Origin of the sequence: Leptolyngbya sp. PCC 6406, from assembly GCF_000332095.2 — a bacterium.
Lineage (GTDB): Bacteria > Cyanobacteriota > Cyanobacteriia > Phormidesmidales > Phormidesmidaceae > PCC-6406.
In genome coordinates this window covers 3,284,512-3,342,182 of record NZ_KI913949.1, presented here as the reverse complement: position 1 = coordinate 3,342,182, position 57,671 = coordinate 3,284,512, and the positions used below count along the sequence as shown (strand labels likewise).

Here is a 57,671-nt window from a genome sequence, read left to right as displayed (position 1 = left end):
ACTGTCTCGCCCAGCTCCAGCCCCGCCCGGACTGCATCATCATCGAGGGGGGCCGTCCCCTGAAGCCGATTCTGCAAGTGGCTTGGGAGCATCTGCCCTCTGGGGGCCGCATTGTGGTGACGACGGGAACACTGGAAAATCTGTACACCCTGTCGGAGACTTTTGCCGCTCTCCAGGTGCGTAATGTGGAAATTGTGCAGCCCGCGATTAATCGCCTGGAAACACGGGGTAGTCAGCAGGTCTTTCGCGCTATTGACCCCATTTTCATCCTCAGTGGAGAAAAGCTCTAGGGCACTTACTGCTCAAGTTTTAGGAAAGTACTGAGTTAGGAATGCGGCAACGGTGAGGATGGAAATGCCTGCAACGCTCTTGAGAACGAGAAGATCATCATCGCCTGAAATGATGGCCACAGCTTGAGCCGCGATCGCAGCTTGAAGCACAATCCTATCGTCAGCGTCTCGTAACCCTGATACATCAAGGGGGACAGCACTTTTGCACAAGGATACTAGTACTGTGCGGGGTAAATACTCTGACCGTTCTATCGTGGTACACCTCGACCCCTCACCCTAGCCCTCTCCCAAGGAGAGAGGGGACCGGAAAATGTTTGGGTGGTGCGACAGAATAGTAAGCCTATTTCAGCCTAGGTGTACTAGCCTTGAGGCATTAGACCTGTTGTGAAATAGGGGATAATAGCCTCTAGAGCTAGTTAACCTGGTTGTGCCGTGCTGAACCTCCAACGTGCCCTCAAGAGTGACCGCCTCTTGCGGGCTTTGACCGGTTTGAACCGGAAAGCCTTTGAGGAACTGGAATCCACCTTCGCTCAGGTGTTGGCCCATGCAGAGGTTCCCCGTCGGAGCCCCTTACCCCGTCAACGGGCCACCGGAGCAGGACGAAAACCCAATTTAGCAACGGTCGAGACCAAACTGTTCTTCATCTTGTTCTACTTCAAGGTGTATCCGACCTTTGATTTGGCCGGTGTCCTGTTTGACCTGGATCGCGCTCAGGCGAATCGTTGGATGCATCGCCTCCAACCACTGCTGGAGGAAGCCCTGGGTGAAAAAATGGTGTTAACGCTATGGGATTGCCGCCCAGGTCTATCGCAATCGCAAAGCGAACTTTGATGACCGCTCCATCTTCACAGCGGCAGGACTCTGGAACTTTTATCTAATGGCCGCTTAACCGAGGGAGGAAGGAAGTCGCCCTTGAAGGTTTTGACTGAGCATTATTTCACAACAAGTCTAATAAAGACAGCAGGAAGGAAGGAAGGCAAACTTTGTTTGTGTCGCAGCGGGTTTAACCGCCGTGAGTCCATGTCTTGTCGGTCAATCTGCCCTACTCCTGTTCACAAGCTCCAATGCTGACCCAACTGCTGGAGCCGTCATCCCAGTGTTCCTTTTTCCAGATGGGGGCGTTGTGCTTGAGGGTGTCGATGGCGTATTGGCATGCGGCGAAGGCTTCGGAGCGGTGGGGGCAGCCGATGGCGATGAGGACGCTGATTTCCCCCACCGTCAGACGTCCTGTGCGGTGATGAATGACGATGGTGGTCACATCTGCCCAGGTGCGACGAATCTCGGCGGCAATCTGCTGAAAAATGACTAGGGCCATGGGCTCATAGGCTTGATATTCCAAGGATTCTACGGCTCGTCCCTCGGTGTTGTTTCGCACCATGCCACTCATGACGACGATCGCGCCATTGCTCCCCTGTTCCGCGAGGCTGTATACCGCTGCCAAGGACAGGGGGGCAAAGGTGATGGCTAGGTGATCCTGGGGATGGGGGGGACTGGGGGGGGCGGATGGAGGGACAGATGAACTCAGCACCACGGTAAGGTTGACTCTTCTATTAGGGTGTTGGGGTATTGGGGTATTGGGGTGGTTTCGATCTCGGCCTGAGGGTAATTTCTACCTCAGTGGAGGTAGGGTGCATCCGCGAAGCGATGCACCTCAATCCAGTACCCTCACGGCTGTGCGCAATTCAACTGAATGTCGCTACAGCCGGATTTCACAGCAGATCTAGGGCATCGGAGCGGCGGGTACCCATTAGATATAGTAGGGCCATGCGGGTGGCGATGCCGTTGGTGACTTGACGACCAATCAGGCTGTACTGGGGATCGTCCATGAGGTCGGAGCTGAGTTCCACACCACGATTGGTGGGGCCGGGGTGTAGCACTTTGACCCCAGGGGCGCAGGGGCGAATGCGATCGCGGGTAATGCCAAACTGCTGGTGATATTCCCGCAGACTAGGGAGGAGATGCTGGGCCATGCGTTCCCGTTGCAGGCGTAGGGTCATGACAAAATCCGCATCGGCCAGGGCAGGGGCTAGGGTGGAATGCTGGACGATCGCCCGTTCCACCCCCGCTGCATCTAGGGGGAAGCTTTGGAAGGCGGCTCCGAAGCCGGGGGGGAGTAGGGTCGGGGGGCCAGCTAGGTGTACCTCCGCGCCGCAGGCGGTGAGACTCCATAGATTCGACCGGGCTACCCGAGAATGGAGAATATCTCCAACTAGGGCCACCTTTTTACCCCGCAGGGCGGTGACGGTGGGATTGTCCGGATTCAGGGCTTGGGCAAGGGTGAACAGATCTAGAAGGGCTTGGGAGGGATGTTCATGGGGGCCATCCCCCGCATTTAGCACTCCCACGCCTGATTGCAGCCGATCCAATTCTGCCGCGATCGCATGGGGTACCCCCGCCGACTGGTGCCGCACCACCATCAGGTCTGCCCCCATGGCCAGGTAGGTTTTGGCCGTGTCTAAAATCGTTTCCCCCTTGGTGAGGGAGGAGGAGCCGGGGGCGAAGTTGAGCACATCCGCTGAGAGGCGTTTCGCCGCTAATTCAAAACTGCTGCGGGTGCGGGTAGAGGGCTCAAAGAAGAGATTTGTCACCACCCGCCCCTGGAGTGTCGGCACCTTTTTGGTACGGCGGGAGAGGACATCCCGAAAACTCAGGGCAGTACGGATGACGGTGTCGTAGTCGGTGGGGGTGAAGGCCGACAGGGATAGGATGTGACGATGGTGCCAAGTCTCAGCCACGGATGCAGTCTCGTTCCATAGGGGTCAGGGCTGAAGGATGCTCACTTCTGTTCAATTTCGTTGACGACCCCGTTATCAAACCGGAAGGGACAGTGCCATCAGCCGCAATCAGTATTGCAGTCAGTAAGGATACAGGGCCATGACCAAGGTCAGCATACATCGCTTTTTTCCCGGACCTCGATCCGTTGCTGGGGCTATTGTCCTGGGACTGGGTTTATTGACCATCGGCGCGATATCACCGCCGCCCACCCCCAACTCTGCTATGGCGGAAACGCTGCCCCGCTCCCAAGGGGAGCGCCTCACCCTGGCCCTGGGCCAAGTGAACGAACTGTGGACTACCGTCCTCCGTCAGCCCCCCGGCAATCTGGTGGCTATTAGTCGCTACCTGCCCGATGCTGACTGTGATGGCTTTGAAACGGAACCCGCGATCGCAGATCCCCAGCAGTTGGAATCCGTGGTCCAGGGTATCCTGCGGGATTCCAGTCTGGACCTGGTAGCCCTGGAGTTAACGGGGTATCGAGTCCAGCGGGAGGGAGGCGGCACCGTCACCATCGATCTGCGCGTTGCCCCCAACTCCCAGCGCCAGTTGGTTTCCCTCTCTTCCTGTGAGCAGATGCTCCTCTTTGGTAGCCTTCGCCGCACCCTTCTGGACAACCCGGCCCTAGCAGTAGAGACTCTGCGCTTTACAGAGCGGGGCCAACCCGTAGAACTATAGCGTTTCTCCCTCGGGTTAAGTACAGACAAGGGGCTTAAGCCCCTTGTTCGCCGGAGTGTCATTAAGTTGAGGTGTACCTCATACATTAGGGAAACGCTATATAGGCATGACTATGACATCTCAGTGGGACCGGCTACTGGAAAACGCAGGGACGTGGGTCGGCTCCTTCACCCAACTGTCATCTTTGGGGGCGGTCATTGCCGATACCCCCAGCGTGGTCGCCCTGATTCCCCAAGACGACGGCAAGGCCATGCGGCAGGAGATCCACAAGCAGCCGCCAGGGCAACCCCCGACGGAGCGAGTGCTGGAATATGCGTCCTTGAACCGGAGCATCCTGTTCTTTGAGGGGGGAGCCTTTTCCCAGGGATCGATCCAGTGGGGACCGTTTTCGGAATTTGGGGCTGAACTGGGTCTGATTGCCGAGCCCCATCGCCTGCGGTTGGTCCAGCTTTTTAATCGGGATCGTCAGCTTCAGATCACCCTGATTCGAGAGCATCGCCAGGGCACGGACCCATCTCAACGCCCACCCCTGACGGTGGCGCAACTGGTGGGAACTTGGCGGGGGGAGGCGGTGACCCTCTATGCCGATCTCTCCCCCTGCGATCGCACTGCGACGGAACTCACGCTTGTGCAGGAGGGCCAGCACCTGCATCAAACCCTGCACTTTGGGGATGGGCCGCCCTTCACCTCTACAGGCACGATTGAGGGCGATCGCATTGTCTTTACTGGCGGTCCCCAGACCCTTCAGGTGTTACTCCTCCCCGATGGGGCCTCCGCCACCTGCCCCATTGCCATCGAGCCGCGCCAGCCCCTATTTCTAGAGGTGGGATGGTTGATTACCCCCCATCTCCGGCAGCGGATGATCCGCCGTTACAACGCCCAAGGAGCCTGGGTCAGTCTCACCCTGGTGACGGAGCAAAAAGTGGCTGTCGATGGTGGCTAGACACTGGCGTACCGCCGCCTCTTCGGTGGGCTGAATCGTGCCCAGGTAGGCACAGCGATCGCGGATGGATTGCTGGAGTTCTAGGATTTCCTGCTCTAAGGCCCGAATGCGGCTGTCACGATCGGGTTGATGCGGTTGGGCTCGGAGGGCCTGGATCTCAACTGCGATCGCGGCCCGCTCTGTTTCCTCTAGACGCTGGGCCACCTGTCGCTGCACCGCCACCCCCCCCGCCTTGACCACACAGTAGATTTCCAACAGCCGCTGATAGTCCGGCGGCAGCGTCCCAGCGGTAACGGTAGCCAGCAGCACCGGGATGCGATCGGGGGTGATTAGAGCTGGACCAGAGGGAAGTTGCATGGGGAAATAGCGTCTATAGACCTGTCTATCATCTAAGAATATTCCATAGAAATAGGTGGTCGATGATCGCTAGGTTGAGCAATGGTGAGGTGTTACTGACGACGAGCATAGTGGAGGTCTTCTGTGAGTTCGGTTTCGGAGTAATGCCGGAGAATGGTGCGATCGTCTAAAAGCTGACTGAATTGCCCGTGATCCAAATTGGTTGACTCGCGGGCTTGACCAAAGGACAGGCGTTCTTGGGCATAGAGGGCAAGGGCCAGTTCTTTGAGTAGCTTGGCTTCGATTCGGCTCTCAGGCAGTCGAATGGACTGCACGTTGCCCAACCTCTAATCCGCCAATCTGGGTACTTCGGCGGGTGGCGAGAGACCTGCGATCGCGAACCAATCCGGGGTCTGCCAGTGATGGTGCCAATCATGGCGGCTACCGTCGCGCCACACCTGGGGCAAGCCGTTCTGGAGATGCTGGTGTAGGGCGATTTCATGGCCCTGGGAGTCGCGATAGGTGAGCCGTGTCCCGATCAGGCTGAGGGCGGCGCGATCTACCACGGCGGTTTGAAAGGCGGCAAAACTGCCGTGGCTTTGCGGTTCCCCCACCTCCAGGGCAAACCCATCGGCCAAGGGATGAATTGCCAGCCAGGTGTTACCGACCGCGAGGAATGTGATCCCCTGCCGCTCAACCCGTTCCCCTGGGGGCAGATTTAGGGTGGGGGCGGCTTGCCCCTGCCAGAGCACAAGGTTGCGAAATTGTGCGATCGCGTGGGGGCCATCGGTAGTCACCGTCACCGTCGCCACACCTGCATCGGTGGCCATGGCCAGATGGAAGCCTTCCCAATCGCCCCCTGTGCCCCGTGCTAAGGTGCCCAACTGAAAGGTGTGGCCGAAGTACAGGGTTTCCCAAAAGGCGGGGCCATACTGGTCGGGGAGCCAGTTTTCGTAGTGGGGATGGGTGCGGCGAATTTCGGCGGGGCGGGGAAATCGGCGCTGGGCCAGGGCTACGATCGCCGCTGGCGGGCGGTAGTCACTAGTGAGGGCATGGATCCAGTCTTTTTCTACCTGGGCAGGGGGAGGACCGTCGCCAAAGTAGAGCCAAAAGAAGGCGGCGGCCCCTTCGCCCCCGGCCCGCTTGCTGGGACCTGTCCAGGTGCCGCGCCAATATTTCAGGGCGGCGTTGCGAAATAGCCAGTCCAGAGCGGTGTTGGCCAGGGCCTTGACCTCGGGATCTTGGGCAAAGTCGTACAGGTTGAGGTAGGCGGCGGTGGTGTGGCCGTGGTAGATGGGGCTGTCCCACTCCCCCATGCCGATGTCCAGCAGGGTGGTGACGTAGCGCTCTAGGTGGGCTTTGTAGATTAAACGGGTGGCTTCATTACCCGTTGTTTCGGCCATCAGATAGACGGAGGTTTCCCGCATGGCCCGCAGGTTGTCGGTGTTGCGACAATCGATGCGGGTGGTGCAGTCGTCGCGGGAGTTTTCCCAGAATTTGCGGGGTTCTTCAGCTTCGGTCGCTAGGGGATCGGTGCGGGTGAGTAGATCCATGGCAGCGTACATGCGATCGCGATAGGCCGGATCCAACGCCTCCCCAAAGGCAAAATATTTCCGCATTTGCCCCTTGAGGACAAAGCTGGAATACAGATCGATTTCCAGGGTGTCGGTGGCCTCGGGGTCGGGCTGCTGGAGAAAGGCGATCGCCTGTTCAGCGTCGGGGGTGTCGGCCCACACATCCGCCAGGGCCAGGGGGTAGGAATTTTTTTCGTACTCGTAGGCGATGCTGCCATAGTTGACGGGCTGGGTCAGCAGGTACAGCGCCCACAGCGATCGCAACGCCGAGGCGATGCCCACAAATGATTCCACCATCACCTTGTCACCTGCCCCAGTCGTTTTCCCCATCCTAGGAAAATCCTTAAGGGGTGACAAGGGAGGTCAAAGGCACACGGCTCAGGGCTTTGAGACAATAGAAGGGACAGAAAGTAGGGAACCTTTTTGCGCGATCTCATTCCTCAGCTTTGCAGGGGGGTGGGGACGATCGCCCCTGCTGGGTGCGGCGATACAATTAGGAGACAGTGCCATTGAAGGCAATATGAATCTTTCCGCCTCTCAGGAAGTTTGGTAGGTTGGGTGGAACGCAGTGGAACCCAACACCCACAGCCCCCTACTCAAAACCAATTTTGTCATCCAGCGCGATCGCTTCTGTTGCCCCCCAATCTACCGAATAAGCCCCATCTGCAACATAGCGGTGAAAACTCGAATAAGGCCAATCCCTTGGCTTGTCTACAAGACCATGCTTCACCGGATTGTAGTGAATGTAATCCACATGCTGGCTAAAGTCGGCCTCATTACGAATTTGGTGCTCCCAAAATCGGCGCTGCCAGATGGCTTGTTCGCCTTTACGTGAGCGCGAGCTGGATGGTTGTGGTTTGTAGATATCGGGGCACCGCAGGCTAAATCGGGCTTTGATGCGTTGCCACCGAGTCGAGAAATCGGCATCGTCTTGAGGCAGCGTCCAAATGCTATGGATGTGATCGCAACACTCCGGACAGTTTTTCGGGGTAGGTTGGAGAAAAGCTATCCACCGCATAGAGTGCAGGTGTACGAAAAACACGGTGCACCGATGGATAGCCTCAACCGCATCTTAGCCGGTCTGCTGACGACAGCAGGCCATTTAGCAAACCGCAGCGCCAGTTTCTGATGACGCTGATGACCACGATTTTTGTGGTTTGTGGCAAAGTCAACTACACCAACCTGAGTCGATACAGCGACCGCTGTGAACGAACCTACCGGCGACATTTTGAGGCTGGACTGGGCCTAGAAAGCTTGAACCAAGCCTTAATTGAGCAGGTGATTGCAGACACCAGCACTCAGATTGCAGTGGTGGACTGCACCTTTACTGAGAAAAGTGGTCGTCACACCTACGGACTGGACTGGTTCTACAACGGCAAAACGCAGCGGGCCGAACGGGGGTTGGAATGGTCAGTGGTGGCGGTGGTTGATCTGGGGCAGAAGACCGGCTATGCCCTATCGGCGCAACAAACCGCAGCGGGGCTAGGGGCACAAGAACCTGCCACGGCTGACGAGACAACACCCCCCAAGAGCCGAGTTGATTGTTACTTAGGACATCTGGCCTATTGCACCGCCTTCTTTCCAGCGGGGATTCGCTACGTGGTAGCGGATGGCTTCTACAGCAAGTACAAATGGGTCACGGGAGTGGTGCAGTTGGGTTTCCAGTCCATTGGGCGGCTACGCAGCGATGCCAACCTCAAATTTCTCTATGATGGCCCCCAGAAGCGGCGGGGTAACCGCCGTCGCTATGGCGACAAGGTGAATCTGGCCGACCCCAGTCGCTTCACGTTCGTCGAGACCCTAGAAAATGGGGTCTCTCTCTACACGGCTGTCGTCTGGTCGGTCTCTCTCAAGCGCCGCATCCGCTTAGCCTATCTGCTGAAAGAGCAGGACGGACGGCAGAGTTATGTCGTCCTCTTCTCCACCGACATTGACATTGACCCCATCCATCTCTATCGCTGCTACGCTGCTCGGTTTCAAATTGAATTCATCTTCCGCGATGCCCGTCAATTCACAGGACTAGCGGACTGCCAGGCCCGGTCTCCCGAGGCGCTCGACTCCCATGTCAATGCCAGCTTGATGGCCCTCAATTTGGCCAAAGCAGCACTGCAATCTACTCAATCGGGAGCTGAATCCGCTGAACCTGTCAGCTTCTCCATGGCCTCTTTCAAACGGCAAGCCCTCAATCAACATCTTCTCGACCTATTTACGGCCATGTTCGACCTGGAGCCAACTTTGATTAAATCCCACCCCAACTACCAGAGCCTCCTAAATTACGGGGCTATAGCCGCCTAAGCTGGAGCTATAGCCGCCTAAATCTGTCCGAAGTGTTGGATCGGGAAGGACAACGATGGCATCAATGGTGAAGGGGAATTCTGTCTTGATGGTGTGAAAGGCGTGGCGAAGTAGGGCCACGGTTTCATGGTTTTGGAATAGGGGTTGCCGCTGGTAGGTGACGACGGTGAAAAAGTAGGTGGCCCCTGGGGTTTTGGCGCGGCGATAGTGCATGGGGTGAGGGGGAGTTTGTGCACTTAGGATGGGTTGGTGGGTGGGTAAACTATCGGCGATGTTGGGTTCCGCTAGCGCTCTACCCAACCTACAGCATCAAGACTAAAAATTTAGGTTCTCGTAGGTTGGATGAAACGGAGTGAAACCCAACAGCAGCAAGCTTTTTTGGGTTTTACCATCACATCACTTAAACTACAAATTTAGGCTTGTCGGACTACTACGCCGATGCAATATTTTGAATTCAGCACAGTTTATCTATGTCGCATGATCAAGAGACCATCGCGCTTCTCAGATTTGCAGGGGTTTGGGGTGCTACAACCCGGTGAAGTATGTGTTGGTGAGGTGCCCTCATGGATGGGAGTTTTCGGCGGTTTGTGGGGGCGGGAATGTATGGGGAAGATTGGGCCTGTAGGGAGGCAGATTTTGTAGGGAAGGGGTTGGATGTGGTGGGCAGTGCTCACTCTACTTGCTGAACACATTCCAAAAAAAATCGACTATTTATTTTGGGTAATCCAACTTATATTTCCATGTATCAAGAGCTATTTCCAGGAAGAATTCCATATATTCTAACCTGCCTTTTGTCGGGTTTGAATATTGTTTTAGGCTGCAATACTTATCAATATATGGCTCTAGATTCCTGAAATTAACTTCTTCTTTCAACTCCTTTTTTAGGAAATGCCAAAGATATTCTTGCCCACTCCAGGAGTTTGAGACTTTGCGTGTTCTCCCTACCCCTTGTTGATGTAAACGATACGATAAATAGTCATGATTATCATAATTCTGATTCAGACAAATCCCTGGAAGCATTACTCTGGTTACTCTACTCCTAACATCAAATGAATACAGCGCGATCGGCAGCCACAATCCGAAATCGAGCATGTCTCTTGAGGTTTCAACTATCTTTTTCTTTCTGAATCTGATCTGGGCACAAGGTTTTGTTTTGCCTTTTCCATACAAGAAATCTCCAGAAGACAATTGAATTTCTTTTATTCTATTATCAAATTTTATGATTTTCTCTCTCGCTGCTAACAACAAATAAGAATCAATGTATTCGCAACGAGATAGTCCGGTATTAAAAGAGCGAGGTATGCTTGGTACTTCAATAATATTTTCTTTGCCTTGAGAGATGAGAAAAGGTACTTCTGCTCTACAAGAAACTCCTGAATCTACATCTTGAGCATCAAAGTAAAGCTCTAGTTCTCCACTCAGTTTGAACTCAATAAAACTTAAGTTGAGCTTGCTGTATTGTTTGTCTGTGAAATTGTCTTTGTGAAAGTTTGGAGAGATGACAATCAAATCAATCGGCTGTTGATAGTCAATCTTGTCGCTATAGGGTTTTTGGACTAGTAATTCGTTATAGTATCGAGTAATTTGTTGGACAACGTATCTGTCCTCAGAGTTTTTTAACTCTATAATTGCAATCGAACCCGTTTCTGAAACAGCAAGAATGTCACAATAGTTGCCGCTCACATGATGCTGTCTTCTAATAGGTGTAAGTCGAAATAGTCTTTTAATGTTATTCCAGATGAAATCTTCCAATGCAGATTCATCTGCAAACTCAAACTTATCTGATTTTATTCTATTAACCCGATAGTAAATTTCCTGCATTCTGTATCTCAATCAGCTTCTTAGCTGATAGGCCAATGATGTAGGTTGGGTAAAATGAAATTGCCGTGCAGACAATTTTGGAGGGCCAGATCAAAGCCCAGGCGAAAACCTTGGCAGATCTGGGGCAAGACCAGTTTCTGGAGCAGGCGTGGCAGTGGAAGTCGGTTTGAAACAGGTGTTGCGACCTTACGTAATCATACTTTCTACCCAGGCTGTTTCGTTAGGGAAAAGGTGAGTTTTGAGAGATTGGTGGTAATCAATCACCAGGTCAAATCGGGCGCGGGTATAAACCTCATTCAAGCGAGGCTGCCCCGCCTCATCGAATAACCTGAACCTCAACACCGAGATCGGCCTTAGCCCATACTTTATCTGTGGTTACCACCAAGCACTTGTAGTTCTGCTTACCACGCCTAGTAGTACCGTTCTTAGAGATGTCGTGAGACCCACATGTTGGGCAGGTCATCTCGATTTTCATGTGTCCTACTCCCTGAGAATCTAGGAATATGACGGCGATGCCTTATTTTTCTTTATCCTTTACTAAAATGAACTACCCCCCTTTTATCGCAGTCTAGCCCCCACAATTGCCACAGGGGGAGTCCTACCTGTTTACCCAACCAGTCGTGGAGGGCAACATCCACCGCCGCCCGTGCAGCGGAGTTGAGGGGGCGCAAGTGGGGCTCCAGCCGCTGGCGATCGAGGGGATGCAGGGATGCCAACTGCGGAATGAGGCGGGTGAGGTCGGCTGCGATCGCGGCAGTGGTTTGGGTCTGGGTGCCAATAGAAAAGGGCGTCGCCTCCCCCCAGCCCTCAATGCCATCCTGACGAATCCGCACCCAAAGATTTGTAGACTGCGAAGCTGTACCCCGGCTAATGGTTAGGGGCACGCGCTTATGGACCGTAATTGGGGTAACCGTAACCTCCATGGGCAATCTCATCCAGACAAAACGCTAGTTGACAAGGGCTAATTAGTGGATGTGGATTTTATGGATGTGGGCCGCGATCGCACCGGGTTGAGTCAACCACACCCGCTCGGGCTGTGCTGCCGCAATACTAGCAATGTGCGTCAGCGCCCGCCTCAGATGTCGCAACCGAAAAGGCTGCCCCACAATGTAAGGGTGTAGTGCAATTCCGTACACCAGAGGCTGCTGACGAGACTGCTCCAGCATTTCGTCGAAGGTATCCACAATCATCTCGGCGAACTCTGCGGCACTGGCCTTGCGGGCCAAAATCGCGGGGATGTCGTTAATCTCTTGGGGGTAAGGCACCGAGAGAATGCGCCCTTGGCGAGTCTTAAACCAGATGGGTTGATCGTCGTGACACCAGTCGAGCAGATAGGTATAGCCCGCCTCCTGTAGCAGGTCAGGGGTGACAGTGCTCTGGGCAATCCAGGGGCCAAGCCAGCCCTGGGGCGGTTGTCCCTCGTGGTGGGCCAGGATTTGAGTGGTTTCAGCAATCAGGGCGGCTTCCTCCGCTTCGGTCAGTATGCTCTGGCGCTCAGAGTTGGTGCGGCCATGGGCAACAATTTCATGGGTGCGATGGCCCGAGGCCCGTCGAGGACCATCGCGAAAAGCCGCCACTACCTCCGGGCAGTAATCGTAAATGGTCGAGTTCACCAGCAGCGCCACCGGCAGCTCTAACTGGTTGAACAACTCCAGCAGTCGCCAGACCCCGACTCGGTTGCCGTAGTCGCGCCAAGCGTAGTTGAGCACATCGGGCGGTGGACCCCCTGGAGCTAGCTCTGCCCCTAGCCCTGAGCCAAAGGTAAAATGTTCCAGATTGAGGGCGATATAGACGGCTAACCGTTGACCCTCGGGCCAACTGTAGTCGGGCCGCTGGGTAATGGCCGAATAGCTGTAGCGTCCGTGGTGGTTGAGCTGCAAGGCTTAGGTTCCCAAATCTACCTAGGGGCACGACTGGCAAGGGTAGCAGACTAAGGGGCGTTACTGAATCCAGATTTTGCTGTCTTTGATGTCAATGTGCAGCACTGATTCCAGCCTAAAACAACCCTTAAGTAGGTCGGCCAAGTAGGTCGGCGTATAAAGTTCAATGACAAATGTGACTTTCAAAACATCCTCTTACGGAGTTACGACAAGATTGCTGCATCAAGGTTACAGAATGTAACGATAGCTGGCCCGAAATATCGTACCGGAGGCTTGTATTCATTGCCCAATGGTCAAACCGTAGTTAAACAGAGCCAGAAGTGCTTGATATTACAAAATGGATAGGCCAGGATAGAAACGAAAATTGTGAAATTTACTCTATGTCTGTGTATCGTGATAGCTCATCTCCTGCGGGAGATTACGGAGGTATCAGCATCTATAGCGAGTATTTAGTCCGTTAGCTGGCTTGAGTGGATTGTTTCACCTGTAAACCCCTGACTTTTGGAGGAAAACCCATGCATCTGCGTCGAAATTCGATGATGTTAGCGATCGCCCTTACCCTCGGTCTATCCGCAGGGGGCGCAGATGCGGCGCTTTCCCCCGGCATCTCTCGGTTCCAGTTGGGCGGGACGGGGGCTACCCTAGAATTGGCTCTGCGTCTGAATTTAGGTTCACGACCCTCTCGCTACCGGGTTGGTGGGTTTCGCCGTAGCGGGTCTTGCCTTGCTGAAGGGCAGGAACTCGTGCCCTTGGTGCCTCCCCTGGCCAGGGAGCAGGCGGATGACATTGACCCCGTTGATTTGACTGTTTCCTCCAGTCCCACCCTATGGGTTCACGTACCCGATCTCAACGGTGCGAAGACCGCCCAATTCACCCTGCAAGACGAATTGGGGACTCATGAACTGGTGAGTGCGGAGTTTGAGCTGTCGGGACAGTCAGGTGTTGTGGGGATTAAGACTTCTAGCTTAGGCAGTGAAGAGCTACAAGTCGGGGAGATCTACTACTGGCAGATGGCGGTGGAGTGTAATGTGAATACCGCTGACGGTAATCCCGTCGTAAGTGGCTGGATTTCTCGTACCACTCTGGCTGGGGTGCCTGTGACAGGAACGCCCTCTCAGCAAGCTACCTTCTATGCGGAAAACGGAATCTGGCAGGATGCAGTCTCGACTCTGGCTACTGCCCGCTACCAGGATCCGGCGAATGGGACGGTGAGTGCCGATTGGCGATCGCTGATGGAGTCTGCTGGATTAGTGGAATTTTCGGGAGCCCCCGTGGTGCAAGTCGTCGAGTAGCTCGGCGCGGCTCTCTAGGCTGGATATTGCTGAATTCCACCAGGGCTCCTATGGGAGCCCTGTGCCGTTTTTAGCTCAACCGGATAAATTCAAGCGGGATGAATTCTGCGGATTGTGCCGCGATCGCAGTGAAACGATAGTTAACACTTTCCCAAAATTTTGGAACGTCTATCTCTCCAGATTCGTCCGAATTTCCAGTAAGTGCGTCCCCATTGCCCCCACTAAAACGCCCCCCAAGAGGAAAATATCATGGCTTTACTATCCCCAACCTCCCCCTGGAACTCTGGCCCATGGGTTACCGGGGCCAGCCTACTATTGGGTCTGGGTTTGCTTTCCCCCACCGGAGTCTGGGCAGCGAATGGTTTTACCCCAGCCCTAGAGAACACCCCCGCTACCCTTGAACTAGCCCAGGTTCGCCTGCGTGTTGGGGCACGACCTGTGCGCTATCGGTTGGGAGCCTTTCGCCGAGGAGCTGCTTGCCTGGGAGAGGGAGCCGAACTACTGCCCTTGACCCCAGCAGTGACCGATGGAGAAGCCGCAGAGGAAGGACTGTCCCTGGAAGCAAGCTTGCCAGTGGATGATACGACGCGCAGTCACCCCGCCTTCTTTATCTACGTGCCACCCCTAGAGGAGCCCACCACTGCCCAGTTCACCCTGCAAACAGACCCACTGGATCCGTCAGCGGTAGAGGAATTGGTCAGCGTCCGCTTCCCCATTACCCACGAGGGGGGAATCGTTGGCATTTACCTGCCGGACACCATTGCCGGACTAGAGGTAGACCACCACTACTACTGGCAAATGATGGTGGAATGCAATACGGAGCAGTTGACGGAAAATCCGGTGGTGAGTGGCTGGGTGCATCGCGTTGCCCCGACAGCAACGCCCACCGCTACTGCATCCATAGCCGCCCGAGTCACCTTCTATGCTGAGAATGGTCTCTGGGCCGATGCCCTCACCCTCTTGGCCACCGAGCGCTACGAGAACCCCAGCGATCGCGACCTGACTCGCCTCTGGCAAGATCTAATGATGGCGGCGGGCTTGGAAGCGATCGCCCCTGAGCCCTTGGCCCAGCGGGTCAACCTAACCCGCGCTGCGATCACCCAATCCACACCCTAGAAAAGTCTCGACTGAGCCCCTATCTAGAAATCTTTCCACTTCCTCACCAGACCCTATCCCAATTTCTGTTTTGGATAGGGTCTTACTGCTGTCGTTAGTGCTAACGAGGCGTGAAGATAATGGAAAAATGGATGCCTGAATCCTGCAAAGAATTACCATCCCGCTCCACCGGAGAGAGGGACATTCCCCAATCCAGGCAGGCGCGCAGATAGTCTCCCTGGGACCAGATAAAGCCCAAGCCCACACTGCCTAGGGTGTCTATTTCTAAGGGATCCGCATCCCCTAAAAGCTAGCCTCCCCCCACATCCGACGGTAATCCCGTCGTAAGCGACTGGATTTCCCGTGCAGATCTGTCTGGAGTGTCGCCCACAGGAAACCCCTCTCAGCAGGCCGCCTTCTACGCAGACAATGAGATTTGGCAGGATGCGGTCTCAACCCTAGCAATTGTCCGTTTCAGCTTTTAGGCCATACCTTTTTTCTGGCCTGTAGATATGCCACCCATAGAGGATCCGATTATGGCTTTCTCATCCCCTTCCTTTTCCTGGTCGTCTGGACGCTGGGTGGCTGGTGCCAGCAGCCTCGTCCTGGGGCTGGGGCTAGTCACCCCCCCTGAAGCCTGGGCCGCCCGTACCCTCACCCTGGCCCTGGAGACCGCCCCCGCCAAGCTACAGCTCACTCAGGTGCGCCTGCGGGTAGGCGTACGGCCTGTGCGTTACCGGGTGAGCCAGTTTCTTGTGGGGGGCACCTGTTTGAGAGAGGCGGAGTTGCTGCCGGTGACCCCAGAGGTAACTGATGATGAGGCGACGGAGGCTGGGCTGATCTTGGATGTGGATTATTTGGCGGGGGTGGATAGTACCGCCCAGAGCCATCCTGCCTTCTTTATCTATGTGCCGCCTCTCGCGGCACCCACCACCGCCCAGTTCTCCCTCCAAACCGATCCCTCCGATGTGTCGGCGGCGGCGGAGCTAGTCTGGGGCCGCTTCCCCATTACCCATCAAGGCGGGATCGTAGGAATTTACCTGCCGGAGACGATCGCGGGGTTAGAGGTGAACCACCACTACTACTGGCAGATGATGGTGGAGTGCGATAGGGGTCCTGGGGGGCCCAACCCTGTGGCTGGCGGCTGGGTCTATCGGGTGGAATCCACCCTGGCGGGGTCTAACTCTGAGACGGCTTCAGTCACGACTCGTGTGACTCGCTATGTGGAAGCTGGACTCTGGCAGGACGCTTTAACTCTCTTGGCCACCGAGCGCTACAAGAACCCCAGCGATCGCGACCTCACCCGTCTCTGGCAAGATCTAATGGTGGCGGCGGGATTGGAAGCGATCGCCCCTGAGCCCTTGGCCCAGCGCGTTAACCTAACCCACACTGCGATCACCCAACCCACACCCTAGAAAAGTCGCGACATAGCCCCTATCCGGAAATCTTCCCAATTCCTCACCAGGCCCTATCCAAATCCCCTGTTTTGGATAAAGCCTGGTGAGGAATTGGATAAAGCCTGACTGCTGTCGCCACTGCTAACGGGGCGTGAAGATAATGGAAAAATGGATGCCTGAATCCTGCAAAGAATTACCATCCCGCTCTACCGGAGAGAGGGACATTCCCCAGTCTAGGCGGGCGCGCAGATAATCCCCCTGGGACCAGATAAAGCCCAAGCCCACACTACCTAGGGTGTCTATTTCCAAGGGATCCTGATCTCCTAAAAGCCAGCCGCCCCCCACATCTACAAAGGGCACCACCTGAAACAGTCCCTCCAGCTCAGGCACCCGCAGCAGCGGAATCTGTAACTCCGCTGAAGCTGACCAACCGCTATCCGTCACCAAGGCATTTTGCCGAAAGCCCCGCACGGTAGACACGCCCCCTGTACTGACCCGTTCTGTGGGCGGCAGGGGACGATCCGCCAATTGCAGATTGCCCCGCACCAACAGTAACAAATCTGGCCCCAGCAACCTGGCCCATTGAGCTCGCCCCTGCCATTTCCAAAATCGACTGTCGGGGGGCTCCTCATTCACCGTTGCCCCTAGAGCATCTAACCCCAGGCTAAATTCCGATTGCAGCGCAATTACCTGGGCTTCCCCCCGTTGGAGCCACTCTTGGCCAAAGCGAAAGGCGGTAATGCGGGTAAATCCTTCTAGGTCAGCTCCCGATGTAGGGAAGGGAATACCGCCGAGAAACGTACTTTGGGTTGCGGTATGGGACAGGGTCAAACTCAGGGCAAATTCATCGGCAGGCGTTTGAAAGAGGGGTTGTCGCAACGTCACGTTGCTGTATTGGGATTCCGAAATCAAATCCAACAGGGAGAAAATTTCAGTGATGATGCGATTGCTGGTCTGCCCGACATTGACCCGGAGGGTCGTGTCGTAGGGACTCAGGGGCACTTCGTAAGCAATGTCCCAGTCTTCACTGCCCTGGGTGCGCCCATAGTTGAGTTGAAGGCGATCGCCCAGTCCCAGTAGATTACCCTGGGTAAACTGTGCCCCCTGACGGATCTCCCCCGAAGCCAGAGAGCGACTATTGTCATAGGAAAATTGGAATCGGTCGCTATCGGCCTGGGTGGCTGTGACCTGCAATCGGCTGGTGCCAGTGCGACTGCCAGTGCTGATGTCCGTGGCAATTTGATCAATTAGGGGATTGATCTGGAGCAACTGTACCCCCTCTACAAGCTGATTCAAGTTCAGGGGGACGCCTCCCGCCAGTTCCAGTCTTGAACCGATATAGCCTGGATCTAAGGGATTCAGACCCGTAATCTCTAACCAGCGGGTGCCGATGTTGGGGCCAAGCCACGTGCGCCACAGTTCCGTTTGGGGATCTAGTCTGCTACCGGATACTAGGGTTCTCTCAGGAATGGGGATGGATTGGGCATTACTGGGGGAGCCTTCTAGGTTCGCTAGGGCAGCGTAGGGAGTCGTATTCACATTCTGGGTCAGCCCCACGGTAAGACCCTGGGGGCTCCCGAGGCGTTCTGCCCGACTTTCTGCTGCCAAGATATCCAGATCTACTGCCGTTAGGTCCGTATCTGCGATCGCGTTAGCATCTGCGATCGCAGATGAATCCGGCTGTCCGATGGGCTGCCAAGGCAGGGGCTCAGGAGCGCGGAAACTATCAGGTAACCGCTGCACCGTCAGGCTTGGGGTCCGGGTCACCAGCGTTACCGTAGTGTCCTCTAAACGCCCTTCAATAATTTGAATCACCGGACGGCCTGACCTAGCCGTAGACTCCAGCACCACCGCCCCAGAGCTGATATAACCCGCATCTAAATAGAGCTGGGTGATGGCATCCCCCGCCTGAACCAACTCCGCTAGGGAGAGGGTCCGAGCCACGGGAACCCGGATGTCCGGATTAGCAGCATCCGTCCCTGGCGGTCCCAGGGCAATACTGCTGGGGTCGATACCCACAGCAGTCAGAGCGGCAGTCGCCAGTTCCCCCTGACTAAACACCGTATTGCCGATGATTTGGAACTGCTCCACAAAGACCCCCTCCGCCACCGGAGCAGCCGGAGGCGTTTCCTCAGGAACCGAGGGAGGTGGGACCGGAATCTCGGGCTGAGTAGGTAGAGGGCCAGGTTGAACCTCAAGAGGGGGAGAACTGGGGGGTAGGGTTGGTGGCGGCACCGTCGAAGGCGGCACCGGAGGGGGAGATACTGCCGGCCCTGGAGATACGGGGGAAGCCGGAGGAACTGAGCCATCCGGAGCATCCGGGGAACCTGGGACAGGTGGCGGTGTAGTCGGGGCGGGGGGCTGAGGGCGAGCTGGCTGGCGGGGTTGGGGGGCGGGGGCACCACTGGCTAAGGGCGGCAGCGGTCCCGTTACACTTCCTGGCAACGATGGTCCCGGCACTGATGCGATGGGGGGCTGGGCCAGTCCCCCATCGGGGAAGCGCGGCCCAGCGGGCAACCAAGTGCTGGGAGGCAGGGTGGCGAGGCGATCACCAATTCCCGGTGTCAAGGCATTAATGTCGGCCTCCGGCAGCGGGGAATAGCCCTGGGCAGGAGATTGAGGGGTAGTCAGAGTCCGTAAATCGGGCAGAGGAGACGCCGCTAGAGGTTGGGCTTGCTGTTGAGAGCGCGGCGTTGTTCCCAAGGATGGACTAGCCCCAGCCCCAGAGAAAGGGGTTGGGGCATCATGGGCTGGGGCTGCTGCCTCAGAGCCCGCTACTGTAGGATCGGATTCAGGGACGGGTCCGGTAGCAGATTCGATCCCAGACTCGGGACTGGATTCACCCTCCAGAAATGAGGTCTCTGGAAACCCTGAGACAGCACGAGGATGCCGGGATGCCTCTCGGTAGGGAATAATGGGGGCTCCCGTCCTGAGAGCACGATCCTCAGAGTCTGGGGGTAAATAGGCTGCATCCCAGCGAAAGACTGGATCCGCCGCCAGCATCCCATAGGCCAAGGCCGCCGCCGTTCCTGCCAGCCACGACCAACCTCGAGGAGCTAGAAGTTTGAGGGATCTTGCCGACATGGTTCTAATCCCGATCTTGGATGCTTGCTATCTAAATGCTTGACTTCTAATACCTTGAACCCCATCACCTAGTGCCCTTGGCCCAATCATACTCTAGGACTTAGCCCAAGGACTCAGAGAACCTCTGAGCATGCCCACCGTAAATTCATAAGCGGGTGGGGGGAATCGAACCCCCATCATTAGCTTGGAAGGCTAAGGTTTTACCACTAAACTACACCCGCGAAGCGTTCACTAATGTAGCACAGCTTAGCCCCCTTCGAGCCCCTCAGAACCCTGCAACCCTGCACCCACAATCCGACAAGGGACTCGCAGGCAAATACCGTACCCGCAGATCCCCAATCTTGGCCACGCGGCGCTGCTAACGCGAGATGTTATGGTGGATGGGATCATCTTCGATATTAGTGGGGTTGCGTTGGCCAGAGGCCGGTCAAAGACCATGGCCAGAAACCGGTCAAAGCCTATCGCACCTTTAGCCTCAGCCCCAGTTCCTATCCGTCCTCCATATTCTCCCTATCGTCAATGCCTTCCTTTCCCCTGGGCCATTGCCCTAGCAGGGCTCAGGGTATTGACCTGCCCTAGAGCCTATGGATGCACCCCTTGAAATTACGCTCCAGATTGTTCTAGCGGTTCTGGCAGGCATTACGGCCCAGGTCGTCGGTGAATTTCTTAAGGTGCCCAGCATCATATTTTTGCTGCTGTTTGGCATTGCCATCGGCCCTGACGGCCTAGCTTGGCTAGCTCCCCAATCCCTAGGCGTGGGGCTAGAGGTGCTAGTCTCCCTCAGCGTTGCCATTATTTTATTTGAGGGGGGTCTGAGCCTAGAACTCAAGGAACTAGGGCAAGTCTCCAATAGCCTTCGCAACCTGGTCACCACAGGCGTCTTTATCACCCTACTGGGGGGCGGCATGGCGGCCCACTGGCTAGGGGAATTTCCCTGGTCTCTGGCCTTTCTCTACGCCTCTCTGGTGGTGGTAACTGGGCCAACCGTTATCAACCCCCTGCTGCGACAGGTCAAGGTCGATCGCAAGGTGGCCACCATCTTAGAAGGAGAAGGGGTCTTAGTTGATCCGGTGGGGGCCATTCTGGCGGTGGTCGTGCTCGACATTACCCTCAGCGGCGACACTGACCCCCTATACATTCTCAGCGGACTAGCGGTGCGTCTGGGCATCGGAGCCCTGATTGGGGTTGTCGGTGGGGGACTGCTGGGGATCTTTCTCAAACGGACCCCTTTTCTGTCAGAAGACTTGCGAAACCTGGTCGTTTTGGCGGGTCTGTGGGGCTTGTGGGGACTGGCCCAAACCGTACGCAGTGAGTCGGGGTTGATGACCACCGTGATTGCAGGGCTGGTGGTGCGGGCCTTGTCCGTCCCCGATGAGCGACTATTGCGGCGGTTTAAGGGGCAGCTCACGATTTTGGCGGTGTCGGTACTGTTCATCTTACTGGCGGCGGATCTATCCATTGCCAGTGTGTTTGCCCTGGGGCCAGGGGCGGTGCTGACGGTGCTGGTACTGATGGTGGCGGTGCGCCCTCTGAATATCATGCTTTGCACCGCTGCTAGTGATCTCAATTGGCGACAAAAGCTCTTTCTAAGCTGGATCGCCCCTCGGGGGATTGTTTCAGCATCCGTGGCCTCCCTCTTTGCGATTTTGCTGACGGAACGGGGGATTAGCGGTGGCGAGGCTATTAAGGCTCTCGTTTTTTTGACCATCATCATGACAGTGATGCTTCAGGGATTAACGGCGGGGGGCGTGGCCAACTTGCTAAAGGTGACCAATCAGCGCGAGAGCAGTGGGGTCGTCATTGTGGGCTGCAATCCCCTAAGTCTGCTGATTGCCCGCATGTTTAACGAGGAAGGGGAGTCGGTAATGTTGATTGACACCAAACCCGAAGCTGCTCGATTGGCGGAGCCAGAAAATCTGCCGTTGCTGGTGGAAAGTGCTCTTGATAATGACGTGCTGGAGAAGGCGGGGCTGTCTTCAGCGGGGACGTTCCTGGCCATAACTAACAACGGGGAGGTGAATGCAGTCATGGCGCAACAGGCTCAGGAGGAGTTTCAACCCCCTCGCGTGGTGGCTGTCTTTCCTGAGGAAGATGTGGAGGAAGTGCCTGCGGGTAATAAAAAACCTAAATCTAATAACACCAAGAAGTCTACTCCGGTGCAAAAGGTCACCAGTCAGAAGGTGCCGGTGTCTACAGTGCCCCTGAAAACCTGGAATACTTATCTGAAAGAGGGAGCAGTCCGATTGGGGGAAACCCGATTACGGGAAAAGGGGGGGCTGCTTCAGCGCGCCCATCTGCGTGCTTTGATGCGCAGCGGCGAACTCATTCCCCTCGTGATCAAGCGGGAGGAGGGACTCCGGGTGGCTCTGGTGGAGGAGGATTGGCAGTCGGGCGATCGCGTGGTTTATCTGCTCCACGATCCGAAGCCGAAGCTGCTCCAGCGCCTCTCGGGGGGAAGTCGGCCTACTCGACTGATGGTGGAGACTCTGCCTACAGTGGAGGAGGTGCCTTTGCCGATGCGGGTGGTGGAACCGAAGCGGCCTGCTATGGAAGCCGATGGGAATTCTGCCGACGCCAGTGAGACGAGTTCTGCTGGGGCTGAGAACCCTGGGAATAATGTCAATAATGGCGCGATCGCACAGGATACCCAGGACCATCCGACTACCGCCATCGACGCTGTCCCTGGGGATAGCGTCGATGGAGAATAGGCGCGTAGACTTTTTGGCCAACGCCATGGTCGGGGAGTAAAGTCTAGCTGTTGAATCAGGCTCTACTCCCCCTGGGTAGATTACGCGACAAAAGCTACGGAGCGGTGGGTCATGATTTCCCGTCGTCCCGTGCCCCGAGAACCGCGATCGCGGTAGCTCCCCCGACTAATCAGGATTTCCGTTGGATCATCGATCTGGGACTCTGATACGGGATTGGTGACGGCCAGAGGGCGAGGGGTAAGACCGATCGCAGTGACGATCATCCCGGTCACGATTAAATAACTGAAGCTGGAAGGTGAGCGCATAGTGGTTTTCCCATTGCTGCTCCACCCTTCCAGGAAAAATTCGGCTATCCGGATTGACCTGCTGGATCAGCTCCAGTTACCGCTCTGAACCCAAGTTAGAATCAGGCACCAAAGATTAATCCGTTGATCGCACGCAAGATTCGGCGTTTGGCCACGAGATTCCACATATGAGGACTCTGAAAGACTCCCCGTGTAAATACCTGTAGCGTGATGAACCAATGCTGGCGCGTTGAAGCTTGTTGAAAGGCTCGATAAAATAGATAGCTGTAGAAATCCTCAAAACTAGATTGACGTAGGACTCCAACTCGGTCAGGTGTCTGTTTTAATGCTTTTTTCAACACTGATACTCCTGATCGCTCCATTCTCAACACACGATTAGATAGAGAATTTGCCACCATTCGATACAGCACATGGACCTTAGGCACACAGACAAAAGGATATTTTTCTGCTAGACGCAAATAAAAATCCCAGTCTTCGGCAGGTACAACAGTTGGATCAAATTCTCCCACTATCTCTACCGCATCTCTTCGCACCATAATATTAGAACCATTTTCTATAAAACAGCGTTGGAACAAGGCTTCATACACATCCCCTGTAAAATTGGGGTGCCAACCATGGTGTAGAAATTTCCCGGTTTCATCAATATAGTCATTCCAACTGTAGGCAACCGCCGCCTCTGGATGATTATTCAGGGTCGCCCATTGCTCTGTTAATTTCTCAGGAGTCCACAGATCATCGGAGTCCAGAAAAGTCAGAAATCTACCGCTAGATTTTTGAATACCACGATTTCTACTGACTGCCACACCTCCATTCGGAAAAGTGAACACTGCTAGCCGGGGATCTTGAATGTGGGAGAGCACTTCTAAGGTGCCATCCGTCGAGCCATCATTAATGACTAAAATTTCAAAGTCCGAAAACGTTTGAGAAAGAACAGAGTGAACCGTTTCTACGATCGTTTTTTCTGCATTAAATGTTGGAATAATGACTGATATTTCAGGCATAGCTATTTTTCTCAATAGGATGAATGAGCGGTTAATTTTCAATCGCCGGAGATGCCCTTACAACGACCAAAGATAGCATTCAGTCGATCGTAATCCTCAGCAGATAGGGAAGGCTTGAGGAGGGACTTTATATTACTTTCTAAATGTGAAAATTGACTTGTACCAAAGAGCACTGAGTGAATACCGGGCTCGTGACGGACATAGCGGTAGGCCGCATCCGTAAGACTGGTTGCCCCTCCATCGTGAAAGAGGAACTCTAGAGATACATCCTTGGGCAGAATACTCGGATCCCACTGCTCCGATCCATAAAAATTCTCCAGGGTTCGCTTCAGATTTTCAGAGTTGATTAAAGCACGGCGCACTGCAAACATAGCTAACACCCCGATGTTTTTCTCCTGGGCCGTTACCAATACTTGTGTCCGTGCAGACTGGTTTAAGAAGTTAAAGCCCAACATCATTACGTCCCAACAATCATCTTGAACAGCGCGAGTTAACATTTGATGATGGGTGTCTTTAGAAAAGGCTTCAGTAATGCCAATAAAACGAATCTTTCCCGCTTCTTGCGCAGATATCAGAACTGGAAGTAATACAGTCAGGACATAGTCATACTGGTGGCATTCCACACCATGAAAATGAAGGATATCAATATAGTCAGTCCCTAAGCGGTGCAAGCTCTTATCAATGCCATGAGCCAACTTTTCGGGACTCATGAGTCCTTCTTTTATTGTGACAGGATACTTCGTTGATAGAATTATTTTTTCTCGGAGATATCCTTTGATAGCTCTGCCAATAATTGCTTCTGTTCCATAAACTTTAGCGGTGTCCAGAAGATTAATGCCACAGTCTAGGGCATGGTGAATCAGACGGATGGCATGACGATCGCTCTGGCCTTTTTTCAATCCTAGTTGGCTAGATCCTCCGCTCCCCAACCCCATCACACTAACCTTTAAGCCTGTGCGCCCTAGGGTCACGTATTGCATGTCTACCATCGGAGGTTGACGATACAGGGTTGCATAAGCGATGTCATCTGCTAGGTTGCGACCCCGTTTAAGTGCTGATTTTGCATTTCGTTGAATTTTTTGAATGACCACAAAAAACTGACCTCTAAATTGAGTGCGAAGCTAAGAGACCATTGCCAGGGAATCGCTATTACCAGATTCACGATCGCCCTCAAGGATCGGATCCCTATCAGAGTCACTGTTTTCAGGAGGAACGCGGTTTTGATACTCGACCAAAACGGGACGTAGTTCGGTCAAAATTTGGCGCAGATGAGCCTTTTTTACGCGAAAGTTCCGCACGGCTTTCAGGGGATGGCGTTCTAAATACCAGTAGAGATTTTTCTCTAGCTCAAAGAAGGCCCGATCAATCTGTGCCCCTACAGTTTCTTCTGGCAGAAATAGGGCATGGTGTGTACAGGGGGCAGGCATCATCGTTTGAACGTGATAATGTCCCCTTCCTTTTCCATAGAAATCAAACTTGAGTACTTGTTCATGTTCAATAAAAAGCGCTAAGGCTGGCCCGCGCCCTAAGCCATATACTTTCCAGTACACCTCAAAGTAGGCGTTGTCTGCGACCTCAAAGTGTACTACGTCCTTGCGAGTTTTCCTGCCAGCAGAAGTACGCCGTTTCTTTTCAAAATAGTAGTGATATTGAAATGGAATGAGAGATTTTATGGCTGTTTTTAACTGATAAAACATGACCTTTATTTTTCCCTTACGAGAAGGTTTTGGCATCAGCTTTGTCAAGATAATCTACGACAATTTTGGCATTCATTTCCTTGAAAGTAGTAGCTAATTGATCCTTGTCTATTTCCGAAAACCACTTATCACTTAGAGCCCAGTCAGGAATTAATGATACAACCTTGACCATGCGAGCATTCAGAAGTCTAATCAAGTAAAGATTTCTACACTGTGCTACTGATATCCCAAGTCTCCCATGAAATAGCCAGTTCAGACATCTGAGAAGCTTAAGAAATTTAATTGGAGGACTAACGTTGAGTCGAGGGTTCCTTATTTTTAAATCAAGGTGGCTCATATCCATCCCAATTTTTTTAAAGAACCCATTAATCAGAGTTGTGTTAGATGTATCAGATTTATAAGTGTCAATCACTATGCTATTGTGACCGAAAACTTGGCTCCATGATTCTAACATTGAGAGGTAATCAACCCTACCACTTTGCTCCTCAAAGAACTTTATTGGAGACTTGAAATAGGCATTGCTTTTAATATTTTCTGAATATAGTGAGAGAAGAAAATCATCTGGTTTTCTTAAATAGATTATTGGCATCACTACAAACCCAGATAAATATTCCTTAAGAGTCAAAATATTTGCATGGTCAAAGAGAGAGAAATACTCCGAACTAATAATAATATTATGTGTAGAGGTAGGAATCGAACTCAGAAAGTCTTTCCATGTTGTCGTGAAATCTAAAGTCTCTCCAGTCTTCGCATATATCATTTGATCTCCATGCAGTATCGACCAAGCTAGAGGGTGATTTCCCAGCGTGTATTTAATCCTGCATTTTTGACAGTAGTAGTAACCCTTTTCAAGTATTATTTCTTGATTTTCTGATAGGACTTTTTGAATAGTTGTTGTACCTGTTTTGTGAGTTCCGATATGTAGATAGATCGTTTTCATGACTTAAATTCTTTATGCCCTAAAGATTCAGAACGCCCCAAAATAGTTCAAGAGCTTGGAAAGATCCTTTCCAAGCTCTTCCCCCCAAAAAACTAAGCCGAGTACTGGAATTGATGCGCCTGTTTATTCATATAGTGCCGCAGGATTTTCTTGACAGCATATTTGCCCTTGGCGGGCATAGATATTTTACTAGAGAGAAGAAGGGGCTTGAAAGAGATCTCATTACTGCCAAAAGCAAGGGCACGATGATCATGGACAAAGACACGGTAGTGCTTCAGCACTGGGGAATCTGGGCTGAGATCATATTTTTCTCGCATTTGCTGAACGCTGGTTTCGCACCAAGCGTCGCTCCAGCGCATGAAGAAATAGGGCAGATCTGACCAGACTAGGGTGAAAGGGGGTACATAGGTGACCACACTAGCGGGCTCCAAATAGACTGTACCTCCAGCATTCATAACCGATAGGCAAAAGTCGGTTTCTTCTGCCATGCTGAGGAGTTTTTCGTCTAGAGGGCCAATCTTATCGAAAATATCGCGGCGGGCAAATACACAGTGAAATTCTGTGAGCTGGGTGGGGCCTGCGGTCAAAGGTTCAGGGAGCTTTTTGAGAGGTAAGTGCATGTTGGGTCGGCGTTCGATCATCCAGCGCCGACCATCCTTAGTTTCGCGGAAGATAATTTCGCCTCCGGCTTGATGAATGGTGTCAAAAGCTTCTCCTTCTAGAGTAACTGGCGCGATCGCAGCAGCTCCAGTACGATCGCCACAGTTTACCAGTGCCTCTAGCCAACCCGATTTTACCAAAACATCGTTGTCAATAAAGACCAGATATTCCGTTTCCACATGGGGAATACCTATATTGCGTGCTTGGTTGGGAGACAAATATTGCTCTGTTCGAATCAGCTTAAAGCCATATTTCTGAGAAGCCGCCTGCAAATAATCCCGCACGGGGGCTGGAGAATTGCCGTCAATATAAATCAGCTCAAAGGGATATCTGGTATCGCGATAAATGCTTTCTAGAGAACGCTCAGTATAACTAAATCGTTCCCGAGGAACCACTACTAGAGTCACCTTTGCTTGAGACATAATCAACTTCTCCAAATAACTTGAAATGGAATTACAATGCTCGATCAACAAGTCGGAATCTTCTAAACTCAAAAAATAGAGCCTTTCAAACTGGCTTTCCCCGACCTTCTTTAGGCCACACCTCTCGTGGTATATCGAGTTTCTCGCCCCAACGTCTCCAGCAAGAACCATCGCAGCGCCGCCAAGGAGCCCAGAGGCGTGATGCGGATCGACCAGTAGAGAAATTCCCAAGCCTTTGCGGGTTCCGTCTTGAAACTGCGGCGAACCACGCCTAGGTGATAACGCGCTAGGACGAGATCGCGCACAGATCGAGAAACCGCCGTCAGATTACGGTGCTTCCGGAGGACGCGGGCGTGCCCTTCCAAAATACCTCTCTTGTCAGCAGTCGCGGCCTTAGGGTTACGCTGACGATAGCCATTGGTCACCTCCGACACATACTCAAAGCGCAGCCCAGCTTCGACGCACCGCAACCAATAGTCCAAGTCCTCTGCTTTCTGAAGTTTGGGATCAAAACCGCCGACTTGATTAGCTGCCGATCGCCTTATTACTACCCCAGATACTGGGATATAGCTGCGGTTAAACAGGCTATGGGGAAACTCGGTCCACTCTGAGGCTTGTGGACCATGAATACCAATCTCCCTATGGGTGTGATATTCAAAAAACACTGCTGGGGCGTAGGCAAAATCTGCCCCGGTCTGTTCTAACCGGGTTACCAGTTTCTCCAGGTGTTCCGGTTCCCAGGTGTCGTCGTGATCTAAAAGGGCAATGTATTGGCCCTGCGCAGCAGCTATAGCTGTATTGCGGGTCGCACTGACTCCTTGATTTTCAGGATGGCGGATATACCGTACTTTGCCCTCGCCCATGGCCTGCGCAAAGATTTGCACAATCGCCTCCGTACTGTCCTGGGTGCCGTCTTCTACCACAATCACCTGCCAGTGAGAATAGGTCTGCTCCTGTACTGATTGAAGAGCCTCACTAATCAGACCCGCAGCATTATGGGCCGGAATAATGATGTTTACCAGGGGAAGATTCATTGCCATCAAGAAGTAAGGGGAGCTAAGGCTAGGAAATGGCGATGGAGGATCCCATCATGTGAACCGTGGATGACGGAATCACGGGGCTGAGTCCTAGAACATCTATATATTTACGGATAGCAACTTCTGGGGTGAATTCTCGAATCCAGTCTTGGGGTACGGAGGGGCTATCTTCTTGAAGGGTGCTTGCGATCGCATCCCCCAAGGTCACCGCATCTCCGACAGGCACCAAGCGGCCATAGCGACCTTGTTTCAAAATCTCCGCAGGGCCACTGGGGCAGTCGGTGGATACAACTGGAACCCCAAGGGCAATTGCCTCGATCAACACCGTCGGTAATCCTTCCCAGGCAGAGGACAGGGCAAATACATCCGCCTTTTTCATGTAGGCATAGGGATTGCTGACAAATCCCGGCATCCACACATGATCTGCGATCGCGAACTCCTCCACAAGGCGCAGAATTTCGGCATGATCTCGCCCATCCCCTAGTAAAACCAGGCGGGCCGGTATCGTTTGCCGCAAGTGGGCAAAGGCCCGCACCAAGGTTGGAAAATCCTTCTGTCGCACAAAGCGCCCACTCCCAATCACAATCGGGAGATCCTTCTGCTGAAACCAAGGATGGGCAACTTCCGCCTCAGCTAGACGATAAATGTCTGGCGTCACCACCGAGTTGTAGACCACACGAGTTGGCTTACGTCGATGGGGGCTGAAGGTATCAAGGTCAGCGGCGACTCCCTGGGAAACCGCCACTACCTCATCCGCAAAGCGATATAGCGCCCTGACCGTCCAGGGGATCAACTTGGACGAGATCTGCTCCGTCAGACGGAACTCCTGAGACAGGTGGGTGTGCTCAGTCACGATGACCCGCGTTGGTACCTGTGCGAGTTGCTTTGCCAGCAAGGCAATTTCATTTAGGTAATGGGTGGCTGAGAGCAAGACCGGGGGACGATACTGCTTGAGATAGCGCACCAGCTTGAGTAAGCTGCCCGTTGACTGAAAACTGGTGGGTGGTCTCCAGCCTCTGCCCGCCGAAGCGGATTGGGTGTCTAAATTCACAACACGGACGTTGCTGTGCAGGGTTTCCAGGTATTCTCCCTCAGCCTGCATCAACACTAAATCAACTTTGAGGTTGCGCTCAGCCAAGCCATTCGCCAAGTTAGCGATGACGCGCTCGGCTCCACCACCGCGTAACCAACGAATAAAAAGTACTACGTCTGGGTTCCGATTCATTCTGGGAGCATTCCCGTGCGAATACTGATATCGACTCCGTCTCGATGCAGTCTGGCTTAACAGGAAGAGATGCTAAATCAGTGTAAGTACGCAAATTTCCGTGAGTCCACGGTCGATCTCATCAAACTTTGATGGAGTGACAGCAGGGAAATTGATAAAGTTCCTGAAAGAATGCTCTGGGGAAAGTATATTCTGTCGCAATCCGACCTGTTGCAACTGGGATTGTCTAGAGCCAGTTTCATGAGTCTCCTCAACAGGGCAAGATGGAGGAGCAGTTTGATTCAGCAGGGAACCCACCATGGGGGCAATCGAGAAACCTTCCCCGCAGCAGATGACCGTCACCCAGACCTTGCAGCCCCGAGGCGGGGGACTAGCGGGGCTGATCGTAGGGTTCACCTATCCCCTTCAGGCTGTGAGAATCTTGCAGCGCCATCCTTCCCTACGGCCCTATGTGATTGGCCCTGTGGTGGTGAATGTATTGCTGGGGATCACCCTGTACGCGGGCAGCGTGGGGTTGGGTCTTCGGTTAATTGCGAGTTGGATGACCCGACTTAGGGCCTGGGCGCAGCCCGCTTGGCTAGATGTGGGGTTACAAGTCCTAGCCCCGGTAATTCAGGGGGGGCTGGTGGTGCTGATGTTGGTGGTGACGGGGCTGCTGCTGTTGCAGTTTGGCGTGATTTTGGGCTCTCCCTTTTACGGTCAGCTTTCGGAAAAGCTAGAGTCTCTGAGGGCGGGGCAACCACCCCCTACGGAACCCTTTAGCTTGGCCTCGGTGCTGCGAGACGTGGGGCGGGCGATTCTGTTTGAACTCAAGAAGCTGTTGTTGCTGGTGGGTGTCGGGGTGCCCTTACTCGTGGCGAATCTGCTGCCCGGTGTGGGCACTGCGATCGCAACGGTAGGCGGCATTACCCTGGCGGTGACAATCCTGTGTCTGGATATGTTGGATGCACCCCTGGAACGGCGGCGGCTCCAGTTTCGCCACAAGCTGGGGATCATTTTCCGGAGCTTTCCCGCCAGTGCCGCCTTTGGGTTGGTGTGTCTGGGGTTGGTCAGCATTCCCCTGATGAACTTGCTGACAATTCCCCTCTGTGTGGCGGCGGGGACACTGTTTTTTTGCGATCGCATTCTTGTTGTCGGTCAGCCAGAGCCACCCTCCGGCACTCCTGAGCCCTTATCGCAAAAGTAAGGCAGGGCAGAAGGCAGAAGGCAGAAGGCAGAAGGCAGAAGGCAGAAGGCGCATCCCTGCATTGGGCGCGGCATCTCTGCGGTGCATTGCTTCGCGTTTCGCAAGCGACATAAAAGGTGAGCCACGCCTTAGCGTTATGCCCCTACGGGAAATTCAATTCAAAACTCAAAACTCAAAACTCAAAATTCCTGTCACCTGTCACCTGTCACCTCCCCATCACCACCCCACCCCATCACCCCATCACCCCATCACCCCCCCCCACCTAGTCCAGGCTAGACAAACTGACCTAAAATTTGCCCAGGTTAGCCATGTTCTGTGAGGATCTATGTTCAAACTGGTTGCGGTTCACTCCTTCCGGGGCGGCACGGGCAAATCCAACATCACCGCCAACTTGGCAACCCTGGTGGCCATGACTGGGCGGCGGGTGGGTATTGTGGACACCGACCTACAATCCCCCGGTATCCACATTCCCTTTGGCCTGGACCAGAGCACCATTGGCCATACGTTGAACAGTTATCTCTGGGGAGAATGCCTAATTGAAGAGGCCGTCTATGATCTCACCCCTGAGCCCGTGAAACAGCGACATGGGGCTATCTGCCTTGCCCCCGGCAGCTTCAAGACCGAAGAGATTACCCGCATCGTCAGTGAAGGCTATGACATCACCCAACTAAGCGACGGATTGAACAGCCTTGCAGACCGCCTGAACCTGGACTACGTTTTTATCGACACCCACCCCGGTGTCAACAGTGAAACCCTGCTGGCCATGGCCCTATCGGATATGTTGCTGATGATTCTGCGACCCGATGGCCAAGACTTTGAGGGTACTGCTGTGACGGTGGAAATTGCTCAGCAGCTCGGCATTCCTCGGCTGATGCTCGTCGTGAATAAGGTTTTGTCGGCTCTAGGGACTGATAATGTTCGGAGTTTGGTGGAAAAGACCTACTCGATCCCTGTGGCGGGGGTGCTGCCGATGTCGGAGGATATGATGCTGTTGGGTAGCCGAGAGCTGTTTTGTCTGCGCTATCCCAAACATCCCCTGACCCAGGAACTGGTAGCGATCGCACGTCAAGTGCTGGCATCATGACCCCCATCTCTGGCCTTACCTCTGGTTTGATCCAGGTCAGCTTTCCCTGTACGATGCGGTGATGCAAGTCTCGCATTTGTTCTATTCGTCCCTGGATCCCCGTGCGTAAGATAGTCATCGCTGGCAACTGGAAAATGTACAAAACCCAGAGTGAGGCTCTGGAGTTTTTGCAGGGCTTTACAAGTCAGCTTTCGGAAACTCCCGATGATCGGGAGATTGTGCTGTGTGTCCCCTTCACCGATCTCAGCGCCCTGTCTAAAAATCTCCACGGGGGCCGGGTAAAACTGGGAGCCCAAAATATCCACTGGGAAGACAGTGGGGCTTACACTGGGGAAATTTCCGGCAGCATGTTGACGGAGTTAGGCGTGCGCTATGTGGTCGTGGGTCACAGTGAACGGCGTCAGTATTTCGGCGAAACCGATGCGACGGTGAACCAACGCCTGTTGGCGGCCCAAGGCCACGGTTTGACCCCGATTCTCTGTGTGGGGGAAACCAAGCAGCAGCGAGATGCGGGGGAAACGGAGGCGGTGATCAAAGCCCAGCTCGACAAGGGCTTGGTAGCGGTGGATCAGGCCAATCTTGTGGTGGCCTATGAGCCGATCTGGGCTATTGGTACCGGGGACACCTGCGCCTCGGAGGAAGCCAACCGGGTTATTGGGGTGATTCGTCAGCAGTTGACCTACCCAGATGCCTCAATTCAGTACGGAGGCTCAGTTAAGCCCGGTAACATTGATGAGATTATGGCCCAGCCGGAAATTGACGGGGCTTTGGTCGGGGGTGCTAGTCTAGAGCCCGATAGTTTTGGCCGCATTGTCAACTACCTGGTATAGCCTGCGTCATGAATCCCAATGCCCTGAATCGGGCTCTGTTGAGAATAGTGGGGGTTGGGTGGGCGGTTTTTGCGATCGCAGCCGTAACCATCCGCTTGGTCTTGGCGGCCCCAGAGGTCACCCTCTTGGTAGATCGCAGCTACTGTCCCCCAGGAGATTGGCAAGCCGTCGCCCAAGAATACGAAGCCCTCTATCAACAGAACCGCCAGGGGCAGATCAGGATCCAAGCAGTGATTCTTTTCAGTGACCTGGGGGAAGACATCCTGGAAACACCGCCGCCACCGGAAACCTTCCAAGCCCTGACGACCTACGGACGCCCCAGTGCCGATCGCCAAGCTGCACTAGAAGCTGCCCACCCCAACGCGCGACTTCTCAACTGCGGCCCTTGATAGAGCTTGTTACACCCTGCATCACCCCCCTTAGTCCCCCCTTGCCAAGGGAGTCAGTTCCGTCGGGGGCATTGCTTCGCGTTGGCGAAGCAATGCCCCGCAGAGATGTTGCTATATCTTCTGTTCCCACGGTAGAGATGCCAAGATAGGAACGAAAATTAGCGCTGGTCCTTTTGGGAGACGCCTATGGCCCGTCTATCTCGTCGTCATCTCTTGCAGGGGGCTGGGGCGACCCTCGCGGCCCTGGGCTGGTCATCCCTAGATGTGATGCGCCAGGGCGACCGCTTCGGGCGCGTCTTGGCCCAACCCACCAACCGTAAGCTGGCATTGCTAGTGGGGATCAACGCCTACCCCCGAGACAGCCTGTTTGCCCCACTCCAGGGGTGTCTCAACGATGTGGAGCTGCAATATCACCTACTGGTGCATCGATTTGGCTTTCAGCCCAGCGACATCGTCAAGCTCACCAACGCTAAGGCCACCCGCCAGGATATTCTCACCGCCTTTGAGGAACACCTGATTAACCAGGCCCGCCCTGGGGACGTGGTGGTATTCCATTTTTCGGGCCACGGATCCCGTGTGGTAGACCCGGACCAGGACTTTCCCGATGGCCTCAATAGCACCCTGGTACCCATTGACAGTCGCCTGCCAGAGGGATTTCCCCGGCAGGGTGGCCCGGTGGAAGATATCACGGGCCACACCCTGTTTCTGCTGGGCTCCGCTCTCCAGACGGACAACGTTACCTTGGTGCTGGATAGCTGCCACTCCGGCGGTGGCACGCGGGGCAACCTAGTGGTGCGGGCGCGGCCAGGAGGGACCAATCTGGAAATGAGTCCTGTTGAGCGGGTCTATCAAGAGCGGTGGCTGTCGCAGCTCAACCTGTCTCCCAGCGAGTTTATCCGGCGGCGGCGGGCGGGCATTGCTCGGGGAGTTGCGATCGCGTCAGCAAAGCGAGACCAGTATGCCGCTGACACCCCCTTCCAAGATTTCTATGCCGGGGCCTTTTCCTATGTCATGACTCAGTATCTCTGGCAGCAAACCGGCAGCACACTTTTGGGCAATACCCTGGCTAATGTGGCCCGTAGCACCACCCAGCTTTCCTTCAATAACCAAGAGCCCCAGTTTGAGATTGCACCGGGTAGCAGCTACGAGGGTCGCCCCTTGTACTTCACTGATAAGGTGACGCCTCCTGCTGAGGCGGTGGTAACCAAAGTGCAGGGCAATGAGGCGGAAATCTGGCTGGGGGGCATTGATCCCCAGAGTTTAGAAGCCTTTCAAACCGATGCCATTTTGGCGGGGGTGGATGAAAGGGGTCAATCACGCGGGCTCCTACAAATCATTAGCCGTCAAGGGCTTCAAGGCCGGGGCCGTCTCTTGGATAGGGCTATGGGGGCCGGGGCTTTGCTCCAGGAACAGGTGCGGGGGGTGCCGACGGATATCACTTTACGGGTGGGGGTGGATACCGAGTCCTTGTCTGAGGCGGAGCAGACCCAGGTGGTCACTGCGATCGCAACCATTCCCCGGATCCAAGCGGTCCCCCTCCACCAAGGGGAAGCCCATTACATTCTCGGACGTTTGACGGTGGAGCGCCGCCAGGACTGGAGTGCCGCCACCGAAGCTCCTCCTGTAGGCAGCTTGGGACTCTTTTCTCAGGGGCTAGAGGGATTGCCCGGTGCCTTTGGCTTGGTCCAAGAAACCGTGACCGCCGCCGTAGATCGCCTGCGACCCAAACTGCGATCGCTCCTTGCCGCCCGCATCGTCAAACTCATCCTTAACCCCGGTTCCTCTCGCCTTAATCTCAGCGTCACCATGATTCCCGAGGGGGGCAGTTCCCTGGTGGCCAGTGCCTTTACGGTGCGGGGCAGAGGTGGGCCGCCCCCCTCGGCAGCCCGTCCTGGGGTGCCCGAGATTTCCCTAAATCAGTCCATCCAGTTCCAAATTCAAAACAACGAGCCTCAGGATCTGTATCTCAGTGTGCTGGTGATCGATGTCACGGGAGAAATGACGGTGATTTTTCCCAATCAGTGGACAGCTTCGGCGGATGTGACCCGTCTGGCAGCGGGCGCTACGCTGCTGCTGCCAGACCCCAACCGCGACAGTTTCCGGCTGGTGACCCAGGAACCTCGGGGGGCAACGGAGGTCCTGATCATCGCCAGCAGTCAGCCCCTTGACCATGGATTGCGGGCACTGCGAGAGGTGGCTACCCGCTCCGGCACGGCCTCTGGTCCTGTGGGGATGGATGACCCGGCCCAGATTGTGGGCGACCTATTGACAGATGTGGCCACAACGCGAGGCACCCCGACGCGGTCGGTACAATCGGTGGATGCCAGCCAGCTTGCTGCCCTGTCCCTGACCTTTGATGTGGTCTGAATGATGGTCTGCCAACGGAGATTGGGTATGCTGCGGATGAGAAAGATTGCTGCAGGGCGCTCCACCGTAGAATTCGTCACTCTGAAAATAATTCCGCAATAGTAAATTGCTGCGTGGATGCACCCTAGGGCTTGGGGGTGTCGCCAAGACGGCATGGACGATTGGCATGGAACTCCCAGAGGTAGCGTAGATGGTTGACCCACCCCAGGATCACCTTTCCCCCATAGACAGTGCAGGAGCCTCAGCGGCGGAATTGACCCAGGCTCTGGGGCGCTGTGAGGTGCTGGTGCAGGCGAAGCCTACAGACACCTTAGCTTGGTGTTACCACAGCTATCTCCTGGGACGATTGGGACGTTACCCGGAGGCGATCGCCAGCTACCAAAAGACGCTGGCCTTGGTGGCAGATGACCCCATGGTCTGGGCTAACTATGGTACGGCCCTAGCGGCAGCGGGTTGGAAAACTGAGGCGATGAATGCCTACGATCGGGCTCTGACCCTAGCCCCGAACCATCCCCGGCTACTGTATCGCTATGGGCAACTGCTCCATTGGCTCCAGCGCTATGACCGGGCTCTAGAGACCTACAGCCAAGCCTTGGCCCTGCTACCAGAGGATCCCTTGATTTGGTATGCCAAGGGTCTGAGCGCCTACAGACTCCATCAACTGGAAACTGCGATCGCATGTTTTCAGACCGCCCTGCAATTTTCCCCCAGTCACCGGGAGGCCCACCTCGCCCTGGCCTATGCCCTCACCCGCCTGCGGCGCTATGGCGAAGCTTTGGCCTACCTGGAGGAACCCCTACGGGAGGGTTGGGCTGATGCCCGCCTGTACAGTTGCCATGCCTACCTACTGCGCCGCCTAGGTCAAGCGACTGCGGCCCTCTCGCAAATTCAACAGGCCGTGCGTCTCGATCCTGACAATGCCTGCATCTGGTTTCAACAGGGAATAACGTTGGCCCGTCTGACCCGCTATGAGGAAGCCTACCAGGCGCTGACGGAATCTCTAAAGCGAGAAATTTACTCGGTGCGGGGCTGGCTGGTGCTAGGACTCACCCTACGGCAGCTCACCCGCTATGAAGATGCGATCGCAGCCTTCAATAAGGCCCTCGCCATTGAACCCGACCAAGCCGCTGCCTTTTTTCAGCAAGCTTGTTGCTATGCCGCCCTAGACCGCCAAGACTGGGCCATAGAACATCTGCGGCGGGCCATTGCCCTTGACCCCTCTAAATATCGCGATCGCGCCCAACGGGAAGCTCTGCTCAAGGCTCTTCCCCAGGGATCGGTAGGCTAAGCCTATCCCCAGGAATAAAATATGGGGAAGTCGCCCCTAGGGCCTAGGGTCCATGGGGCAATGGCAGGCATCTTGATGTAACCACTGCTCCCCCAAATGTTTGAGGCCCGCCAGGATGGGCTGGACCTCGCGCCCCTTAGCCGTGAGGGAATATTCCACCCGAGGCGGCACTTCAGGAAATACCTGTCGCTCCACGATGCCGTGGCGTTCCATCTCCCGCAGGCGGGCAGTTAGAGTTTTGGTACTAATGCCCGGTAACGCCTCTAAAAATTCATGGGTGCGGCGGCGGCCCATGAACAGCTCCCGCAGAATCAAGATCGCCCACTTGCTGCCAATAATTTCTAGGACGAACTGGATTGGACACCGAATTTCTTGGCATTCGTGGCGATCTAGCATGGCAGGATCAGGCGACGTCATGGCGCTAATTGTGAGAACGGACTACGGACATCCCCTGGGCAGTGAAGGGGGAGAATCGACTTCAAAGTCCCTTTCCCACCCTGGTACTTAAGATACAAGGGTGAGGGGCTGCAAAGGTGAGATGTACCCTAACCAGGGTAATAAGTAGATGGGTCAAATAGATGGGTCACATTACATGGACCTTCCTGTTGGAGTTTCTCCCTCCAGCAGACGCAAGCCTATAGCCCAAGGGGCAATAGCCTCCGGCATGGCTACGCTAAGGCTAGCCCTAGGGCGTAGCCTGTCTGAAAGACTGACGACTCTGCTCACCCCGCATACTCAGAGAGACAGGCATTTCTGCCTATAATGGTCACTTGCCTTTACTGACGCCGCCCCCTATGGCTAAAGCCGAGTCCCCCCAATCTCCCCCCAGCCCTTCTACCCTGGATGAACTCCGGTCGGCGCGTCTCCAAAAGGTGACTCAGCTTCAGGCGGCAGGGATCAATCCCTTTGCCTATCGTTGGGATACCACCCACCACGCGGCAGACCTCCAGAGCAAGTATGCCGACCTGCCCGCTGGAGAAGAAGTGGAGGAACAAGTTGCGATCGCGGGGCGCATCCTCGCCCGCCGGGTTTTCGGTAAGCTGGCCTTCTTCAACCTCCAGGACGAGACCGGCACCATCCAGCTTTATCTGGATAAGAAAGACATCCAAGCCGGGATGTCAGACCAACCCGATGCCTTCACCCATCTGAAGCAACTCACCGACGTAGGCGACATCATCGGTGTCAAGGGCACCCTGAAACGCACCGACAAAGGAGAACTCTCCGTCAAGGTGCAGGAATACGCCCTTCTCACCAAGGCGCTGCTGCCCCTGCCAGATAAGTGGCATGGCCTCACGGATGTAGCCAAGCGCTACCGCCAGCGCTACGTAGACCTGATCGTGAACCCCCCAGTGCGGGAAACCTTCCGCAAGCGGGCACTGATCACCTCCGCCATCCGCCGCTACTTTGAAGAGCGGGGCTTTTTGGAAATTGAGACTCCGGTGCTCCAGGGGGAAGCGGGGGGAGCCGAAGCGCGACCCTTCGTCACCTACCACAACACCCTGGACATGCCCCTGTACCTCCGCATCGCCACGGAGCTACACCTAAAGCGGTTACTGGTGGGCGGCTTTGAGAAGGTATTTGAAATCGGGCGCATCTTCCGCAACGAGGGCGTCTCTACCCGCCATAACCCTGAATTCACCAGCATTGAATTTTACCAAGCCTACGCCGACTACCACGACTTCATGGCCCTAACGGAGGATCTAATCGCCTCCATTACCCAGTCGGTTTTGGGCACCACTCGCATCACCTACCAGGGGACCGAAATCGACCTGACTCCCCCCTGGCGACGGGTCACCATGCACAATCTAGTGCAGGAACACACAGGGCTAGACTTCACCCAGTTCCCGGACCTGGATGCCGCCAAAGCAGCGGTAGCGGAGCTGGGCATAACCGTAGCAGACGGGTGCGACAGTATCGGGCGGTTGCTCAATGAAGTGTTTGAACACCGCATCGAGACGACCCTGATCCAGCCCACCTTCCTCATGGATCATCCCGTCGAGATCTCGCCCCTCTCCAAGCCCCACCGCAGTAAGCCCGGTGTGGTAGAGCGCTTTGAGCTGTTCATCGCCGGACGGGAGACCGCCAACGGCTTCTCGGAGTTGACGGACCCCCTCGATCAGCGCGATCGCTTTGAGGCCCAGGCAGCTCGCAAGGCGGCGGGGGATCTGGAGGCTACGGGGGTGGATGAAGACTTCCTCACCGCCCTGGAGTATGGGATGCCCCCCACCTGTGGCGAGGGCATCGGCATCGACCGCTTGATCATGCTTCTCACCGACAGCCCTAGCATCCGCGATGTGATCGCCTTTCCCCTGCTCAAGCCAGAGCGATCAGAACCGGAACCAGAGTCCTAAGCAATCTGCATAAAAATAAAGTTCCATGCGTAGGGGCAATCCCTGAGTTGATTCTCTCCTGACAAACAGTAGCATTGCTCTATTGGCGCTTCCCCATCGGAGCCTTGATCTATGACCGTCACCATCCAACCCGTCACTCTGGATGATTACCTGAGCTACTCTGACGGCACCGATAACCGCTACGAATTGGTCAATGGAGCCCTAGTCAGGATGGCTCAGCCCAAAGGCCGCCATGGTGCGATCGCAGAATACCTCAACGATATTTTTCGCGCCGAGATCAAGCGCCTAGGTTACAACTGGACCGCCAAGCAAATGGCCATTGCCCTGCAATCTCCCCGTGGGGGTCGCTGGGATACCGCCCGTATTCCCGATGTGATGGTACTGTCCCTGGCTCAGTGGCACGCCCTTCGGGACCAAGAAGCCATCATCCGCCTCAACGAACCGCCCCCTTTCCTGGTGGTTGAGGTTGTCAGCGCATCCACCACTACAGTGGACTACCGGGCCAAGCGGGTCGAATACAACGTCCTCAACATCCCTGAATACTGGATCGTTGACCCCCTAGAAAGCGTCATTACCCTGTTGCGACCCATTGATGATCTCTACGAAGCCCAAGCCTTCAGAGGCAATGATGAGATCGCCTCCGCCACCTTTCCAGAATTGCCCCTTACGGTGGAGCAAATCTTAGCGGCTGAGGAAGCGTGACAGGGCCTCGTCTGCCCCGGTCGTCGGCCAACTGATATCCGCGATCGCTACAGAATCCGACCTTGGTCTAATAACGTCCATAGAACCCAGCCCTTACCGTTGAGGGGGCGGAGCAGACCCCCTCAACCGTCATCCAGCCTTGGGGCGTCAAGCCTGTAGTGAACAGAAGAGGAACTCAAGCATGGCATTGGACTACTTTGCGCCTGGGGTATACGTCGAAGAGGTAGACCGAGGCAGTCGCCCCATTGAAGGGGTCAGCATGAGCGTAGCCGGATTTGTCGGCTTCACTGAAGACGTTCGGGGTGATGCCGAACTCTTCAAGCCCATGATGATCACCAACTGGAGCCAATACGTCGAATTTTTTGCCAAACCGGGTTCCGATGGCTTCACCGACTTCGACGCTTACCTCCCTTTTGCGGTTCAGGGCTGGTTTAACAACGGCGGCGGTCGCTGCTGGGTGGTCAGCATTGGCACCAAGCTCCCCGGCTCCCCCCCCCCGCCCCCAGAAGAGGTTGCTACTCGCCTCCCCACCGCTGGTGGCAAGCCTTCCATCAGTGTTAATCTCCGGTTACCTGAAGGCGATGAACAGGCCCTACTTCCCCCCGGTGAAGATGCCCGCATCATCATCGCCATCGAAGAAAGCACCCCCAAACCCCTCCCAGAGGATGCCCCAGAGGGCGCTGAGCCCCCCCTCGATACCGGGGAGTTCTTCAACTTGGTGGTCAAGAGCGGTGGCGAGGAGCTAGAGCGCTACGACCACCTGAGCATGAATCCCCAGGTAGAAACCGCCGTTGCCGACTATGCCGTTGCGGTACTGGAGGCTTCGGAATACGTCGTCGCCAATGACATTTCCGTTAGCGGTCAGGCGCTCTCTCGCCGTCCCGGCAACGGCTTTTATGAAGTCGCGCCCCCGCCCTATATCTCTCCCCCCGAGCGCATCACCCGTGATATCCAAGGGGTCCGAGACGACCGCCAAGGTATCCAGGGGCTCTTTGAGATTGACGAAGTTGCCATGATCGCCTGCCCCGACCTGATGCGGGCCTACCAAGTGGGTCTCCTGGACCTAGATCAAGTCCATGGCGTCATGGAAATGCTCGTGAGTCTGTGCGAAAACTCCTTCCCTGGCCCCGCCTACCGCATGGCAGTGCTCGATCCCCCGCCGGTCAAGGTGGGCAAAAACGAGAATGCCGCCGTTGCCCCCGAAACCCAGCGTCCCCAGCATGTCGCCGAGTGGCTTTCCGCTTTCAACCGCCGCTCCATGTTTGGAGCCCTGTATTACCCCTGGATTAAGGTGGCCAACCCCCGCAACGGGGGTCGCCCCATCTTTGTGCCCCCCTGCGGTCACATGATGGGTATCTGGTGCCGCACCGACGAATCTCGGGGTGTCTTTAAGGCTCCCGCCAACGAAACGCCTCGGGGCGTGCTGGGCCTAGCCTACGAAACCAATATGCGAGAGCAGGAACTGTTGAACCCCTTGGGCATCAACTGTATCCGCAACTTTGCCAACTACAACCGGGGCTACAAGGTGTGGGGAGCCCGCACCCTGGTCGAGCCCGACAACATCCAATGGCGCTACATCAGCGTCCGCCGTCTGCTCAGCTACATCGAAAAGTCCATCGAAATTGGCACCCAATGGGTGGTTTTCGAGCCTAACGATATGGATCTATGGGCTCGGGTCAGCCGTACCGTCAGCACCTTCCTGGCACGGCTATGGCGAGAAGGCGCTCTCTTTGGGGCTTCCCCCGCCGAAGCCTTCTATGTCAAGTGTGATGGCGAGTTGAACACTCCCGACACCATGATGATGGGTCGTCTCTATGTGGAAATTGGCGTCTGCCCGGTGCGTCCGGCGGAATTTGTCATCTTCCGCATTAGCCAGTGGGCTCCCAACCAGTAAACGTCAGGATCAAAGGGGGTTGATTTGACGATAGGTGAAAACCCGATCAAACCAACCCCGCCAATCCCCTTTTCTGGACTATATCCCCTAAGGGTGAGGCTATATTGCTTCAATTTTGGCCAATATATTTGGCAAACATTAGGGCGTAGGGGCAGATAGAGAATGTAGCCCTGATGAGATCCAAGGCCATGCTCCAGTAGGAGACGGGCTCTGCCAACAACCGTTCAATCTTTTATGGATACCTGCAAGTAGAGGGTTCTATGGCTCAGTTACAACCAATTCCCACAAGTCGGTTTTACCTAGAGATCGATGGGTTGACCGAGAAAATGGTCAAAAAGGTGGATGGTATTAAGTTTGAGGGGCAAAGTGCGGGCCACGAAAAGCCTCTGGCCTCTAGCAAAGATGGCAAAACCCTGTGGCAAACCACCTCCGCTGGCTTTGAGAAAAACCCTAATCTCACCTTGGAAACCTATCTCTGTGAAGGGGACCAGGATTGGTACAACTGGATGAAGGCTACTATGCCCCCCAGCCATGGTGGCGATGGCAAATGGGGCGATAATCGCAAAAGTGGGTCTTTGACTGCCTACGATAGCGAAGATAAGGAGGTTCTGCGGTGGGATTTCATCAATGCCTGGGTCAAGTCCTACAAGGTCAATGACTTTACCTCCGAGAGTAAGGATCTGGCGACAGAGACCTTTGAAATTGTGGTTGAACAGATCAACCGCGTGAAATAATCGCGTGACGAAAATGACGTGTTCAGCAAAAGGAGAAATCATCCATGGCTGCTGGTGAAGTCTTGCCCTGCTCCAAGTTCTATGCCTCCTTCGATGGCCTAGAGGATTTGGTGGTCAAAAAAGTGAGTGGTATTGCGATTACCTTAGAGTCAGCGGGGGATAGTACCCCCTTTGGTGTAACGAAAGACGGGAAAAGCCAAATTCAGGCTACCGTTACTGGGGTGAGCAACAGTAAGCTGAGTATTGAATACGTGGCGACGGTGGGGGACGATCGGCTGCTCAAGTGGTATTCCGATAGTCATTCAGAGCCCATTGCCGGTGGCGGTAGTGCCAATAAGGGCGAACGGAAGACGGGGTCTGTTGTGCTCTATAACCAGGGGGGCGAGGAAGCCGCCCGGTGGGACGTTACGGGCGCAATGTGTATCAGTTACGCGATGTCTGGGTTTGAGGCGGGTTCAACCAACTTGGCCACGGAAACTGTGGAAATCGCTTACGAGTCTCTGCATCGAGTGAAATAGGGATAGAGGGTCTTGCGCCATGGCTGAGAAATCTAAGGTTCCCGAAATTCTCACCGCCTGTCGGTTTTATATCGGTATTCATTTGGATGGCAGCGATGAGCGCATTGATGCCTATTTCATGGAATGTCAGGGTTTTAAGCGCAGTCAAGATGTGATTGAGCATGTGGAGGTAACGCCCCAGAAGTGGGGCAGTAGCGGAGCCTCACGGGGACGGGTTGTGCGGACCAAAATACCGGGTAACTCTAAGAGCAATAACATTACCCTGAAGCGTGGCATGTTTGTCACGTCGGTGTTGTGGGAATGGTTTGCGGCGGTGGAAGCGGGTAAGTGGACTGAGCAACGCCGGGATGGGGATATTGTGATTTACGATCAAGCGGATGAGGAATCTGCTCGTTTCCAGTTCTTTGGGGCTTGGCCGGTGACCTACAAGATTGGGGATCTGAAGGCCGGCAGCACCGAATTTCAAGTGGAGGAAATGGAGTTGGCGGTGGATGAGTTCCTGCGGGTTACGAAGCAGTAAGAGTATTCCATGCAAACGGAGTTTGAGTTTACGCTACCGAAGGGATACGTGGATGCTGAGGGGAATCTCCATCGCAAAGGGGTGATGCGCCTTGCTATGGCCATGGATGAGATTGTGCCGTTGCGGGATCCTCGGGTAAAGATGAATCCGGCCTATGCCACGGTCATTATTTTGGCGCGGGTGATTACGAAGTTAGGCGCTTTGGAGGAGGTGACACCCTTGGTCATAGAGCGACTCTTTGCTCGGGATCTGGACTATTTGCAAAAGTTTTATCGCCAGATCAATGAGTTAGAGGAACCGGAGGCGGGGGACATTATCCACCATGGAACTAATCAGTGAGTTTGATTTCACCTTGCCCCGTGGGCTGGTGGATGGATCGGGTCGGGTCCATCGACAGGGTACGATGCGGCTGGCCACGGCCCGAGATGAGTTGGCGGTGGAGCGCGATCGCACTGTGCAGCGATTACCAGGGTATGGCACCCTAGTCCTCTTGTCCCGTGTCATTACCCGTCTGGGGGAGTTAACAGCCCTAACACCGGATTTACTGGAAAACCTATTTACCCAAGATCTGGCTTACCTGCGGGAGGTTTACAACCGCATTAATCAGGGGGGAACGGCCCAGATCCCTACCCGCTGCCCTGCCTGTGATGCTGAGTTTGAGGTGGACTTAGCCTTGGCGGGGGAGTGATGGGCTACCCCTCAGCCCAACTGCACGAGGAGGTAGCCTGTATTGCCCTTGCATTTCATTGGCCGCTGTCGGATATTTTGGACCTAGAACACCGCGATCGCCGTCGCTGGGTCACTGAGATCACCCGCCTTCAATAACATCCCCTATGCTCCAACGCTTTCTCATCAACCCGGTTGTTCGCTTTTTGAGCAGCTCTGTGCTGCTGACCAGTTTGGTGGTGTCCGGTGGGCTGTTGACGGTGCGTGCCTTGGGGGTACTCCAGGAGAACGAACTCACCGCCTACGATCGCTTTGTGCGCTGGCAGCCCGATGAAGGCCCGGACGAGCGACTGCTGGTGGTGGGCATTAACGAAAAGGATATCCAGAGTCGCCAGGAAGACCCGATTCAGGACGGCACCATCGCCGATGTGCTAGCCGCGCTCCAGGAGCATGAACCTCGTGCCATTGGTATTGATATTGGGCGAGATATTCCCCAAGGACCAGTGGAGGGGCGGGAGCGGATGCTGGCAGCGATCCAAAGTGATCCCAACATCATCATGGTTTGCCTGTTGAGTAGTCCCAATTTTCCGGGGGTGCCTGTACCCCCGGAAGTCAGCGAAGCCCAAGTGGGATTTGCGGATTTGCCCATTGATCCCAATGGCATTGTCCGGCGAGGGTTGCTGTTTTCGGTGCCCGAAGCCCCACCGATGATGCCCGTGGGTCGGCACCTGTGCAACGACGCAAATTTGGATTTTGACTTGCCCTCCTTTAGTTTGCTACTGGCTGTGGCCTATCTGGAGGGGGAAGGGATTGAGGTGGGGGCCACGGAGGCGATGGAACTGGCCTTTGGCGATCGTGTTATTCCCTCTCTCTCTAATGGCTTTGGCGGCTACAGCACCGAGGAGTTACCGCCCTATCAAACAATGATCCGCTATCGGTCAGCCCGAAATGCGGTGGAGGTGGTGGGTCTGTCGGAGGTGCTGGAGGGACAGGTACCGCCGGAAAAAATCCGCGATCGCGTTGTGCTTGTCGGCTACACTTCCCTGGTGGCGAAGGATTTGTTCACCACCCCTTACCTTGCAGCCCAGGAATATGTGCGGGAGATGCCGGGGGTTGTGGTCCATGCCCAGATCGTGAGCCAACTGCTGGCGGCGACCCTGGAGGGGCGGGCTCTGGTGTGGAGCCTGCCCAGCCCCGTGGAGTGGCTATTGATCTGGCTCTGGGGCCTGGGGGGTGGGGTGATCGCCTATCGGCTGCGGCGAGCTAGTCTGTGTTGGCTGATACTGGGGCTGGCGGTGGCAGCCACCTGGGGCAGCACCTACGGTCTGTTTCTCACCGGGGCTTGGTTGCCTGTGGTGCCCATGAGCCTGAATCTGGTGCTTTGTGGTGTGGCGGCGGGGGGCGTGAAACAGGCTACCCGCCAGGGCTATACCCAAGCACTCTACGAAATGATCAAGGGGCAGCTCCAGGAAGATGTGGAGGCAGAAGAAAGCCAAAACGACTACTTTGGAGCCTTGGTGCAACGGGCACAGACCATCCGTAGCGGAGAAGCACCTAAGGCACGGAGCAAGAAAGCCATGGATTTGAACGATCCAGAAATGCAGGCGATCCTCGCGGATATCAGAGCCCAAGCGGTGGCGGACTTTGCCCGTGAGCAACAAACCCTGGGACCCCAGGCCACGACTCCCAGCAATCGCCGTCAGCGCCAACAACAACAGCGGGTAGAGGCACTGTTAGCGCGATCGCGCCAAGTCCGCACAACCTTAGAGCAAGCAGCCCCGTCCCTTCCTTCTGAAAAGGGTTTGGAGAGTATTCAGTAAGGGGAGCAGCGGAAATTCCCGGCGAGAAAATCCTGAGAAAGCTTTTCCTGGATTGCTCTACGGTCACAAACCTTTACAGTCCTGACTCGACCTTTAGAGACTACTCAAGGCCGAAAAAATTCCTTACCCTGAGGCAGGGGAGCTGGTATTGAAGCCTAAAGGGGTAGATGGGTGTGAGGGTAAGAGAGTGTGAGGGTGAGAGAGTGTGTATAGCTTAACGGCATTCAAGAAAGGCGGAGCCTGCCCGTTGGCGATGAGCCTGCCTTTGGCATAGGGCTTGGGTGATGGGGTTGTCGTACACAAACATACGGAAGGCGCGAAGCCCCGCGCCCCTAGGGACTCGCAGGAAAGCAACGTACCCGCTGATCGGGCTTTCTCCCAGAGGGAGACACTGGCTTTCTCCCTCTGGGAGAAAACCTGGTCACTCGGTACACTATTAACCCGCAGATCCCCTACGAGATATTTAATTCAAAACTCAAAACTCAAAACTCAAAACTTCCCACACCCTGTCCCCTAAAACCTGTCACCTATTATGGAAGACCTTCACTCCCTATTGAGACAGCGGGCCGCCCAGGCTCCAATCCGGCAAGCGGCCCCGGCGGGGTACACGGCCCCGGCCTCCTGCCAGGGTGATCCAGACTTGGAGGCCATGGCTGATTTAGCGGCGGCGGTGCTGGCGGATCCCCTCGCCCTGCAAACCTTTAGCGATCAGGTTTATGCCTGCTTGCGTCATGATATGCAGCAACAGCGATCGCGGCGTGGCGAGATTCGGAGGTATTTCTAATGTCCGAGCAAAGCAACAGTGAAAACTATGGCGTCAACCACGTCACCACCAACCGCTTCTATGTGGAGATGGATAGCAGCTTAGCCGCATCCTTTAGCGAATGCTCTGGTATTGATGTGCAGATCGAAAAGGACACCTACTTTGAAGGCGGCGCTAACGAACAGCAGCGTATTTTTCTCAAGCGGGCTAAGTTTGGGGATATTACCCTAAAGCGAGGGATTACCGATGATCTCACGTTCTGGAATTGGATTAACAAAACGCTGGAAGAAGGTAAGCCAGAGCGACGCAATATCAATATTTTGGTCTTTAACCAGGCCGGGGAAACTATGCAAGCATGGTCTCTCTTGGGGGCCATCCCCGTCGGCTGGAAAACCCCCGCCCTCAAGGCCGACTCTAACAGCGTTGCGGTAGAGGAGTTAGTGTTGGCCTACGAAGGTCTCAAGATCATCACTGAATCCAGTGGGGGTGGTGCAGCCACTGACCAGAAGCGTGATAAGACGGGATATATTGCCTCTTCTTCCTAGGCATCTGTCAACTTTGAATTGATGGATAGATGAAGGCTGTTTTGGGAAAAACATTCACAGAACCCTAGCCATTGCCCAGATCTTTAACCTGCTTTCCAGCCCATGGCTGATCCCACCCCACCCCCGGAGAATGTCTCTAACCTACCCAGTAAGCCGCTGGGTGTCTTGCAGCCCCTGAGCAATCTAGGGCTGAGGTTACAGCGGACAACCCTATTGGGAGAGCGATTCCTGGGGGTGTTGGATCCCGATCTGCGCTCGCCCCTAGGTACGCCTGCGCCTGATAGTGGGACTGATGGGGTCAATGATTCCGGGGATGAAGGGACAGAGGAGATCAGCCCAGAAGCTTGGGTAGCCGCCTCCACCGATCAGCCCGATTCTGACTTGGGAGCTAGCATTGCCGCCAATACCGCCGGAGAAACGGTACAGAGACAGCCGGAGCCGACAGTTCCGACCCGCCGCCGCCGTGATCATCCCGGCAGCCTCACCGACATCACTCCCTTCCTGCCCGAAACGCCGCCGCCGCCCCCCGCCCCCCCGCTACAGCGTCAGCCCCTGGTCTCGCCAGTTCCCCCACAATCTCCCACTCTCCAATCTTCCACCCTTCGTCCGTTGCGTCGCCCGGATAGCCCTGCCCGTCCGGGGCAGATGCCCCCCCGCGCTCAGCGCCAGCACCCCGGCACCCTGGCCTCTATCCCTGGTCTACCGCCGCCGCCAGCGCCCTCACCGCCGGATTTGCAAGCAGTTCCAGCGGAGCCCGCTGCGTTGCCTGGTGAGCAAAATGCCTCACAGGCATCTCCTGGGGTGGGCAGTGCCCATATCTTGCAAGCCTCTCCTAGTCCAGCGTCAGCATCAGCTCCGGAACCGTCTGTCTTATCTGGTTCGGCAACGCCATCTTCTCCAGAATCCCAATTGGAAGCCTCTCCTAGCCCAGCGGTGGAGTCAATCCCGGCATCTTCTGAGTTGCAAGTTTCTTCTGGTGAAGAAGATTTCGCGCCTACGGAATCTTTGCTACAAGCCTCGTCCAGTGTGGAGCCCGGTGGAGTAGAGGGTTCCCCGCCAGTCCCATCCTTGCCAGTTTCTCCCAGTCCGTCCCCTCAGGGAGTCTCTGAGAATGCTGAAGTATCCCCACCTGAGCCTCTGCAAGCCTCTCTCAGTTCAGCCCAATTGCCCCCCACGGATCAACCATCTCCAACTGCCGATCGTCCTCAGATCTCGTCCAAGGGTGCTGCTGAAAGCCTCAACCGTCAGGCAGTGCCAGAGGCTAGCCCATTGAGCACTGGGGAGGATTCATCTTTTGCGGTGGGCAGTGCCCACCCTACTGCCATTTCTATGGCAGAATCTGGTCCCTCTTCCGGGACAGGTGCAGAAGAATCTGGTCCTCCTGGGATCCAGGCTGCTTCTGCGGTGGGCAGTGCCCACCCTACGGAGAGTGATGTGATGTCGGCATCCCAAGACTCTTCCACCTCAGCAGCACCTTCATCTTCAGGATCTCTGCCACAGACTACTCCTGAATCCACCGCCGCTCCATCCTTACCGCAAGGTTCTGCCATCTCGGCGGCAGACTCGTCTATCTTGCAAGCCTCTCCTAGTCCAGCGGTGGAATCAGTTCCTCAACTGCAAGCCTCTCCTAGTCCAGCGTCAGCATCAGCTCCGGAACCGTCTGTCTCATCTGGTTCGGCAACGCAATCTTCTCCAGAATCCCAATTGCAAGCCTTTCCTAGTCCAACGGCGGAAGCAGCCCCGGCATCTTCTGAGTTGCAAGTTTCCCCTGGCGAAGAAGATTTCGTGCCTACGGAATCTTTGCTACAAGCCTCGTCCAGTGTGGAGTCCGGTGGAGTAGAGGCTTCCCCGCCAGTCCCATCCTTGCCAGTTTCTCCCAGTCCGTCCCCTCAGGGAGTCACTGAGAATGCTGAACTATCCCCACCTGAGCCCCTGGAAGCCTCTCTCAGTTCAGCCCAATTGCCCCCCACGGATCAACCATCCCCAACTGCCGATCGTCCTCAGATCTCGTCCCAGGGCGCTGCTGAAAGCCTCAACCGTCAGGCAGTGCCAGAGGCTAGCCCATTAAGCACTGGGACGGATTCATCTTTAAGTGATGTGGTGGGTAGTGCCCACCCTACTGCCATTTCTATGACAGAATCCGGTCCCTCTTCCGGAACAGGTGCAGAAGAATCTGATCCTCCTGGGATCCAGGCTGCTTCTGTGGTGGGCAGTGCCCACCCTACGGAGCGTGATGTGATGTCGGTATCCGGATCTTCTGGGACAGGTGCAGAAGAATCTGGCCCTCCTGGGATCCAGGCTGCTTCTGTGGTGGGCAGTGCCCACCCTACGGGAGGGGATGTTGTGGAATTCGGGTCGGCATCTCAGTTGCAAGCTGATTCGGACTCGGCAGCGACCCTAGCGGCGGCACCGCCTAATTTGCCAGAGGTTTCTCCTGGCGAAACAGCGGAATCATCCCCCGGATCCATGGGACAGACTGCTCCTAGTCCAGCGGTGGAATCGTCCCCTGGATCCCTGGGGCAGGCTGCTCCTAGTCCAGCGATGGAATCGGCTCCAGAATCCTTGCTACAAGCTGCTCCTGTTCCAGAGGTGACTCCATCTCCAGAATCCCTGGTACAGGCTGCTCCTAGTCCATCAGTGGAGTCGGCTCCAGAATCCCTGATACAGGCTGCTCCTGCCCCAGTGGTGGAGTCGTCCAGTTCGCAAGTATCTTCTAACTCGGTAGCCACCCCATTGCCGGGATCCCCATTGCAAGCTTCTCCAGATGCAGGGGCACAACTGCCTACTCTGCAATCTCCTTCTAGCCCAGCGGCTATACCAGTTCCAGAGCCTGCTGACCCGCAAGCAGACTCCGGCGCAGGGGGGGCTCTACTGCAAGCTTCCCCGAACTTGGATTTTGCCGGAACAGAGTTGTCTCCATCCGCCAAGTCCCCGGCAGTTTCCCCTAGCCCGTTTCCGCAGTCCGTTACAGGGGAAGCTGACGTGTCTGCTATACCGAGTCCAGATGGCACTCGGGCTCCCGAAATCCTGCCAGCTTCTCCCAGTTCGGGCCAATTGCCCCCGACGGATCAAACATTCCCGACTACCGATCGGCCTCAAATCTCGCCCGAAGGCGATGTTGGCATCCTCAACCGTCAGGTGGCTCCTGAGGCTAGCCCATCCAGCAGCATCGGGATGGATTCACTCGCCACAACTTCCAGTCCGTTCCCGGAGTCCCCTACTTCTTCCCCATCCTTTGACATCACCAATCCTAGTGCAGAGGTGCGGTGGGCCGCCTCACGCGCCCCAATCCCCAATCCTCCACCACCACTCCCTAGCGATATCCCGTCAAATATCCCGGAATCTGCCGCTATTGGAGATAGTGTTGCTCCCCTGTCGAATCGTTCCACTGGTTACCCTGCGGACATTGCGGAAATTTCTGAGGTATCTAGCCCTGAGACGGTGGCTCGCCAAGTAGCCCCAGATGGAGTGCCGGGTTTAACTCCAGAGGCGCAATCCCCAGCTCCAGCCCCTATTCCCGACACCCTTGCCGCCCCTATCCTGGATTCTGCCCCGGCGGCTCCGACGGAAACGACACCAGAGTCAGGATCAATTCCTACCCCAGAGGTGCCTTCAGAATCAGTTTTGTCAAATGAACCTGCGGAGGGAACTGCTACCGTTGCTCAGGGGGCTCGTCCGGATGACAATGCCGATACGGCTATCACTGCTGCGGATACCTCGTACCCCTTGCCCACGGTGTTGCAAGCTCTATCTGTGCTGCAACCCCTGTCTCCAACCCTGGGCAACTCCTTACAGCGCACCCTAGAGGAGGATCGCGATCTGCAATGGCCAGAGGCCGGTCAAAGGCCATCGCAACTCTCCCCCGAAACCGCCTACACTCCCGTAACTACAGCGCGATCAACCCAGCCCAGCCCCCCCGTACCCAGTCTGGTAGGAGCAGCGGGAAAAGTGGCCCAATCCCCTTCCCTCCTGCAAGCCCAAAGCGATCCGACAGCGCCAACTGACCCACCTCCCACTCGCGATCGCAAAACAACGACTCTGCCTCCCACCGTTTGGGGCAGTATTGAAGAACTTATCAGCGGCACAGGGGATTCTGGAGAAAGTCCCTCACCCCCGCCCTCTGTTTCCCCGGCAGACCCCTATCCCGATTTGCAGCCCCTTGCAGCCCTGCGCCAATCAACCGCGAGTTCCGGCGATACCCTCACCCTACAACGGAAACTTGAGAGCACACCCACAGCCACACCCACAGCATCTACCATCGAGCCTGAAAACTCCAATGAAGACCAAGCCACCAGTGGCGCATCGCCAGAAACCCTGGATAAGCTGGTACAGCAGGTCTATCACCTGATCTGTCAACGCCTTGCTGTTGAGCGAGAGCGCCATGGTTTTGGCCCTCGATATTAATCTCCGGAGGATGCCGTCGTGCCCCTAGAAAAAGCCAAACTCATTGCCGTCGATGGTGGCGAAAACATCGAGTTCATGTTCAACCCCACCGAACTCACCTTCAATCGTTCTGTCTCCATTGATCAAGCCCCTGGTGCCCAGACTCAAGCGGGGGAAAACAAAACCAGTTTCAAGCATCCCAATCCCTATAGCTTGAGCATTAGCAATATTATTCTAGACACCTACGAAGACGGCAGCAGCGTCCTCATTCCCCTGGGCAAATTTACTAAAGCTGTTGAATTTGCCTCCTCTGGGGAAGGAGCAGGGAAGCGTCCACCCATTTATCTTTTCACTTGGGGAAGCAATGATTATCTACGCTGCTTTGTCAAAACCCTTAACTTTAAGCTCACCCTATTCATGCCCGATGGCACCCCAGTCCGTGCCAGCATTGATTTGTCCTTAGAACAGGCAGATGCCCCGACTCCCGAGCCCAGTCAAGGGACTCCCCAGCCCAGTGCTGGCAGTCGTCAGTCCAGCAGCCGTCAAGCCTTTTTAAGCTAACTGAATCCCAAGAATATTTCCCATGCCTATCACCTATGCCGCTGATTTCACCCTGAAGATTGATGGAGAAGACGCACCCAAAGCAGTGCGAGAAAGCCTACAGCAGTTGGTTATCGAAGAGAGCTTGCACCTGCCGAGTGTCTTTACGCTGATGATTAGCAACCCCGATCAACCAGGAAGAGAGGGGCAAGAGATTTTCAAGTATGGTGGCTACGGCTATGCAGATCTACTAGCAATTGGTAAACGAGTTGAAATAGAACTGTCTCGTAGTACTACGGGCTCTACGGAGTTTGAAGATGCTAAAACCGCAAAAATCTTCGGTGGGGAAATTACTGGGACTGAGACTCACTTTGATGAAGGTTCCCAAGCCACTATTGTAGTGCGAGGTTATGACGTTTCTCACCGATTACATCGAGGTCGTCACAACCGTTCTTTTCAAAATATGACGGATGACGACATCGTCAAAGAAATTGCTGGAGCAGACGGAGTGGCAACCCATACCGTTGACTCAACCGGTGGTCCCTACGGGTACGGTGACATCAACGAAGCTAACGGCTATACCTTTCAGCACAACCAGACCAATATGGCCTTTCTACGCATGTTGGCTAATCGTAATGGCTTTGAATGCTTTGTTCAGGATGACAAGCTATATTTCCGTAGGCCCGCATCGAAAAAGACCCTGGAACTCAAGTGGAAAGAAACCTTAAGTAGCTTTAGTGTTAGGGTGTCCAGTGCAGAACAGGTTAAAGAAGTTGAGGTCCGAGGCTGGGACTATAAACAAAAGAGAGTAATCTCTGAGACGATCACCACGGGTCAAGTCTTAACAACCAATAGCTATGGCAAGGGCTCCAAAACAAGCCAGAGCTTCAAAGGCAAGCCATCCAATCCCAAAATGCTGATTGTTGATCAGCATTTTGCTGAATCCTCGCAAGCGAGGAAAATTGCCCAGAGCGTCTGTAATGAACTGTCGGGAGAATTTGTCCAAGCCGATGCCCGAGCGGAAGGTAATCCTGAGATTCGCCCTGGTCGCCTGGTTAAACTAGAAAACCTAGGTCCCCATAGTGGTGAATACTACGTCACTGAAACCCGTCATCTTTTTCAAGCAGGGCTTTACACCACTGAATTTAGTGTCCGGGGATTGAGAAATGGAGATCTATTTACATTGTTGGCGGCTTCAGGAGCAGAGCGAGAAACGGCCCATTTAATGGTGGGAATCGTTACTGACAATAAAGATCCCAAGGATTGGGGGCGAGTCCGAGTCAAGCTACCAGCCCTGACGGAAGAACATGCCAGCTATTGGGCACGGGTCGTTGGGGCAGGGGCTGGGCCTAATCGGGGATTTGATTGTCTGCCGGAAATTAATGATGAAGTCCTAGTGGGGTTTGAACAGGGAGACATCCACCGTCCCTATGTGATTGGTGGTGTTTGGAATGGCACGGATGCTCCCCCCGAAAAAACGGCTGAAAGTACTCAGAGTGGAAAAGTACGATTGCGAACCTTCAAAACTCGCTTAGGCCATAAACTTCAATTTGTAGAAGAGGATAAGGGTAGCAGTAAGCAGGGAGTATATGTTCTGACCAAAAAGGGGCACCAGCTAGACATTAATGACAGCGATCAGTTTGTCCATATCAAAACAGCGGGAAATCATGAGGTTAAGCTAGATGACCAGAACAAAAAGCTGCTGGTGAAAACGAACGGTGGCCAAAAGCTGGAAATGGTAGATACGGGCAATAAAATCACCCTCAGTGCCGGGGCGACAATCGAGATTTCTGCCCCCCAAGGTATTACCCTAAGCGCTGGTCCGAGTACAGTGGAAATTAAGCCCGGTGGAATTACCATCAAATCTCCGGCGACGGTGGTAGTCGATGGGTCTACCACAACGGTCAAAGGGACTGGCAAACTGACGCTCCAGGGTGGCCTCATAACGATCAATTAATATCGCCTTAGAATGAACTTAAACCAACCTGAGTTCGACCTTACAGGGTGACAACCCCCCTAGAGAGCTTGCTGGATAAGGGATAGGGCGTGAAAACCTCGCTGAAAATAGCGGTGTTTATGGGGTTTGAGGGCTACCAGCTTGAGCGCCCAATCGGCCCATAAATCCATGGCATAGAGCCATCGTTGCCCATAGAGACTGAAGCTAAAGTCACTGTGCCGTGGAGCCTTATCTTGGTGCTCTTGGAGACGTCCGGCATACTGAGCTAGCTTGGCCTCCTGCATCCACTGGCCGTGGAGAGTCGCCAAACTGTAAGCCAGAGTGATCAGTAAAACTAAGGCTAAGAATCGGGTGTCATTGACCTTGGTGTCCTCCAAGTTATAGCCCCCAGTCTTAAAGTCTTTGAAGAGCTGTTCAATGCCCCAGCGACATCGATAGACCGCTAACGCTTGCTTCAAGGTGGGCAGATTAGTCAGGATATACCACGGCTCCTTCGGCCCCTTCTGGCGATAGGAGCGCTTCCAATACACCGCTAAATTAAACGGGCCCATACCATCGCCCTTGTTGCACAAAACTCCCTCATAAAATCGAGACTGGCCCGGTTTGAAGCCAACGTTTTTGAGGACTTGATAGTCGGTATCGGTATCGGTCTTGAAATGGAAGTCCTTTTTCTGTCGGAGTGCAAAGGACACCCCGCGCTGATCCAACCATTCCGCCAGTTTAGGGCTATGGAACTCCCGGTCACCCAGCAGTAGAACCGGGTAGGACTTAAACAAGGACAGGGCCGCTTTCAGCAGTCGCCGTTGCGTTTTCAGGTCACTCGTACCCGCCCGCCCTAAACGCTCCCAATAGACGGGTAAAGCATGAGTCCCCCACACCACGCTGACCATGAATATATTTCGCCCTTTCCATTCCGTGCGGTCCATTGCCAGAATCCAATAGCCGTGTTTATGGTGTTTGAGCGTTCTCAGACGACGGCGTTGGTCACGGTTCAAGCCCCGTCCCGTTTCCACTTGGCGGATCCAATATTTGAGCAGTGGAAACCACAGCACCTTGAGCGTGAGTTTGGGTAAGGCTAAAAAGCGTTGTAAGTTCCGTTTGCGACTTTGATACTGAATGGGCTGAGGAAAGACGCTGGCTAAGACGGAGAGTTTGACTTGGCGATGCGCTTGTAGCAATAACAACAGTAACTGGAAGGTCAAGTACTGTTTTTCATTGAGATGGGTGAGAAGGGTAGTTTGGTAGAATGTAGGGAACATATTTGGTTGGGGGAGCTGTACTGAGGCTCCCTTTTTTTTGTCCCCTCCATTATCTCAAAACCCTGTACCGTATGACGTTGAGTGCCCTTGTCACCCGTTAAGGAGTTCGACAAGGAGTAGGGGGCTAAAAAACGTCAATTCGGTATTAGTGCTGTCACCCCGCCGGGAATTCAAAATTCCCGGCTAACAGGCTTAAGGTGGGCTTAAGTCCATTAAAAATGGACTATACCAAGTCCAGAAGTGGAGTTTTCCCACCGGGAAAACTCCACTTCTGGACTTGGACAAGGTTTAGTACTGGGCGGCGGAAATACTCTGACTGTTTCATCGTGGCACACCTCGGCCCCTCACCCTAGCCCTCTCCCACGGGGAGAGGGGATCGGAAAGGGTTGGGCTGGTGCGACAATAGTGGGCTGATTTACGCCCTGCGGTACTAGGAGCTGGGCTGGGGATAGGGGGCGAGTCCGTTTTAATGGACTTCTGCTATGAGCCAGGGCAGTTTATTCCCTGGCGGATGGGCAGTGAAGCTTAAGTCGAACTCAGGTTGATTTTCACCACCTTATTGCGAGCGGCCTCTACCTTGGGCAGGGTGAGAGTCAACAGACCTTGGTTGAACTCCGCCGTCACCGCTTCATTCTGTACCGCATTGGGCAAGTTGACTACCCGCTGGAATGCGCCGTAGTGGATGTTCTCGTAGAGAATGCGATCGCGCTCTGCGATTTCTGGAGCCTGCCGCTTCCCAGAGAGCAGAACCGATTCCCGAGTCACCTGAACATCAAGATCATCGGCATTTACGCCAGCCAACTGCACCGTCAGCCGGTAGGTATCACCCGATTCCACCAGACGAATGGCTGGGGTCCAAGTCGTCGTGGACGGATCCACAACATTTGTAATGTCTTCAAAAACTTGATCCAGTTGACGGCGAAGGGTTTCCACTTCTTGAAAGGGCTGCCAGTAGCGAACAATCATGGTTGTCTCTCCTTCGAGAATAATGTGTAGCTATGGCCAATTTGCTTCAGACACCGGGTATCTCTCGGATGCGCTTCGTGCCTAAGCAACTTGGCTTGCAGTCTTGCCCTAATGTGACTAGCGACTGCTCTAACTTCAACTGCTTGACAATTCCTATGATGCTGGGAATGGCCTAGAACGGACAGTCGAGACAACCAAACCTGGAGGGAGGGCTATCCCACCGAACCCAACCGTATCGGGTTTTCCCCATTTTCAAGGAACTGCTACTCACCTTGTTCTCATTTAAGACTTAAGGAGATCTCAAGAGCCGACCAGCGAATTCTCAGCCTTGGACCTCATTATCAGAACCATAGAAGGCGGTTAAAACAACGCCGTCACATCCACAGCGTTCACGAGGTTTACTATGAAACGTAATTTGTTTGCCCTACTTACTCTGTAAGCCTTCAGGGGTTCACGAAGAATTAAGGGTTCCAGGGTCTCGATAGGGGTTAAGGTAGGCTCATGAGTGAAGGCAACGAGCCCACCATAGACATCGGCGGCATCTCCATTTCTGTGTCAGATTGGGATGCCACCCCGGCTAGCGTAAAAAAAGCTCTGGTGTGCGCTCTCATTGAGACCATCAGTCGCTTAGAAGAGCGGGTGAGCCACCTCGAAGAGCAACTCAACCAGAATTCGCAAAACTCATCGTTGCCGCCTTCAAAGGATGGATTCGGCCCCCCTAAGCCAGACCCGGAGGGCAAAGGCAAAGGGAAGCGGAAGCGCGGAGGCCAACCGGGACACAAAGGATATTCCCGCAAGCTGTATCCCCTAGAAGCCTGCAAACAGGTGTTCGAGCATCGCCCCAAGACCTGTGGGCATTGTGGAGAGCCGCTATCAGGAAACGACCCAGCGCCCTATCGGCACCAGATTGTCGAACTACCGCCAATTGAGCCCATCGTCATCGAGCATCGCCTGCACGCCTTAGATTGTGAGCACTGCGGTAAAACCACCCGTAGCAAATTACCAGCAGAGGTGCATCAAGGCGGTTATGGTGAGCGGTTGAGTGCAGTAGTGGCCTTACTGAGTGGCGCTTATCGCCAAAGCCATCAGCAGGTGAAGACCTGTCTAGCAGCGCTGTTTGAGATCGAGATTTCTGGCGGCAGCATCAACCGGCTACGCCGAGAAGCCAGTGCGGCACTGGGGCAGCCAGTAGCTGAGGCGCAAGGCTACGTGCAGGGGGAAGCGGTGATTCACAGTGATGAGACTAGCTTTCGCCAGGGGAACAGCGATGGCCAGAATCAGGCCCAGCGACAGGGTTGGCTGTGGGTGCTGGTGACGCCGATGGTGAGTGTGTTCAGCATTCTGTTGAGCCGGTCTCAAGCCGCCGCCCAAGCACTGATTGGCCCAGCCTATGACGGCATTGTGGTCTCAGACCGCTACAGCGGCTATGGGTGGATTGATATTAGCCAACGCCAGGT

The 57,671-nt window shown here is 54.9% G+C and carries 52 protein-coding genes, 1 tRNA gene and 1 pseudogene (1 of these 54 running past the window's edge); 32 read left to right on the top strand and 22 right to left on the bottom strand.

Annotation, left to right across the window (positions count from 1 at the left end; translation table 11 throughout):
* Positions 1-290 carry the 3' end of a precorrin-6Y C5,15-methyltransferase subunit CbiT gene (cbiT, locus tag LEP6406_RS0214795; protein ID WP_008315770.1) on the top strand. It extends 307 nt beyond the left edge of the window, so the window shows 290 of its 597 coding nt (coding positions 308-597); the start codon falls outside the window, past its left edge; its stop codon occupies positions 288-290.
* A gap of 432 nt (positions 291-722) precedes the next feature.
* The gene (locus LEP6406_RS33860) at positions 723-1,121 is read left to right on the top strand and encodes a helix-turn-helix domain-containing protein (RefSeq protein WP_051463712.1); all 399 of its coding nucleotides are present in this window, start codon (positions 723-725) and stop codon (positions 1,119-1,121) included.
* Positions 1,122-1,332: 211 nt separating this feature from the next.
* Here LEP6406_RS33860 and LEP6406_RS0214780 read toward each other — a convergent pair whose 3' ends face one another.
* Positions 1,333-1,818 carry a molybdenum cofactor biosynthesis protein MoaE gene (locus LEP6406_RS0214780; RefSeq protein ID WP_317133840.1) on the bottom strand — a complete coding sequence of 162 codons (486 nt, stop codon included), beginning with the start codon at positions 1,816-1,818 and terminating at the stop codon, positions 1,333-1,335.
* A gap of 181 nt (positions 1,819-1,999) precedes the next feature.
* The gene (locus LEP6406_RS0214775; RefSeq protein WP_008316267.1) at positions 2,000-3,025 is read right to left on the bottom strand and encodes an aspartate carbamoyltransferase catalytic subunit; all 1,026 of its coding nucleotides are present in this window, start codon (positions 3,023-3,025) and stop codon (positions 2,000-2,002) included.
* A 139-nt stretch (positions 3,026-3,164) separates the two neighbouring features.
* Between LEP6406_RS0214775 and LEP6406_RS32905 the strand changes: the two genes are divergently transcribed.
* Together LEP6406_RS32905 and LEP6406_RS0214765 are read left to right on the top strand one after the other, a co-directional pair.
* A complete protein-coding gene (locus LEP6406_RS32905; RefSeq protein ID WP_008316269.1) occupies positions 3,165-3,740 on the top strand; it encodes a hypothetical protein in 576 nt (191 codons plus the stop codon).
* A 106-nt stretch (positions 3,741-3,846) separates the two neighbouring features.
* Positions 3,847-4,683 carry a DUF3598 family protein gene (locus tag LEP6406_RS0214765; protein ID WP_263971180.1) on the top strand — a complete coding sequence of 279 codons (837 nt, stop codon included), beginning with the start codon at positions 3,847-3,849 and terminating at the stop codon, positions 4,681-4,683.
* Positions 4,684-5,132: 449 nt separating this feature from the next.
* Here LEP6406_RS0214765 and LEP6406_RS0214755 read toward each other — a convergent pair whose 3' ends face one another.
* The 3 genes from LEP6406_RS0214755 to LEP6406_RS28285 all read right to left on the bottom strand — a co-directional run bounded on the left by LEP6406_RS0214755 (position 5,133) and on the right by LEP6406_RS28285 (position 7,611).
* The gene (locus LEP6406_RS0214755) at positions 5,133-5,354 is read right to left on the bottom strand and encodes a UPF0175 family protein (RefSeq protein ID WP_008316274.1); all 222 of its coding nucleotides are present in this window, start codon (positions 5,352-5,354) and stop codon (positions 5,133-5,135) included.
* Between the two features lie 12 nt (positions 5,355-5,366).
* Complete coding sequence (locus LEP6406_RS33605; protein ID WP_051463709.1) at positions 5,367-6,923, bottom strand: glycoside hydrolase family 88 protein; 1,557 nt, start codon at positions 6,921-6,923, stop codon at positions 5,367-5,369.
* Positions 6,924-7,185: 262 nt separating this feature from the next.
* Entirely contained in the window at positions 7,186-7,611 is a 426-nt protein-coding gene (locus LEP6406_RS28285; protein WP_051463707.1) for an REP-associated tyrosine transposase, read from the bottom strand.
* A gap of 119 nt (positions 7,612-7,730) precedes the next feature.
* On the opposite strand from LEP6406_RS28285, the gene LEP6406_RS30390 reads away from it, so the two are divergent.
* Positions 7,731-8,888, top strand: a complete 1,158-nt coding sequence (locus tag LEP6406_RS30390) for a transposase (protein ID WP_027269148.1) — start codon at positions 7,731-7,733, stop codon at positions 8,886-8,888.
* Here LEP6406_RS30390 and LEP6406_RS30385 read toward each other — a convergent pair.
* From LEP6406_RS30385 to LEP6406_RS28265, 4 genes are all read right to left on the bottom strand, one after another.
* A complete protein-coding gene (locus LEP6406_RS30385) occupies positions 8,862-9,188 on the bottom strand; it encodes a hypothetical protein (protein ID WP_051463704.1) in 327 nt (108 codons plus the stop codon). The two genes, LEP6406_RS30390 and LEP6406_RS30385, sit on opposite strands and share 27 nt — an antisense overlap.
* A 411-nt stretch (positions 9,189-9,599) precedes the next feature.
* Positions 9,600-10,709 (bottom strand): endonuclease NucS domain-containing protein, encoded by a 1,110-nt coding sequence (locus LEP6406_RS28270; protein ID WP_008315640.1) that lies wholly within the window; start codon positions 10,707-10,709, stop codon positions 9,600-9,602.
* 527 nt (positions 10,710-11,236) lie between these two features.
* On the bottom strand, positions 11,237-11,632 hold the full coding sequence (locus tag LEP6406_RS0214715) for an enolase-like domain-containing protein (protein ID WP_027269147.1): 396 nt from the start codon (positions 11,630-11,632) through the stop codon (positions 11,237-11,239).
* 42 nt (positions 11,633-11,674) lie between these two features.
* Positions 11,675-12,589: a polysaccharide deacetylase family protein gene (locus LEP6406_RS28265; RefSeq protein ID WP_008317327.1), complete on the bottom strand. Its 915-nt coding sequence runs from the start codon at positions 12,587-12,589 to the stop codon at positions 11,675-11,677.
* Between the two features lie 515 nt (positions 12,590-13,104).
* On the opposite strand from LEP6406_RS28265, the gene LEP6406_RS0214705 reads away from it, so the two are divergent.
* The 4 genes and pseudogenes from LEP6406_RS0214705 to LEP6406_RS30375 all read left to right on the top strand — a co-directional run bounded on the left by LEP6406_RS0214705 (position 13,105) and on the right by LEP6406_RS30375 (position 16,391).
* Entirely contained in the window at positions 13,105-13,881 is a 777-nt protein-coding gene (locus LEP6406_RS0214705) for a DUF928 domain-containing protein (RefSeq protein WP_008317326.1), read from the top strand.
* Between the two features lie 249 nt (positions 13,882-14,130).
* Positions 14,131-14,997 carry a DUF928 domain-containing protein gene (locus LEP6406_RS30380; RefSeq protein ID WP_008317325.1) on the top strand — a complete coding sequence of 289 codons (867 nt, stop codon included), beginning with the start codon at positions 14,131-14,133 and terminating at the stop codon, positions 14,995-14,997.
* 317 nt (positions 14,998-15,314) lie between these two features.
* Positions 15,315-15,461: pseudogene (locus tag LEP6406_RS35680) on the top strand (DUF928 domain-containing protein); the annotation flags it as partial.
* Positions 15,462-15,512: 51 nt separating this feature from the next.
* Positions 15,513-16,391, top strand: a complete 879-nt coding sequence (locus tag LEP6406_RS30375; RefSeq protein WP_008317324.1) for a DUF928 domain-containing protein — start codon at positions 15,513-15,515, stop codon at positions 16,389-16,391.
* A 123-nt stretch (positions 16,392-16,514) separates the two neighbouring features.
* On the opposite strand, the gene LEP6406_RS34840 is transcribed toward LEP6406_RS30375, so the two are convergent.
* Positions 16,515-19,457, bottom strand: a complete 2,943-nt coding sequence (locus tag LEP6406_RS34840; RefSeq protein WP_008317323.1) for a ShlB/FhaC/HecB family hemolysin secretion/activation protein — start codon at positions 19,455-19,457, stop codon at positions 16,515-16,517.
* Positions 19,458-19,607: 150 nt separating this feature from the next.
* A tRNA-Gly gene (locus tag LEP6406_RS0214680) sits at positions 19,608-19,678 on the bottom strand.
* Positions 19,679-20,041: 363 nt separating this feature from the next.
* On the opposite strand from LEP6406_RS0214680, the gene LEP6406_RS0214675 reads away from it, so the two are divergent.
* The gene (locus LEP6406_RS0214675; RefSeq protein ID WP_008317321.1) at positions 20,042-22,165 is read left to right on the top strand and encodes a cation:proton antiporter; all 2,124 of its coding nucleotides are present in this window, start codon (positions 20,042-20,044) and stop codon (positions 22,163-22,165) included.
* Between the two features lie 80 nt (positions 22,166-22,245).
* Here the strand turns inward: LEP6406_RS0214675 and LEP6406_RS0214670 are convergent, their stop codons facing one another.
* The 8 genes from LEP6406_RS0214670 to LEP6406_RS28235 all read right to left on the bottom strand — a co-directional run bounded on the left by LEP6406_RS0214670 (position 22,246) and on the right by LEP6406_RS28235 (position 29,452).
* A complete protein-coding gene (locus LEP6406_RS0214670; protein ID WP_008317317.1) occupies positions 22,246-22,470 on the bottom strand; it encodes a hypothetical protein in 225 nt (74 codons plus the stop codon).
* 101 nt (positions 22,471-22,571) lie between these two features.
* Entirely contained in the window at positions 22,572-23,471 is a 900-nt protein-coding gene (locus LEP6406_RS28245) for a glycosyltransferase family 2 protein (RefSeq protein ID WP_008317316.1), read from the bottom strand.
* A gap of 38 nt (positions 23,472-23,509) precedes the next feature.
* Positions 23,510-24,562: an aldo/keto reductase gene (locus LEP6406_RS0214660; protein WP_008317313.1), complete on the bottom strand. Its 1,053-nt coding sequence runs from the start codon at positions 24,560-24,562 to the stop codon at positions 23,510-23,512.
* A 30-nt stretch (positions 24,563-24,592) separates the two neighbouring features.
* Positions 24,593-25,204, bottom strand: a complete 612-nt coding sequence (locus tag LEP6406_RS0214655) for a hypothetical protein (RefSeq protein WP_155834695.1) — start codon at positions 25,202-25,204, stop codon at positions 24,593-24,595.
* Entirely contained in the window at positions 25,185-26,108 is a 924-nt protein-coding gene (locus LEP6406_RS0214650) for a hypothetical protein (protein WP_027269144.1), read from the bottom strand. Before LEP6406_RS0214650 ends, LEP6406_RS0214655 begins: the two co-directional genes overlap by 20 nt.
* 92 nt (positions 26,109-26,200) lie before the next feature.
* Positions 26,201-27,190, bottom strand: coding sequence for a glycosyltransferase family 2 protein (locus tag LEP6406_RS28240; RefSeq protein ID WP_051463700.1), 990 nt, complete (start codon positions 27,188-27,190; stop codon positions 26,201-26,203).
* 110 nt (positions 27,191-27,300) lie between these two features.
* Positions 27,301-28,230, bottom strand: a complete 930-nt coding sequence (locus LEP6406_RS0214640) for a glycosyltransferase family 2 protein (RefSeq protein WP_081748085.1) — start codon at positions 28,228-28,230, stop codon at positions 27,301-27,303.
* A 22-nt stretch (positions 28,231-28,252) separates the two neighbouring features.
* A complete protein-coding gene (locus LEP6406_RS28235) occupies positions 28,253-29,452 on the bottom strand; it encodes a glycosyltransferase (RefSeq protein ID WP_008317306.1) in 1,200 nt (399 codons plus the stop codon).
* 298 nt (positions 29,453-29,750) lie between these two features.
* Between LEP6406_RS28235 and LEP6406_RS0214630 the strand changes: the two genes are divergently transcribed.
* The 6 genes from LEP6406_RS0214630 (at position 29,751) to LEP6406_RS0214600 (ending at position 36,596) form a co-directional block, all read left to right on the top strand.
* A complete protein-coding gene (locus tag LEP6406_RS0214630; RefSeq protein WP_008317305.1) occupies positions 29,751-30,638 on the top strand; it encodes an EI24 domain-containing protein in 888 nt (295 codons plus the stop codon).
* A gap of 325 nt (positions 30,639-30,963) precedes the next feature.
* Complete coding sequence (locus tag LEP6406_RS0214620) at positions 30,964-31,722, top strand: MinD/ParA family ATP-binding protein (protein WP_008317304.1); 759 nt, start codon at positions 30,964-30,966, stop codon at positions 31,720-31,722.
* 101 nt (positions 31,723-31,823) lie between these two features.
* Entirely contained in the window at positions 31,824-32,552 is a 729-nt protein-coding gene (gene tpiA, locus LEP6406_RS0214615; RefSeq protein WP_008317303.1) for a triose-phosphate isomerase, read from the top strand.
* Positions 32,553-32,560: 8 nt separating this feature from the next.
* Positions 32,561-32,941 carry a hypothetical protein gene (locus LEP6406_RS0214610; RefSeq protein WP_008317302.1) on the top strand — a complete coding sequence of 127 codons (381 nt, stop codon included), beginning with the start codon at positions 32,561-32,563 and terminating at the stop codon, positions 32,939-32,941.
* Between the two features lie 186 nt (positions 32,942-33,127).
* A complete protein-coding gene (locus LEP6406_RS0214605; protein ID WP_008317299.1) occupies positions 33,128-35,308 on the top strand; it encodes a caspase family protein in 2,181 nt (726 codons plus the stop codon).
* Positions 35,309-35,498: 190 nt separating this feature from the next.
* Positions 35,499-36,596 (top strand): tetratricopeptide repeat protein, encoded by a 1,098-nt coding sequence (locus LEP6406_RS0214600; RefSeq protein ID WP_008317296.1) that lies wholly within the window; start codon positions 35,499-35,501, stop codon positions 36,594-36,596.
* 36 nt (positions 36,597-36,632) lie between these two features.
* Here the strand turns inward: LEP6406_RS0214600 and LEP6406_RS0214595 are convergent, their stop codons facing one another.
* On the bottom strand, positions 36,633-37,013 hold the full coding sequence (locus tag LEP6406_RS0214595) for a winged helix-turn-helix transcriptional regulator (protein WP_036028474.1): 381 nt from the start codon (positions 37,011-37,013) through the stop codon (positions 36,633-36,635).
* Positions 37,014-37,390: 377 nt separating this feature from the next.
* On the opposite strand from LEP6406_RS0214595, the gene lysS reads away from it, so the two are divergent.
* From lysS to LEP6406_RS0214515, 15 genes are all read left to right on the top strand, one after another.
* Positions 37,391-38,947, top strand: coding sequence for a lysine--tRNA ligase (gene lysS, locus LEP6406_RS0214590; protein ID WP_008317293.1), 1,557 nt, complete (start codon positions 37,391-37,393; stop codon positions 38,945-38,947).
* Positions 38,948-39,058: 111 nt separating this feature from the next.
* The gene (locus tag LEP6406_RS0214585) at positions 39,059-39,649 is read left to right on the top strand and encodes a Uma2 family endonuclease (RefSeq protein WP_008317291.1); all 591 of its coding nucleotides are present in this window, start codon (positions 39,059-39,061) and stop codon (positions 39,647-39,649) included.
* 181 nt (positions 39,650-39,830) lie between these two features.
* Positions 39,831-41,543 carry a phage tail sheath family protein gene (locus tag LEP6406_RS0214580; RefSeq protein WP_008317282.1) on the top strand — a complete coding sequence of 571 codons (1,713 nt, stop codon included), beginning with the start codon at positions 39,831-39,833 and terminating at the stop codon, positions 41,541-41,543.
* A gap of 260 nt (positions 41,544-41,803) precedes the next feature.
* Complete coding sequence (locus tag LEP6406_RS0214575) at positions 41,804-42,277, top strand: phage tail protein (protein ID WP_008317278.1); 474 nt, start codon at positions 41,804-41,806, stop codon at positions 42,275-42,277.
* A 44-nt stretch (positions 42,278-42,321) separates the two neighbouring features.
* Positions 42,322-42,795, top strand: a complete 474-nt coding sequence (locus tag LEP6406_RS0214570) for a phage tail protein (RefSeq protein WP_008317276.1) — start codon at positions 42,322-42,324, stop codon at positions 42,793-42,795.
* A 19-nt stretch (positions 42,796-42,814) separates the two neighbouring features.
* Positions 42,815-43,315 carry a phage tail protein gene (locus LEP6406_RS0214565; protein ID WP_008317274.1) on the top strand — a complete coding sequence of 167 codons (501 nt, stop codon included), beginning with the start codon at positions 42,815-42,817 and terminating at the stop codon, positions 43,313-43,315.
* Positions 43,316-43,324: 9 nt separating this feature from the next.
* Positions 43,325-43,654, top strand: a complete 330-nt coding sequence (locus tag LEP6406_RS0214560; protein ID WP_008317271.1) for a hypothetical protein — start codon at positions 43,325-43,327, stop codon at positions 43,652-43,654.
* Entirely contained in the window at positions 43,638-44,003 is a 366-nt protein-coding gene (locus tag LEP6406_RS0214555) for a hypothetical protein (protein WP_008317270.1), read from the top strand. Before LEP6406_RS0214560 ends, LEP6406_RS0214555 begins: the two co-directional genes overlap by 17 nt.
* The gene (locus tag LEP6406_RS33355; RefSeq protein ID WP_008317267.1) at positions 44,003-44,140 is read left to right on the top strand and encodes a DUF6760 family protein; all 138 of its coding nucleotides are present in this window, start codon (positions 44,003-44,005) and stop codon (positions 44,138-44,140) included. Before LEP6406_RS0214555 ends, LEP6406_RS33355 begins: the two co-directional genes overlap by 1 nt.
* A gap of 8 nt (positions 44,141-44,148) precedes the next feature.
* On the top strand, positions 44,149-45,801 hold the full coding sequence (locus tag LEP6406_RS28230) for a CHASE2 domain-containing protein (protein ID WP_008317265.1): 1,653 nt from the start codon (positions 44,149-44,151) through the stop codon (positions 45,799-45,801).
* 532 nt (positions 45,802-46,333) lie between these two features.
* Positions 46,334-46,585: a hypothetical protein gene (locus tag LEP6406_RS0214540; protein WP_008317260.1), complete on the top strand. Its 252-nt coding sequence runs from the start codon at positions 46,334-46,336 to the stop codon at positions 46,583-46,585.
* The gene (locus LEP6406_RS0214535; protein WP_008317258.1) at positions 46,585-47,109 is read left to right on the top strand and encodes a phage tail protein; all 525 of its coding nucleotides are present in this window, start codon (positions 46,585-46,587) and stop codon (positions 47,107-47,109) included. Before LEP6406_RS0214540 ends, LEP6406_RS0214535 begins: the two co-directional genes overlap by 1 nt.
* Positions 47,110-47,211: 102 nt before the next feature.
* Entirely contained in the window at positions 47,212-51,513 is a 4,302-nt protein-coding gene (locus LEP6406_RS32895; protein ID WP_008317256.1) for a hypothetical protein, read from the top strand.
* Between the two features lie 18 nt (positions 51,514-51,531).
* On the top strand, positions 51,532-52,053 hold the full coding sequence (locus LEP6406_RS0214520; RefSeq protein WP_008317253.1) for a CIS tube protein: 522 nt from the start codon (positions 51,532-51,534) through the stop codon (positions 52,051-52,053).
* A gap of 22 nt (positions 52,054-52,075) precedes the next feature.
* Positions 52,076-53,989: a VgrG-related protein gene (locus tag LEP6406_RS0214515; protein ID WP_008317251.1), complete on the top strand. Its 1,914-nt coding sequence runs from the start codon at positions 52,076-52,078 to the stop codon at positions 53,987-53,989.
* 59 nt (positions 53,990-54,048) lie between these two features.
* Here LEP6406_RS0214515 and LEP6406_RS0214510 read toward each other — a convergent pair whose 3' ends face one another.
* Both LEP6406_RS0214510 and LEP6406_RS0214505 read right to left on the bottom strand, forming a co-directional pair.
* Complete coding sequence (locus tag LEP6406_RS0214510) at positions 54,049-55,248, bottom strand: IS4 family transposase (protein ID WP_027269138.1); 1,200 nt, start codon at positions 55,246-55,248, stop codon at positions 54,049-54,051.
* A gap of 525 nt (positions 55,249-55,773) precedes the next feature.
* Positions 55,774-56,214, bottom strand: coding sequence for an Hsp20/alpha crystallin family protein (locus LEP6406_RS0214505; protein ID WP_008315300.1), 441 nt, complete (start codon positions 56,212-56,214; stop codon positions 55,774-55,776).
* A 501-nt stretch (positions 56,215-56,715) separates the two neighbouring features.
* On the opposite strand from LEP6406_RS0214505, the gene LEP6406_RS28225 reads away from it, so the two are divergent.
* Positions 56,716-57,671, top strand: a 956-nt coding sequence (locus tag LEP6406_RS28225; RefSeq protein WP_008315143.1) for an IS66 family transposase, incomplete at its 3' end; no start/stop codon positions are given.

What these genes read in the sequence shown, in the direction of transcription:
- LEP6406_RS32905 (WP_008316269.1), top strand. Translation starts at nt 3,165, where the DNA reads ATGACCAAGGTCAGCATACATCGCTTTTTTCCCGGACCTCGATCCGTT.
- LEP6406_RS0214765 (WP_263971180.1), top strand. Translation starts at nt 3,847, where the DNA reads ATGACTATGACATCTCAGTGGGACCGGCTACTGGAAAACGCAGGGACG.
- LEP6406_RS33605 (WP_051463709.1), bottom strand. Translation starts at nt 6,923, where the DNA reads ATGGGGAAAACGACTGGGGCAGGTGACAAGGTGATGGTGGAATCATTT.
- LEP6406_RS28285 (WP_051463707.1), bottom strand. Translation starts at nt 7,611, where the DNA reads ATGCGGTGGATAGCTTTTCTCCAACCTACCCCGAAAAACTGTCCGGAG.
- LEP6406_RS30390 (WP_027269148.1), top strand. Translation starts at nt 7,731, where the DNA reads ATGACCACGATTTTTGTGGTTTGTGGCAAAGTCAACTACACCAACCTG.
- LEP6406_RS28270 (WP_008315640.1), bottom strand. Translation starts at nt 10,709, where the DNA reads ATGCAGGAAATTTACTATCGGGTTAATAGAATAAAATCAGATAAGTTT.
- LEP6406_RS0214715 (WP_027269147.1), bottom strand. Translation starts at nt 11,632, where the DNA reads ATGGAGGTTACGGTTACCCCAATTACGGTCCATAAGCGCGTGCCCCTA.
- LEP6406_RS0214705 (WP_008317326.1), top strand. Translation starts at nt 13,105, where the DNA reads ATGCATCTGCGTCGAAATTCGATGATGTTAGCGATCGCCCTTACCCTC.
- LEP6406_RS30380 (WP_008317325.1), top strand. Translation starts at nt 14,131, where the DNA reads ATGGCTTTACTATCCCCAACCTCCCCCTGGAACTCTGGCCCATGGGTT.
- LEP6406_RS30375 (WP_008317324.1), top strand. Translation starts at nt 15,513, where the DNA reads ATGGCTTTCTCATCCCCTTCCTTTTCCTGGTCGTCTGGACGCTGGGTG.
- LEP6406_RS34840 (WP_008317323.1), bottom strand. Translation starts at nt 19,457, where the DNA reads ATGTCGGCAAGATCCCTCAAACTTCTAGCTCCTCGAGGTTGGTCGTGG.
- LEP6406_RS0214675 (WP_008317321.1), top strand. Translation starts at nt 20,042, where the DNA reads ATGGATGCACCCCTTGAAATTACGCTCCAGATTGTTCTAGCGGTTCTG.
- LEP6406_RS0214670 (WP_008317317.1), bottom strand. Translation starts at nt 22,470, where the DNA reads ATGCGCTCACCTTCCAGCTTCAGTTATTTAATCGTGACCGGGATGATC.
- LEP6406_RS28245 (WP_008317316.1), bottom strand. Translation starts at nt 23,471, where the DNA reads ATGCCTGAAATATCAGTCATTATTCCAACATTTAATGCAGAAAAAACG.
- LEP6406_RS0214655 (WP_155834695.1), bottom strand. Translation starts at nt 25,204, where the DNA reads ATGCCAAAACCTTCTCGTAAGGGAAAAATAAAGGTCATGTTTTATCAG.
- LEP6406_RS0214650 (WP_027269144.1), bottom strand. Translation starts at nt 26,108, where the DNA reads ATGAAAACGATCTATCTACATATCGGAACTCACAAAACAGGTACAACA.
- LEP6406_RS28240 (WP_051463700.1), bottom strand. Translation starts at nt 27,190, where the DNA reads ATGTCTCAAGCAAAGGTGACTCTAGTAGTGGTTCCTCGGGAACGATTT.
- LEP6406_RS0214640 (WP_081748085.1), bottom strand. Translation starts at nt 28,230, where the DNA reads ATGGCAATGAATCTTCCCCTGGTAAACATCATTATTCCGGCCCATAAT.
- LEP6406_RS28235 (WP_008317306.1), bottom strand. Translation starts at nt 29,452, where the DNA reads ATGAATCGGAACCCAGACGTAGTACTTTTTATTCGTTGGTTACGCGGT.
- LEP6406_RS0214630 (WP_008317305.1), top strand. Translation starts at nt 29,751, where the DNA reads ATGGGGGCAATCGAGAAACCTTCCCCGCAGCAGATGACCGTCACCCAG.
- LEP6406_RS0214620 (WP_008317304.1), top strand. Translation starts at nt 30,964, where the DNA reads ATGTTCAAACTGGTTGCGGTTCACTCCTTCCGGGGCGGCACGGGCAAA.
- LEP6406_RS0214610 (WP_008317302.1), top strand. Translation starts at nt 32,561, where the DNA reads ATGAATCCCAATGCCCTGAATCGGGCTCTGTTGAGAATAGTGGGGGTT.
- LEP6406_RS0214605 (WP_008317299.1), top strand. Translation starts at nt 33,128, where the DNA reads ATGGCCCGTCTATCTCGTCGTCATCTCTTGCAGGGGGCTGGGGCGACC.
- LEP6406_RS0214600 (WP_008317296.1), top strand. Translation starts at nt 35,499, where the DNA reads ATGGTTGACCCACCCCAGGATCACCTTTCCCCCATAGACAGTGCAGGA.
- LEP6406_RS0214595 (WP_036028474.1), bottom strand. Translation starts at nt 37,013, where the DNA reads ATGACGTCGCCTGATCCTGCCATGCTAGATCGCCACGAATGCCAAGAA.
- lysS (WP_008317293.1), top strand. Translation starts at nt 37,391, where the DNA reads ATGGCTAAAGCCGAGTCCCCCCAATCTCCCCCCAGCCCTTCTACCCTG.
- LEP6406_RS0214585 (WP_008317291.1), top strand. Translation starts at nt 39,059, where the DNA reads ATGACCGTCACCATCCAACCCGTCACTCTGGATGATTACCTGAGCTAC.
- LEP6406_RS0214580 (WP_008317282.1), top strand. Translation starts at nt 39,831, where the DNA reads ATGGCATTGGACTACTTTGCGCCTGGGGTATACGTCGAAGAGGTAGAC.
- LEP6406_RS0214575 (WP_008317278.1), top strand. Translation starts at nt 41,804, where the DNA reads ATGGCTCAGTTACAACCAATTCCCACAAGTCGGTTTTACCTAGAGATC.
- LEP6406_RS0214570 (WP_008317276.1), top strand. Translation starts at nt 42,322, where the DNA reads ATGGCTGCTGGTGAAGTCTTGCCCTGCTCCAAGTTCTATGCCTCCTTC.
- LEP6406_RS0214565 (WP_008317274.1), top strand. Translation starts at nt 42,815, where the DNA reads ATGGCTGAGAAATCTAAGGTTCCCGAAATTCTCACCGCCTGTCGGTTT.
- LEP6406_RS0214560 (WP_008317271.1), top strand. Translation starts at nt 43,325, where the DNA reads ATGCAAACGGAGTTTGAGTTTACGCTACCGAAGGGATACGTGGATGCT.
- LEP6406_RS0214555 (WP_008317270.1), top strand. Translation starts at nt 43,638, where the DNA reads ATGGAACTAATCAGTGAGTTTGATTTCACCTTGCCCCGTGGGCTGGTG.
- LEP6406_RS33355 (WP_008317267.1), top strand. Translation starts at nt 44,003, where the DNA reads ATGGGCTACCCCTCAGCCCAACTGCACGAGGAGGTAGCCTGTATTGCC.
- LEP6406_RS28230 (WP_008317265.1), top strand. Translation starts at nt 44,149, where the DNA reads ATGCTCCAACGCTTTCTCATCAACCCGGTTGTTCGCTTTTTGAGCAGC.
- LEP6406_RS0214540 (WP_008317260.1), top strand. Translation starts at nt 46,334, where the DNA reads ATGGAAGACCTTCACTCCCTATTGAGACAGCGGGCCGCCCAGGCTCCA.
- LEP6406_RS0214535 (WP_008317258.1), top strand. Translation starts at nt 46,585, where the DNA reads ATGTCCGAGCAAAGCAACAGTGAAAACTATGGCGTCAACCACGTCACC.
- LEP6406_RS32895 (WP_008317256.1), top strand. Translation starts at nt 47,212, where the DNA reads ATGGCTGATCCCACCCCACCCCCGGAGAATGTCTCTAACCTACCCAGT.
- LEP6406_RS0214515 (WP_008317251.1), top strand. Translation starts at nt 52,076, where the DNA reads ATGCCTATCACCTATGCCGCTGATTTCACCCTGAAGATTGATGGAGAA.
- LEP6406_RS0214510 (WP_027269138.1), bottom strand. Translation starts at nt 55,248, where the DNA reads ATGTTCCCTACATTCTACCAAACTACCCTTCTCACCCATCTCAATGAA.
- LEP6406_RS0214505 (WP_008315300.1), bottom strand. Translation starts at nt 56,214, where the DNA reads ATGATTGTTCGCTACTGGCAGCCCTTTCAAGAAGTGGAAACCCTTCGC.